The sequence below is a fragment of the Bordetella tumbae genome (assembly GCF_965139195.1).
GTDB lineage: Bacteria > Pseudomonadota > Gammaproteobacteria > Burkholderiales > Burkholderiaceae_B > Bordetella_A > Bordetella_A tumbae.
Window position 1 is genome coordinate 1 of sequence record NZ_CBCSJH010000016.1, and the last position, 57671, is coordinate 57671.

Consider the following 57671-nt stretch of genomic DNA (forward strand, 5'->3'; position numbering starts at 1 on the left):
CGCCGATGATAGTGAACATTCGTTTGTGAAAGTAGGTCATCGTCAGGCTCTTATCCTCAAAACCCCACCAGATTCCCTCTGGTGGGGTTTTGTCTTTGGGCGATCATAAAAAACGATGTACGTGGATCAGCTTCGTTCGAGGTCACGCGCTGGCGGATTCTGAGCCGCTTTTCTACGATGTGGCGCTCAAACCTCATCTCGATTTCTATCCCCGATCTGGCGTCTTTGTGCGGTAAGATTGGCTAAATCTATTCGATGGAGCGGTTATCGTGAGCGATCCCCAGATCCCTACTCAACCCAACAATTCGCTCGACCTGCGTACGCTGACCCACGTCACCTATGGCTTATATGCCCTGGGTTTTGTGACCGGTGGCTTTTTGGGTATAGCGACATTGGCAGCTGTGGTGTTGATGTACCTCAAACGTACTGATGCGGCAGGCACGATGTATGCAGCGCATTTTGATTGGCTGTTACGTACGTTCTGGTGGGCCCTGCTGTGGCTTGCGATCAGCGCGATAGCTACGTTGATTTTTATCGGCTGGCTCGGTGTAGTGGCCACCGTGGTTTGGGTGCTCTATCGCTTGATTAAAGGCTGGTTGGCGCTCATGGAAGGCTCGGTGCCTACCCAGTACAGCTAAATCCTGCCTATGGCCGTCTGCTACGTTCAGGCGGCCAGATTTATTTTGCGCAGGTAAAAATAAAAACGGCTGACCGTGGTCAGCCGTTTTTATTTGGGCTCGCGTCTTGATGCACGCCCGGTGCGGCAAGCCCTGGGCGTATGGGCCGTCATAAACGGCCCACGACAGCAGACGGGGGACGTACTGGGTACGACCCGTTACCTGCTTACTTCAGGTGGGCGTTGACCAGCTTGGTCAATTCGAACATCGTGACTTGATCTTTGCCAAAGATCGGACGCAGCTTGGCGTCAGCGTTGATGTTGCGTTTGTTGCTGGCATCTTGCAGGTTGTGCTTCTTGATGTATTCCCAGATCTTTTTGGTGACCTCGGTGCGCGGCACGGCGTCGGAGCCAATGACTGCAGCCAGCTCGGCGCTGGGAGTCAGGGGCTTCATGAATGCGGCATTCGGCTTGCGTGCGGTCGCGGGTTTGGAGGTTGTAGCCATATTACGGCGCTCCTTCTCTGGCTGTTGGAAAAATTGTCCTGCGGGCGGAGCATAACGTGTCTCTCTCTCAAAGACAAAGCCATTTATGCTCTGTAGCAACTAAAATAGGGGCTTGACCCCCTTCTGTTCAAGGTGCGTAACGTCTCATGTACGCAAGATCAGCACTAGATTCTATCCGTCTATTCCATGACGAGTTGACGGCGATACGCCGGGATTTGCATGCCCACCCGGAATTGGGCTTCGAAGAGGTGCGTACGTCAGGCATCGTGGCGGGCTCATTAGAGGCTCTGGGCATCGAAGTACACCGGGGCATAGGCAAGACAGGGGTTGTGGGCGTTATTCGCGGCAGAAGCTGCGATAGCGGGCGCATGATCGGTCTGCGCGCCGATATGGACGCGCTACCCATGACAGAGGATAACAATTTTGCGTACAAATCCAACAAACCCGGATTGATGCATGGCTGCGGTCACGATGGGCACACCACGATTTTGCTGGGGGCTGCACGCTATCTGGCACAAACGCGCAATTTTGACGGCACCGCCGTATTGATTTTTCAGCCGGCTGAAGAAGGGCGGGGTGGCGCAAAGGCCATGATGGAGGACGGGTTGTTTGATACCTTTCCGTGTGACGCCATCTATGCTCTGCATAATTGGCCGGGTTTAAAACCCGGCACCGTCGGGATCAATCCCGGCCCCATGATGGCGGCGGCGGATCGTTTCGATATCACCATTACGGGGCGTGGCGGCCATGGCGCGCATCCCTACCAGACGATTGACCCTGTCACCATCGCAGGCCATGTGATTACCGCGCTGCAGACGATTGTGTCGCGAAATGTTAATCCGCTGGATTCGGCGGTGCTGTCCATCGGATCGCTGCAGGCAGGGCACCCGGGGGCCATGAGCGTGATTCCCCGCGAAGCCAAATTGGTGGGCACGGTCCGCACGTTCCGCAAATCGGTGCAGGAAATGGTCGAGACGCGGATGCGCGAGCTGGTGAACGCGATCGCCGGCGGTTTTGGGGCGACAGCTGAAATCAATTACCAGCGTATCTATCCCGCGACCCTGAATACGCCGCAGCACGCGAATTTAGTCGCCGATATCGCCACGGATATGATCGGCAAAGAAAACGTGGTGCGCGATCTGGTGCCTTCGATGGGCTCCGAGGATTTTTCGTTCATGCTGCAATCCCGTCCCGGGGCCTATTTCCGCTTGGGCCAGGGCGGAGCCGAATCCGGCTGCGTGCTGCATAATTCCCACTTCGACTTCAATGATGCTGTGATTCCGCTGGGTAGCGCGATGTTTTGCGCCTTGGCCGAGCGTGGCATGCCTTTGGCTGAATAAGCCAGGTTGCTCTCATGTCTGATCAAAACATTACTCAACTTACGATTACCCGTCCCGACGACTGGCATTTGCATTTGCGCGATGGTGCGGCATTGCAGGCCGTGGTGGGCGATACGGCGCGCCAGTTTGCGCGCGCCATCATCATGCCTAATCTGCGTCCGCCTGTGACGACGACCGAACAGGCATTGGCGTATCGCCAACGGATCGAGGACGCCTTGCGGCAGCAGGAAAATGTCCCGGCTTTTACGCCTTTGATGACGCTGTACCTGACGGACAATACGACGGCCGATGAGATCATGCGCGCGCATACGTCCGGCCAGGTGTACGCGGTCAAGCTTTATCCGGCCGGGGCGACCACGAACTCCGACGCCGGGGTGACGGATCTGCTGGGCAAATGCAGCAAGGCACTGCAAGCGTTGGAACGTTGCGGCATGCCTTTGCTGGTGCATGGCGAAGTCACCGACCCGGATATTGACGTGTTCGACCGCGAGGCCGTGTTTATCGATCGCGTGATGCGTCCGCTGCGCAAAGCCTATCCCGGCCTGAAGGTGGTGTTCGAACACATCACGACCAAGGACGGTGCAGAGTATGTGCGTGATGCCGAGGGGCCGACAGCCGCGACGATCACGCCGCAGCACATGCTGTACAACCGGAACGCGATTTTCCAGGGCGGCGTGCGGCCGCACTGGTATTGCCTGCCTATCCTGAAGCGAGAGGTGCATCGCCAGGCGCTGGTCGATGCCGCCACGAGCGGCAGCCCGCGCTTTTTCCTGGGCACGGACAGCGCTCCGCACGCTCGCGGATTGAAAGAGCATGCCTGTGGCTGTGCGGGTTGCTATACGGCACTGCACGCCATGGAACTCTACGCCACGGCATTCGAGCGCGCCGGGCGCCTGGATCGTCTGGAGGGTTTCGCCAGTTTTCACGGACCGGATTTTTACGGCCTGCCACGCAACACCGATACGCTGACGTTGCGGCGCGAGTCGTTCTCGATTCCCGCTGAGTTGCCGTTTGGCGATACCTCGTTGGTCCCCTTGGCGGCCGGCGAATCACTGGATTGGCGTGTGGCTTGAGAGCTTCTGGCGGTGATGCCCCATCGCCTGATGGGCTGGATCGGCATGGAATTGTGCTGCACCTTGGCGAGGTGTGAACTCCTCGCCAAGGTGCCCGTCCAGGTGGCAGGGTTGCCAGTTGCAGTCTATTGATTAGCTGTCGCCGCGCCGAGCCTCCAGCAATTCCCAGCGGGCGAATTTTTCTTCCAGTTCTTTGTCCAGGGCCGCGAGTTCGGTATTGATGCGTTCGACTTCATCAGGCGCATCGCGGTAGAGTGTACCGTCCGCCAAACGAGCGGATAGGTCTTCCTGGCGCGCTTCGATTTTGGCGATCGCGTCGGGTAATCCTTCGAGTTCGCGTTGTTCCCACGAACTGAGCTTGGCTACGCGGGTGGCCTTGGTACGCAGGGCCGCTGTCCCAGTGTCCGAGTTGTTCGTGGCTGTGGTGTTCGCGCCGCTGGCGGCCGCGCGCGCGGGTTTTTCCTGCTGGGCTGCAGGAGCGGCCGAAGCCGGACGTTGAGCGACCCAGTCGTCGTAGCCACCGACATAATCACGCCATTTGCCTTCTCCTTCGTAGGCAATGGTTTGTGTCACCACATTATTAAGAAAGGCACGATCGTGGCTGACGAGCAGGACGGTGCCGGTGTATTCCTGCAGGAGCTCTTCCAGCAGTTCCAGGGTCTCGATATCCAGATCGTTGGTGGGTTCGTCCAGTACCAGTACGTTCGCGGGGCGGGCAAACAGGCGCGCCAATAACAAACGTGCACGCTCGCCGCCGGACAGGCTGCTGACTGGCGAACCCGCCCGTGCAGGCGAAAACAGAAAATCGCCCAGATAGCTCATGACGTGTTTGCGGGTGCCGCCGATTTCTACCCACTCGCTGCCTGGGTTGATGATGTCGACCAGGCTCGCGCTTTCGTCGAGTTGTGCTCGCATCTGATCAAAGTAGGCGACCGACACGTTGGTACCGAGGCGGACGTTGCCGGTGTCTGGCGCCAGTTCGCCCAGCATGATTTTCAATAGCGTGGTTTTACCGGCGCCGTTGGGACCAATGATGCCGATGCGGTCGCCGCGCATGAGCGTCGTGCTGTAGTCTTGGATCACCACTCGGTCGCCAAAGCTTTTGGAGACATTGTCCAGCTCGGCGACGAGCTTGCCCGAGCGCTGGCCTTCGGCGATGGCCAGGCTCACATTCCCCAAACGATCGCGACGTTCGGAGCGCTCGACTCGCAGCTGCTCCAGACGCCGCACGCGGCCTTCGTTACGGGTGCGGCGGGCCTCGACGCCTTTGCGAATCCAGACTTCTTCTTGAGCGAGCAGTTTGTCGAACCGGGCGTTTTCCAGGCGTTCGGACTCCAGCCACTGTGCCTTGCGCTCCTGCCATTGTGAAAAGTTGCCGGGAAAGCTCAGCAGCTTGCCGCGGTCCAGTTCGACGATGCGCGTGGCAATCGCATCCAGAAAGCGCCGATCGTGGGTGATGATGACGGCCGCACCGCGCCAAGTGCGAAGCAGTTCCTCAAGCCACGCAATGCCGGTGAAGTCGAGATGGTTGGTAGGCTCGTCGAGCAGCAGGAGGTCAGGCTCGTCAGCCAGCGCGCGCGCCAACGCGACACGTTTGCGTGTGCCGCCGGACAAGCCGGCAATGCGCGCGTCGCCAGGCAGGCCGAGCCGTTCCAGCAAGGCTTGGACGCGCGATGGCCGCTGCCAGTCTTCGTGATCATCGTCGCGATTAAAGACCACGTCGTATACCGATGCGTCTTCGTCGAGATCGGGTTCCTGCTCGACGGTGGCGACTTTCAGGCCGGAATTGCGGGCGATGTCGCCATCGTCAGGCACGTTGCGCCCATCCAGCAGGCGCAATAGTGAGCTCTTGCCGGCACCGTTGCGGCCGATCAATCCGATACGTTCGCCTTCCTGGATGACGAAATCAGCGTGGTCCAGCAACGGGTGGTGGCCGTACGCGAGTTGTACGTCCGTCAAGGTAATCAAAGTGTTGTTGGCCATGAAATAGACAAAGTGCGGTGATTTGCTGCGATATCGCTATTGTCGCAGGTCGCGCGCTTTGCGTTCCGTATAGCGTCCGACTCAGCCTATCTAAATAGGGACCGAGTTGCTGCGCCGGCTTACCGTACAATGGCGTCCGCAAGGCAGGTCGGGCAATCGCGGTGGGTGCGAATCCATCGAGGAAGGTCCGGACTCCACAGAGCAGGATAGCGGCTAACGGCCGTCCAGCCGCCGCCGGACTCACGTCCGGCCGGTGGTTGAGGAATAGGGCCACAGAGACGAGTCTGCGGCGCGGGCGCGCTTTGGCGCGCACCGGTACGGCCATCTCCGTACTGCGTTCATCGGCGACGATGGGCGGCGTGGCAGGGTGAAACGCGGCAACCTCTATCCGGAGCAACACCAAATAGGCATGTGCACGGCTTTCGGGCCTGAAGGGCGGCTCGCTCTAGCATGCGGGTAGGTGGCTACAGCGGCTCAGCAATGGTCCGCGCAGAGGAATGATTGCCCGCCGAGGTGACTCGGCGTACAGAATCCGGCCTATAGACCTGTCTTGCAGCTGAATACCATCAACGGGGCGGTTTTGCTGCGGCAAGACCGAACGTAAAACATTGAAAGGGCGCTCTATTTGTCCCACTCCTGACTAAGGACTTTTAATTGTTACCGCAACCTCCTGATTTATCAGGGGGTTTTTATTTTTGCCATTTCAAAAACTGTTCTAAGTCCTTGTTGTGATTGAAAAAATTGCAACCGTCCGCTTGACCCGCTTTGTCCATTACCGTAGAGTGGGAAAAAGTAGGAATTTGTGCAATTAAGTGGGGTGAATGTGGTGTTTCAGGGAAGCAGCGCGCTGACGCTCGATGCCAAGGGACGGATCTCGATTCCGACCCGGCATCGTGACGCGCTCGTTGCGCAGGCCGAAGGCCGGCTGACCCTGACCCGCCACCCCGATGGCTGCTTGTTGGTGTATCCGCGGCAAGAGTGGGAAAAAAAGCGCGATCAGATCGCTGCGTTCCCCATGTCGGCGCGCGCACTGCAGCGGCTGTTGTTGGGCAACGCTCAGGACGTCGAGATGGACGGTTCCGGTCGTGTGCTCATCGCGCCTGAACTGCGCAACGCTTCCGGTATGACGCGCGATGTGATGCTGCTCGGTATGGGCGCGCACTTCGAGCTCTGGGATGCCGCTTCCCTGGCCCGCCGCGAGGCGGAGGACCTAGCTCAGGGGATGCCGGACGTGTTGAACCAGTTTTCGTTCTGAAACCGAGTATGGAATTCGAACATCGGCCCGTGCTGCTGGCGCCGACGGTGGATGCGTTATTGCAGGCCAATTTTGGCGGCAAGGGCGCGGCACGGTCAGGCCAGGCGGATGACGCGCAGGCCGAAGCACAAGCTCACGCGCGCGTACTGCGTGGCGTGTTTGTCGACGGCACCTTCGGGCGCGGTGGGCATAGCAGTGAGTTGTTGAGCCGTCTGGGACCTGAGGCCCGGTTGGTGGTGTTCGACAAGGACCCTCAGGCGATTGCGGTGGCCACGGAGTTGGCGGCGCGCGATCGGCGAGTGACGGTTGTGCATGATGGTTTTGCCACCATGCGCGAGGCGTTGGCAGGACTCGGCATCGAGCATATCGATGGCGTGATGTTGGATCTTGGGGTGTCTTCACCTCAATTGGATGATGCCGGACGAGGTTTTTCGTTTATGCGCGAAGGCCCGCTCGACATGCGTATGGATACGACCCGTGGCCCAACGGTTGCGGATTGGCTGGCAGATGCCAGCGTGGATGAGATGCGGGAGGTCATAGCAGATTATGGCGAAGAACGGTTTGCTTTTCAGGTTGCAAAGGCGATTGCTGCTCGCCGCGCAACACGGCCGCTGCGCACCACGCTCGAGCTTGCCGAGTGCGTCGCCAGCGCCGTCAGGACGCGCGAAAAAGGCCAGCACCCGGCCACTCGCACCTTTCAGGCTTTACGGATTTACATCAATCGGGAACTCGAAGAGCTCGCGCGCGCCCTCGCGTCAGCTCTAGAACTGCTTGCCCCAGGGGGGAGGTTGGCGGTGATCAGCTTTCATTCGCTCGAAGACCGCATGGTCAAACAGTGCATCGCGGCGGCAGCCAAGCCTGCTGTCGCGCATGCACGTCTGCCGTTGCGAGAGAGCGAATTGCCCCAGCCGCTGGTGCGTTCGTTGGGGCGGGTGCTTGCCAGCGATGACGAGATCGCTGGCAATGCCCGGTCGCGTTCGGCGGTGTTGCGAGTTGCCGAGCGTACCAGCACACCCCTGGATGCCGATGCGGCCACATTTGTGCCGGCCATGCGTGTGCCGGGCGAATCGCCTGCCGCCAGGCGCGGCGCCAAACGGAGGCCGCGCTAATGGCACGCTTGAGCCTCATCGTTTCTATATTGTTGATGCTGTCGGCCATCTCGCTGGTCACCAGCCGGTATCAATCGCGCCAACTCTTTATTGAATTAGAGCGCGGCAATACGCTGTCCAATACGTTGGACACGGATTGGCGGCGCCTGCAACTGGAGCGCGCCGAGCTGGCGCGCAACGCACGGATCGATCATGCGGCGCGCCAGGATCTGAAGATGATCCCCATCGTGCCTGACCGCACCATCTATTTGAATCAAGCGCCGATTCCGGCTCCGGCTGTCGGAGGTGTGCAATGAAGCGCGTGCCGTTCTTCGACAATCCCATGCTGCGTGGGCAACTGCCTACCTGGCGTGCTCGGCTGGTTCTCGTGCTGTTGCTGGCAGCTTTTGTGGTGTTGGCAGGGCGCGCGCTGTATTTGCAAGGCCTGTCTACCGAGTTTTTGCAGCAGCAGGGTGAGCGCCGCTACGAGCGTACGCTGACGCTGGCCGCGACGCGTGGCAAGATTCTCGACCGTAATGGCGTGGTGTTGGCTTCCAGCGTGCCGGCGCGCGCCATCTGGGCGATTCCCGAGGATGCAAAGCCCGCGACAGCCGAGCAGCTTTCCAATCTGGCCAAGCTGCTGGGCCTGTCGGTTGCCGATCTACGTGGCCGCTTGGCGGACGTGGACCGCAATTTCGTCTATCTCAAACGGCAAGTCCCCACGGAAATCGCCGACCAGATCAAAAAACTCGAAGTCCCGGGTATTCACCAGCAAGCCGAGACGCGGCGCTATTACCCGGATGGCGAGGTCACAGCCCACTTGGTGGGCTTTACCAGTGTTGAGGACTCGGGGCAGGAAGGCGTCGAACTGACATTCGACAAGTTGCTGTCGGGCACGCCAGGCAGCCGCCGCGTGATCAAAGACCGGCTGGGCCGCGTCATCGAAGACGTCCAGGCGGTGACAGCGCCGGTCAATGGGCGCGATCTGAGCCTGTCGATCGACACCCGCCTGCAATATCTGGTGTTCCGCGAGTTGGGCGAGGCGGTGAAAAAGCACCAGGCCTCTGCGGCCAGCGCCATCATTATGGATGTGCGTACGGGCGAGATTCTGGCGCTGGCCAGTCTGCCGACGTTCGACCCGAATGACCGCGAAAGCTTTCAGACCCCCAATCTGCGTAACAGGGCCATTACCGACACGTTCGAGCCTGGCTCGATCATGAAGCCCTTCACCGCGGCCTTGGCGCTGGATCTGGGGCGTATCAATACCAAAACGCAGTTCGACACGGGCAATGGTGCATTCCGCTATCAAGGCAGCACGATTCATGATGTGAGCCGCAATGGCATGCTGAACGTGGCGGGGGTGCTGCGTCGTTCCAGCAATATCGGAATGACGATGATCTCGGAAAAGCTGCAGTCGCGCGAGATGTGGGAACGCTTTACCGAATTGGGCTTTGGCCGTGTACCGCAACTGGGTTTCCCTGGGGCTGCGCCCGGGCGTCTGCGTCCCTGGGACCGTTGGCGTTTGATTGAAAAAGCCACCATGGCCTATGGGTATGGTTTGTCCGTGTCCTTGTTGCAGGTGGCGCGCGCCTATACGGTTTTCGCGCGTAATGGCGATATGGTGACGCCCACCTTGATCAAGCGGGATAGCGATCCGACCAGCGTGAAAGTCTATAGCCCCGAGGTGGCGCAACTGGTGCGCAGCATGCTCGAGGCAGCGGCAGGCCCCGAGGGCACCAAAGCTGCCCAGGTACAGGGCTATCGGGTCGCCGGCAAGAGCGGTACGGCACGCAAGATCGTGGATGGTAAATACAGTACCCAACGCTATCGCAGTTCGTTTGTCGGGTTCGCCCCGGTGTCGAATCCGCGGATTGTCGTGGCCGTGTCCATTGACGAACCCAAGGTCGGCGGTTACTACGGTGGCGCGGTGGCGGCACCTGTGTTCTCCACGATCGTGGGCGGCAGCCTGCGCATGATGGGCGTGCAGCCCGATGCGCCGTTCGAATCGACCATTGTGGCCGGCGTACAGGAGAAGGCGCGATGACCGCCGCTCGTCAATTGTCCGCTGCTGCCCAGGCATTGGTCTGGCTGCGCGCGCATGCGGCGGCGGACGCCGATTTGCGTCTGGATTCCCGCGAGATCGCAGCGGGCGATGTGTTCGTGGCCTGCCCGGGCGGCTCGGCGGATGGCCGGGATTACATTGCACGGGCTTTGGAGCAAGGCGCTTCGGCGGTGTTGTGCGAAGCACCCGCGCCGGCTGGCGCTCAGAATGATGCCCGGGTACATGCTGTGCCGGCGTTGCGCACCTGGCTCGGCGAACTCGCCGACCAGTGGTATGGGCAGCCTTCGGCGGCCTTGAGCGTGGTGGCGATTACCGGCACCAACGGCAAGACCTCCTGCGTGCAATGGATTTCGCAGGCGTTGACAGCCGCAGGCAAACCCTGCGGCAGCATTGGCACGCTGGGTGCGTTGCTGCCGGATTGGCAGTCGCTGGGCGGCAGCTTGACGACGCCGGACGTATTGACGGTGCATCGCATCTTGGCGTTGATGCGTGAGGCGGGAGCCCAGGCGGTCGCGCTCGAAGCGTCGTCAATCGGCCTTGAGCAGGGGCGGTTGGACGGCGTGCGTATCGAAATCGCTGGCTTTACCAACCTGACCCGCGATCACCTGGACTACCACGGCTCGATGGACAGCTACGAGCAGGCCAAGGCACGGTTATTCCGTTGGCCTGGGCTGGCCGCAGCCATCATCAACGCCGATGACGCCGCGGGCGAGCGGTTGTTGCAATCGTTGCCCGATACCTTGGCATTGGGATATACCCAGCAGGATACGCCCGCTGCGTTTCAGGTCCGAGACCTGCAGGCGACGGCGCATGGCCAGGTCTTTACCTTGGTGTCGCCGGATGGTGAAGCGCAGATAGTGACGTCGCTTTTAGGGCGTCACAACGTCTCGAACCTGTTGTTGGTCGCCGGCGTGTTGTCCAAGCTCGGGTGGCCGCTGACGCAGATTGCGCGTGCATTGTCCGAGACGCGACCGGTGGACGGGCGTTTGCAGGTGGTGGAGCCTTTGACACTGAATGCGGGGACTGCTGCAGGCCGTGGCCCTCTCGTGGTGGTGGATTACTCTCACACCCCGGACTCGTTGGCGCGTGCCTTGACTGCGTTGCGGCCCATCGCGGATGCGCGAGGAGGCCGGTTGGTGTGTCTGTTCGGATGCGGTGGAGAACGCGACGCCGGCAAGCGCCCGGAAATGGGGCGTATTGCCGCCGACCTGGCCGACAAGATCACGGTGTCCAGCGACAATCCGCGTGGCGAGGATCCTGCCTCCATCATTGCGCAGATCCTGCCCGGTATTCCGCGCGGCGCTCGGCTCACCGTCGAGGCAGATCGCGCGAGCGCGATCATGCAGACGATCTGGGCGTCCGAGCCCAATGATGTGATTTTGCTGGCGGGCAAGGGGCACGAGACATACCAGGAAGTCGCAGGCGTCAAGTTGCCTTTCGACGATCGCGAATGGGCAAAGCTGGCTTTGCTGCTGCCGCATGCGGCAGCCTTGTCTACCGATACGCGAAAGGTGGGTGCCGATGAGGTGTTCCTGGCGCTGGCGGGCGAGAATTTCGACGGTCACGACTACCTGTCGCAGGCGCAGCAGGCGGGGGCTTGCGCGGCCGTGGTGGCGCATCCGGTCGCTGACGTATCGTTGCCGCAACTGGTCTTGGGAGACACCCGTGTCGCGTTGATGCGTATCGGTGCTGCATGGCGTGCGCGATTCGCGCTGCCGGTGATCGGGGTGGCGGGCAGCAACGGCAAGACCACGACGAAAGAAATGGTCTCTGCGATTCTGGCCGATTGGCTGGGCGAAGCAGGCCGTCTGGCGACAGCGGGCAACTTTAATAATGACATTGGTGTGCCGCTGACGCTGTTGCGTCTGCGCGCACAGCATCGTGCTGCGGTATTTGAGCTGGGCATGAACCATCCCGGCGAGATCGCGGTATTGGCCGCCATGGCGGCGCCCTCGGTCGTATTGATCACGAATGCGCAGCGCGAGCATCAGGAATTCATGCACTCGGTCGAGGCCGTGGCGCAAGAAAACGGCGCGGCTATCGAGGCGCTGCCGGATGATGGCGTCGCCGTATTCCCGGGAGATGACGCGCACTGCGGTGTGTGGGAAGCCCAGGCCGCAGCGCGGCGCGTATTGCGGTTCGGCCTGCAACCTGGATTGGATGTTTATGCCGAGAACCTGACGGCGACCGAGCAGGGCACGCGCTGCCACGTCGTGACGCCAGCGGGGTCTGCAGATCTGGTGCTGCCGGTCCCAGGCCTGCATAACGTACGCAATGCGTTGGCTGCTATCGCTGCAACGTTGGCAGCCGGTGCGCCGCTAGCCGCAGCCGTGCGGGCACTGGAGTCGTTCAACGCCGTGGCGGGCCGGATGCAACGCAAGGTCCTGCCCGACGGGACGACCCTGATCGACGATACCTATAACGCGAATCCGGATTCGGTACGTGCAGCGGTAGACGTGTTGGCGCAATTGCCCGGTCCGCGCGCCCTGGTGTTGGGCGATATGGGCGAGGTGGGCGATAACGGCCCGGCGATGCATCGCGAAGTGGGTGAGTATGCCCGTGAGCATGGTATCGACGCGCTGTATACGCTGGGAGAGGCCAGTCGCGATGCGGCGGCCGCGTTTGGCGATGGGGCCGTATCTTGCGAGTCTGTCGAGGCCATTGTGGCGGCGCTGCAAAGCATGCGTCCGGCGAGTTTATTAGTGAAAGGTTCGCGCTTTATGCGCATGGAGCGGGTGGTGAAGGTGCTGTCTACCGACAATAACAACAATATGACGGCTGCGCGCCAAGGAGGCTCTCATGCTGCTTGAAATCGCTCGTTGGCTGTCTGACGATGTGCGCGTTATCGGCGTGCTGGAATACATCACCATGCGCGCCGTGCTGGCATGCGCCACGGCCTTGTTGATCGGTCTGGTGGCCGGACCCCGCGTGATTCGCAAATTGACCGAGATGAAGATCGGCCAGGCAGTACGTGCCTATGGTCCGGAGTCGCATTTGGTCAAGAACGGCACGCCCACGATGGGTGGAGCGCTGATCCTGATTTCCATCGCCATCAGCACACTGTTGTGGGCAGACTGGACCAACCGTTTCGTCTGGGTCGTGTTGCTGGTGACATTCGGATTCGGCTGGATAGGGTGGATGGACGACTACCGAAAAGTCGTGCATCGCGATCCTGAAGGTATGCCGGCCCGGCAAAAATTCTTTTGGCAAGCCACCATCGGTCTGGTGGCTGCTGTGTATCTGGCGTTTGCGGTGTCGGCGCCGGCCAATGCCGAACTGTGGCCTTTGTTCAAGGCATGGGTGGGCAGCGGTTTCACCATGCCGTTGCCGACGCGGGCCGATTTGATCGTGCCGTTCTTTAAATCCGTCAGCTATCCGTTGGGCGTGCTGGGCTTCGTGGTCCTGACATGGGCCGTGATTGTGGGCACGAGCAATGCGGTGAACCTGACCGATGGCCTGGATGGCCTGGCCATCATGCCCACAGTCATGGTCGGCAGTGCGCTGGGGATTTTTGCTTACGTGGTGGGTCGCGTCGACTTCTCCAAATATTTGTTGTTCCCCTATATCCCGGGGGCGGCCGAGTTGATGGTGTTGTGTGCAGCGATCGGCGGGGCCGGGTTGGCGTTCCTGTGGTTCAACGCTTATCCGGCGCAGGTTTTCATGGGCGACGTGGGTGCTCTGGCACTCGGCGGCGCGCTCGGCACGATTGCGGTGATCGTGCGTCAGGAAATTGTGTTGTTCATCATGGGCGGCGTATTTGTGGTGGAAACCCTATCCGTGATGATGCAGGTGACCTGGTTCAAGTACACCAAGCGCAAATATGGGCAGGGGCGGCGGATTTTTCGCATGGCGCCGCTGCATCACCATTTTGAAGTCGGCGGCTGGAAGGAAACCCAGGTCGTCGTACGGTTTTGGATCATCAGCATGATGCTGGTGCTGATCGGCCTTTCTACCCTGAAGTTGCGATGAATAGTCCTGACACCCTCCGCGCGGAGTCGCCGCTTGTCCTGATCCTCGGATTGGGCGAGACGGGCGTGGCCGCCGCTCGCTGGTGCGCCCGCCAAGGGGCGGCGCTGCGAGTGGCCGACACGCGTGCCGAGCCGGGCGGATTGGCCGCGTTGAAATCTGCTTTGGCTGAAACCGGATCGGACGTGGATTACCGTCTGGGTTGTGGGGATGTCTTTGAACCGGCACTGCTCGATGACGTGTCGCAGCTGGTGCTCAGCCCAGGCTTGGCGCCCAATCAAGCGCCTGCGCAGGCGTTGTTGCAACTGGCGGCTGAGCGCGGTATTGAGGTCGTCGGTGAAATCGAGCTGTTTGCCAGGGCGTTGGCCGAGTTGGCGGCATCTCAGGATTATCGCCCTCACGTGTTGGCCGTGACCGGCACCAATGGCAAGACCACAGTGACGGCGATGACGCGGCAACTGGTTGAGGCCGGCGGCTTCAGCGCGCGTGCTGCGGGCAACATCAGCCCGGCCGCACTGGCTGCGCTGATGGAAGCGCTCGACGAGGACGATCTGCCTCAGGTGTGGGTGTTGGAGCTGTCCAGTTTCCAACTGGAAACGACGCAGAGTCTGTCACCCGATGCCGCAACCGTACTGAATGTGACGCAGGACCATCTGGATTGGCACGGCGATATCGAAACCTATGCCCAAGCCAAAGCCCGGTTGCTGAAACTTGCGCGCGTGTCCGTCGTGAACCGTGATGACCCGCGGGTCGCTGCAATGGTGCAAGCATTGCCGGATTTGAATGTGCGCTCGTTCGGTCGCGACATGCCCGAATTGATCGGTGATATGGGTATGGAGCTGGGCCAAGGCATGGCGTGGCTCGTGGCCTGCGAATCCACAGACTTTGATGAGCCGGCACCGCCGGTCAAGCGCAAGAAAAACGCGCCGCCTCCGCAGCGGGAGACCGGGCGCATCAGCCGGTTGATGCCGCTGGACGCGTTGCGTATCCGTGGGCTGCACAATGGTTTGAACGCGTTGGCGGCTTTGCAGTTGGCCCGCGTGCTGAATATTGGCTGGGGCCCCATGTTGCGCGCGTTGCGTGAATACACGGGCGAGCCGCATCGTGCGGCGTTCGTGCGGTCGGTCAATGGCGTGGATTACATCAACGACAGCAAGGGCACCAATGTTGGCGCTACTGTCGCTGCATTGGAAGGACTGGGCCAGCCCGTTGTCCTGATTGCGGGCGGATTGGGCAAAGGCCAGGATTTCTCGCCATTGTCTCCCGTCGTGGNGCGTTATGCGCGCGCCGTGGTGTTGATCGGCACTGACGGCCCCGAGATTGGGCGCGTGCTGGCCGAGACTGGTGTGCCGTGCGTCTCAGCAAAAGATATGCGTGAGGCAGTTCGCCGCAGCGCCGAGCTGGCCGAGCCTGGCGATGCCGTGCTGTTGTCTCCGGCTTGCGCCAGTATGGACATGTTCCGCAACTACCCGCATCGCGGTGCGGTGTTCGCCGAAGAGGTCGAAGACCTCGCGCGCGATCACGGAGAGGTGTGAGATGAGTCTATTCGCCGAGCTCACGACCAGCCTGAACGCCGTCCGCCCGGGACGCACGCGCATGCGCAATTACGATGCGCCGCTGGTGCTGGCGTCCGTGACGCTGCTGTTGCTCGGCCTGTTGATGGTCTATTCGGCGTCGATCGCCTTGGCCGACGGGCCTCGCTATGCCTCATATGGGCGGTTCTATTTTGTGATCCGCCATGGTTTGTTCCTCGCGGCCGGCCTGATCGCAGGCGCTGTCGCGTTGTCGATGCCCATCCGATTCTGGCAGCGCATGGCGGTGCCGGGATTCATGGTCGCGTTGGCCTTGCTGCTCGCCGTGCTGATTCCGGGTATCGGCCGTGAAGTCAACGGCGCGCATCGCTGGATTCCGCTAGGCCCGTTGAATTTTCAACCGTCGGAAATGATGAAGCTGTGCGCCTTGCTCTACGCCGCCGATTACACCGTGCGCAAGCAGGAATACATGCAGTCTTTCGTGCGGGGCTTTTTGCCTATGGCGTTTGCCTTAGGTGCAGTGGGCATGCTGTTGTTGCTGGAGCCCGATCTGGGGGCGTTCATCGTGATCGTAGCGATCGCGATCGGCATCCTGTTTGTCGGGGGCATCAACGGTAAATACTTCAGCTGCCTCACGGGCGTGATGGTCGGGACTTTTCTCCTGTTGATCTGGTTGTCGCCGTGGCGGCGCGCGCGTTTGTTTGCCTATCTGGATCCCTGGGACGATGCCAATGCGTACGGCAGCGCCTATCAGTTGTCACACTCGCTGATCGCATTGGGCCGTGGCGAATGGTTTGGTGTCGGCCTGGGTGCCAGCGTAGAGAAATTGCATTACCTGCCGGAGGCGCATACCGACTTCTTGATGGCCGTCGTGGGCGAAGAGCTGGGTTTCGCCGGCGTGTTGCTGGTGTTGTTCCTGTTTGTCGTCATTATTCAGCGCGGTTTTGATATTGGCCGGCAGGCCATCGCCATGGAGCGTACTTTTGCCGGCTTGGTCGCGCAGGGTGTCGCCATCTGGATCGGTGTACAGGCATTCATCAATATGGGCGTCTGCCTGGGGCTGTTGCCGACCAAGGGGCTGACACTGCCGTTGATGAGCTATGGCGGCTCGGGCATTGTGATGAATCTGATTGCGCTGGCCATTTTGCTGCGGGTCGATATTGAAAATCGCATCATGATGCGAGGGGGGCGTGTATGACGGCGCCCACTATCCTGATCATGGCAGGTGGCACGGGCGGACACATCATGCCCGGTTTGGCCGTCGCGCAGATTCTGCGCGAGCGCGGTTGGCGCGTGCTGTGGCTGGGTAATCCTGACAAAATGGAAGGCCGCCTGGTGCCTTCCCGTGGATTTGATCTGGTGCCGATGCGCTTTCAGGGCGTGCGCGGGCGTGGCCTCATGGCACTGCTCAAGTTGCCGTTCCTGTTGGCGCGCGCTTGCATGCAAGCCTGGCAGCGTTTGTCGCAGGTCCGTCCCGATGTGGTGCTGGGCATGGGCGGGTATGTCGCCTTTCCTGGCGGCATGATGGCGTCGTTGCGTGGCATGCCTTTGGTGGTGCATGAGCAAAATGCGGTAGCCGGTACCGCCAATCGATGGCTGGCCAAGCGTGCCCGCCGGGTGTTGAGCGGTTTTCCGAATGTACTGCCGCGTGGGGAAGTCCTCGGGAATCCAGTGCGCCAAGATCTGTGCGCACTGCCTGAGCCTGCTGCGCGTTATGGCGAGCGTACCGGGCCGTTGCGAGTTCTGGTCGTGGGAGGCAGTCTCGGGGCACAAGCGCTGAACACCGTGTTGCCGCGCGCGCTGGCCCTGATCGAGCCGCAATCCCGTCCGGAGGTCACGCACCAAGCCGGCGAACAACATCTGCAAGCATTGCGTGACGGTTACGCCCAAGCGGGTGTGCAAGCGGATTGCCGCGATTTTATTGACGACATGTCAGCGGCGATGAGCCAGGCTGACGTGTTGATTTGCCGCGCGGGCGCGATGACGGTGGCCGAGGTCGCGGCCGCCGGTGTGGCGGCGTTGTTTGTGCCGTTTCCGCATGCCATCGATGATCACCAGACTGCCAATGCCCGCTTTTTGAGCGATGTGCAGGCCGCCTGGCTGTGCTCGCAACCCGAACTGACGCCTGAGTGGCTGGCTGAGTGGTTACGCCAGCGCACGCGTCCTGAACTCCAGTCCGTGGCGGAACGGGCGCGTCATCATGCGCGTCCACAAGCTGCGGCAGATATCGCCGATGTCTGCGAACAAGCAGCGAGGCGCGCAACATGAAACACAGAATCCAGCATATTCATTTCGTCGGTATCGGCGGTTCGGGCATGAGCGGCATCGCCGAGGTGCTGCTGAACCTCGGCTATACCATCAGCGGCTCTGATTTGAGCGAGTCGGCGGTCACTCGCCGTCTTGCTTCGTTGGGGGCGGCGGTCGCCCTCGGCCATACGGCCTCTAATGTTGCCGGTGCCGATGCGATCGTGACGTCGACGGCAGTCGCCGGAGACAACCCCGAGGTTATCGCGGCACGCGCCGCAGGGATTCCGGTGGTGCCGCGCGCCATCATGCTGGCTGAACTGATGCGCTTGAAGCGCGGGATTGCTGTGGCGGGCACGCATGGCAAGACGACCACGACGAGCCTGGTTGCCAGCATATTGGCCGCCGGCGACCTGGATCCGACGTTTGTGATTGGTGGCCGCTTGAACTCGGCGGGCGCCAACGCCCGGTTAGGACAAGGCGAGTACATCGTGGTCGAGGCCGACGAATCTGACGCCTCGTTCCTCAATCTGTTGCCGGTCATGGCGATCGTGACCAATATCGATGCCGATCATATGGACACCTATGGTCACGACGTCGCGCGTCTGAAAAGTGCGTTCATCGAATTCACACAACGCCTGCCGTTCTATGGCAGCGCCGTGTTGTGCGCGGATGATGCGAACGTACGCGAGATCATGCCGTTCGTGTCGCGGCCGATTACGACTTACGGGCTGAGCCCCGATGCGCAGGTCCGGGCTGAAAATGTGCAAGCCGATGGCACTCGCATGCGCTTTACCGTGCTGCGTCAGGATCGTGATGTGTCATTGCCGCCCTTGAACGTGGAACTGAATCTGCCGGGCCTGCATAACGTGCGCAATGCGCTGGCTGCCGTGGCGGTCGCGACCGAATTGGGTGTGGACGATCAGGCGATTTGCCAGGCTCTTGCATCGTTTACGGGTGTGGGCCGCCGTTTTACGCAAACGGGTGATTTCGCGGTGCCTGCGGCGCATGGCGGCGGAACGTTCACGGTGATCGACGATTATGGTCATCATCCCGTGGAAATGGCCGCCACATTGGCCGCTGCGCGGGGCGCCTGGCCGGATCGGCGCATCGTCTTGGCTTTCCAGCCGCACCGCTATACCCGTACACGCGATTGCTTCGAAGACTTCGTCCGCGTGCTGGGCAATGCCGATGCGGTATTGCTGACCGAGGTATATGCCGCAGGCGAGCCGCCGCTGGTGGCGGCCGACGGCCGTGCCTTGTCGCGTGCGCTGCGTGTCGCGGGACGCGTGGAACCCCTATTTGTGGAAGACGTATCCGAATTGCCGCAAGCCATTGTGGACTTTGTGCGTGACGGTGACGTTGTGGTGGTCATGGGCGCTGGCTCGATCAGCAAAGTGCCCGGCTTGGTAGGAGAGTTGGCATGAGCCAGACGGCAAAACAGCTCATCGATGTGAAGGCCCTGGGCAAGGTTGGCGTCCTGTATGGAGGCCGATCTGCCGAGCGTGATGTGTCGATCATGTCTGGTCAAGGCGTGCATCAGGCCTTGCAGAGCGCGGGCGTCGATGCGCATCTGTTCGACACGGGCGAACGTTCGCTGGCGGATGTGGCAGCAGCGGGCTTTGATCGCGTATTCATTGCCTTGCACGGCCGCTATGGCGAAGACGGCACCTTGCAGGGGGCGTTGGAATTACTGGGATTGCCCTATACGGGCAGCGGCCCCATGGCGTCCAGCTTGGCCATGGACAAGACCATGACCAAGCGAGTGTGGTTGCAGTATGGCTTGCCCACACCGGCCTTTGAGTCGCTCGACGCGCAATCCGAGTTGCGCACCGTTCCGGATCGTCTCGGTTTGCCGTTGATCCTGAAGCCGCCGCATGAGGGTTCGACCGTCGGTATTACCAAGGTCGTGGGCTATTCCGACATGAAAGAGGCCTATGCGCAGGCAGCACGTTTTGATGACGAGGTCCTGGCCGAGCAATTCATCGTCGGACGCGAGTTGACCGTGGCCGTGTTGGGCACCGGGCGCGCAGCGCACGCTTTGCCAGTGATCGAGATCGTGGCGCCAGGCGGCAACTACGACTACGAGCACAAATACTTTTCCGACGAAACGCAGTATTTTTGCCCCGCCAATTTGCCCGACGAAGTGGCGCGTCATGTTGAGGACATCGCCGAGCGTGCCTATCGCGCGCTGGGTTGCGCCGGCTGGGGGCGTATTGATTTCATGCTGGATGCGAACAACCAGCCATGGTTACTGGAGGCCAATACCTCGCCGGGGATGACCAGCCATTCGCTGGTCCCCATGGCTGCCAAGGCAGTAGGTATGAGTTACGCCGAATTGTGTGTCGCTATTTTGTCCGAGGCTTCGTGCAAGGTGCACAGCCCCGCCCGTCAATCGTAATTTGAATCGGAATCTTCTGTGTGGAACGACGCTCGCACCACCAACCTGATTGCCAACACGCTAGCCGTGCTGGCAGTGGTGGCCATGCTCGCGGCATGCGTAGTGTGGATCGGGCATCGTCCGTACTTTACGTTGTCGGCGCTCGAACTGGAGCCGGCTCCCGACACCGAGTTGCACTACGTATCTGCCGAATCCGTGCGCGCAGTGATAGCCCATCGATTCGACGGGAACTTTTTCACCGTGAATCTGGACGAAGCCCGCGAAGTGTTCGAATCGGTGCCCTGGGTACGTCGCGCATCGATCCGGCGCATCTGGCCTGGAACCTTGCGTGTGCAGATCGAGGAAGAGCAGCCGCTGGCGCTGTGGAACGAAAACCAGATGATCAACACCTGGGGCGAAGCGTTCACAGCCAATACGGGCGAGCTCGACGACGATACGGAATTGCCGCAGTTCTCCGGGCCCGAGGGCACAGAGGGGCTGGTGGTGCAGCGTTACGCCGAATTGGCCCGCTGGTTCGCGCCGCTGGATTTACACGTGCGCGAACTGGACTTGAGCCCGCGTTATGCCTGGAAGGCCACGATGTCCAACGGTTTGGTGCTCGATCTGGGCCGCGATCCGGGTGCCGATGCGCCCGACCCGCATGGCGTGCCCGGCGCGCTGCCGTTCGCGGCTCGTATCCAGCGGTTCGTGCAAGCCTGGCCGGCAGTCATCAGCCGGCTCGAGGGCCGAGGCGTGACACAGGCCGACCTGCGTTATCCCAATGGGTTCGCCCTGGCTCTGGCGCCGCTGCCAGAAGGGCAACCGAAATCGAAATCTTCATCCACATCTTCAAAGAAGCGTTAACGCCATGACCCGTGACATCAAGGACCTCATCGTCGCCCTCGATATCGGCACTAGCAAAGTAGTGGCCGTGGTCGCCGAAATCCTGCCGGAAGGGCGTTTTGAAGTGCTCGGCCTCGGCCAGCACGAATCGCGCGGCATGCGCAAAGGCGTGGTCGTCAATATAGAGACCACCGTCAACTCCATTCAGCGGGCACTCGAAGAGGCCGAACTGATGGCCGACTGCAAAATCCGCGACGTCTATACCGGCATCGCGGGCAGCCACATCCGCAGTTTTAATTCGAGCGGTATGGTGGCAGTCAAAGACAAGGAAGTCACTGCGACCGACGTCGCACGTGTGATCGAGACGGCCAAAGCGGTGAACATCCCCACCGATCAACAAGTGCTGCACGTGTTGACCCAGGAGTTCATCGTCGATGGCCAGGAAGACATCCGCGAACCCATCGGCATGAGCGGTCTGCGCCTCGAGGTCCGCGTGCATATCGTCACTGGTGCCGTCAGTGCGGCACAAAACATCGTCAAGTGCGTGCGCCGCTGCGGCCTCGAAGTACAAGACCTGATTCTGCAGCCGCTGGCCTCCAGCCTGGCCTGCCTGACCGCCGACGAAAAAGAGCTCGGCGTGGTGCTGGTCGATATCGGTGGCGGCACAACGGATGTGGCGATCTATACCGGTGGTGCGATTCGGCACACCGCGGTGCTGCCGATCGCGGGTGACCAGATTACGAACGACATCGCTGCGATGCTGCGCACGCCAACGCCGGATGCCGAAGAAATCAAGCTGCGTTACGGCGTGGCCAAGCAAGTCCTGGCTCGTCCCGACGAATCGGTCGAGGTGCCGGGGCTGGGCGATCGCGGCCCGCGCCAAGTGAAACGCCAGGCATTGGGCGCTGTGATCGAGCCGCGCGTCGAAGAACTGTTTTCGCTGGTGCAACAAGTCGTGCGGGAGTCGGGCTACGAAGACCTCCTGGCTTCGGGCGTGGTGTTGACCGGAGGCTCTGCACAGATGCCCGGCATGATCGAACTGGCCGAGGACGTGTTCCTCAAGCCCGTGCGCGTGGCAACGCCCGAGTACGAAGGCAGCCTGTCCGATGTGATGCGCAATCCGCGTTTCTCGACCGTGATGGGCTTGTTGCAAGAAGCGCGCATGCAGCGTGTGCGTGGCCGCAAAGTCGCTGCACAAACGGGCAACTTCAAGAGCCTGCTGGCTCGTATGAAGGAGTGGTTCATGAATTGATCAAGGGGCAGACCGGGGCCTGCTCCTGGCTTGATCCGTCGCAAGACGGCGCAGGCCGAATAGGGGAGACGCTTCAAACCCGTTGCGGATTATCCGATCGGCGTCGGCTTTGAAGCGATTCACAAAAGAAAGCATAGGTTGTTGGGGAATTTTTGTGATTTGCATATCCAGACTTGTGAGGGAGTCATCATGATGAACTTTGAAATGCTTGAAAACAACGCCAAAGGGACCGTTATCAAGGTCGTGGGTGTTGGGGGTGCAGGCGGCAATGCCGTCGCGCACATGATCCGCAGTGGCGTCAACGGCGTGGATTTCATCTGCGCTAACACCGACGCCCAAGCGCTGGCCGCAACCAACGCGCCGGTGCAGATTCGCCTGGGCCGTACCGGCCTGGGTGCTGGTGCCAAGCCTGAACAAGGCCGCGCATCGGCAGAAACCGCACGCGAAGAAATCCGTTCGGCTTTGAACGGCGCTCACATGGTGTTCATCACTGCCGGTATGGGTGGTGGCACAGGAACGGGTGCCGGTCCGGTGGTGGCGGAAGTCGCCAAAGAGCTGGGCATTCTGACCGTGGGCGTCGTGACCAAGCCCTTTACCTTCGAAGGCAACAAGCGCCTGAAGATGGCTGAAGACGGCATCAACGAGCTGGCCAAGCACGTACATTCTCTCATCGTGGTGCTCAATGAGAACCTCTATGAGCTGATGGACGAGGACGCTACGCAAGAAGATTGCTTCAGGTCCGCCGACGATATTCTGCACAATGCGTGCGCCGGTATCGCCGAGATCATCAACGTCGAAGGCAACGTGAACGTTGACTTCGAAGACGTCAAGACGATCATGGGCGAACAAGGCCAGGCCATGATGGGTACGGCGACCGCCAGCGGTGCCGATCGTGCCCGCGTGGCAGCCGAGCAAGCCATCGCTTGCCCGCTGCTCGAAGGCGTGGACCTGAATGGTGCTCGTGGCGTGTTGGTCAACATCACGGCCAGCCGCACGCTGAAGATGCGCGAAACGCGCGAAATCATGGAAACGATCCGCAGCTACGCTTCGGACGACGCGACCGTGATCTTCGGTACGGCCTACGATGAGTCCATGGTTGACAGCCTGCGCGTGACGGTCGTTGCCACCGGCCTGGGCCGTAGCATTGCTGCACCGAAGCTCGTGCAAAACGTGGCCGAAGGCCTGCGTACCGGTACCGACAACATGCCTGTGATGGGCGGGATGACGGGCCAGCAGGGCGACTACCGCAATCTGGACATGCCCTCGGTAATGCGCAACCCGCGCACCCAGGCATCGGCCCAGGTGCGTGCTCTGGAAAGCTCGGGGATGGATCACTTCGATATCCCGGCATTCCTGCGCAAGCAAGCGGATTGATGTTGCGTTAACCGGGCTGGGGAACTGGCCCGACTCCCTCAGCGCCGGCCCGTTTCCCCTGACGGGCCGGACGCCGGGCGGTGTGCGCTCGAAAGTTTTGTCTTGCTTTCAATACCGTCCGATAGCAGGTGTAATGGGTTCGGTACAGTGGGGCAGATGTGTCGGCAGATGTATCAAAGGCGTGGCGCAGGGCGCCTGCCGGGGTTACAATATGATCTTATGCCGGTGATTTCATTGATTTTTGCCGGCTAGGCTCTAGCACAAATAACTATGTTTCGACAGCGCAGTATTCAGAATCTCGTCCGCACAACAGGCGTAGGCGTCCACTCGGGACGTCGGGTCGAGCTCACTCTGCGTCCTGCCGAAGCCAACACTGGTATCGTCTTTCACCGAGTCGATCTGCCGCAGGTCGTGGATCTGCCCGCGCAGGCTGACGGCGTGGGCGATACCCGCATGGCGTCTGTGCTGCAACAAGGCAACGTCCGTGTTTCTACCGTCGAACACCTGATGTCCGCGCTGGCGGGCCTGGGCATCGACAACCTGCACGTCGATCTCACTGCCGAAGAAGTCCCCATCATGGACGGCAGTGCCGCGACGTTCGTGTATCTGTTGCGCTCGGCTGGCATCGTCGAGCAAAACGCTCCCAAGCAATTCATTCGCGTCAAGAAACCCGTCGAAATCCGCGAGGGTGAGGGCCGCAGCCTGAAATGGGCGCGCCTGGAGCCGCACGAGGGCTTCGCCTTGGCGTTCTCGATTGATTTCCGTCATCCCGCGATCGATTCCACGGCTAATTTCGCCGAGATCGACTTTGCCACGCATTCCTATGTCCGCGAAATCGCTCGCGCGCGGACTTTCGGGTTCGTCAACGAGGTCGAGGCACTGCGTTCGATGGGCCTGGCCCGTGGCGGCAGCCTGGACAACGCCATCGTGATGGACGAATACCGGGTCTTGAACAGCGATGGCCTGCGTTATGACGACGAGTTCGTCAAACACAAAATTCTCGACGCGATCGGCGATTTGTACCTGCTGGGCAAGCCCTTGGTGGCGCGCTACGTCGCCTGCAAATCCGGCCACGGTCTGAATAACCAGCTTGCACGCGCGCTGTTGGCGCAGCGTGATGCATGGGAACTGGTGACTTACGAATCCCAGGCTGCAGCCCCCCAGGCATTCCGCCACGAGTGGAAACTCGCCTGATTATGCGCTGAGCTGTGAGCGGCTCTGCGAGCCGTTTTTCTGCCCCAACGCCTCTATTTGTTCTTGTGGTGCGCCAGCAGTTTGGCGACTGCATCGGCCAGCGGCCCCGGGCGCAGATTCCCTTGTAACGTTTCGAAAGCATCGAGCGCTGTTTCTCCCAGGGGCTGAGCTTCTTTTGGGGGACGGGGCGCTTTTGCCCCAGGGCGGGGCATTCCGGCTTGAACCTTGACGGCAATTTCGTTAAGGTTCCAACCTTGGGTATTGAGTGTTTGTGCAATCCGCGGAGCCAGCTGACGCAGCTTGGCCGCGTGTGCCGCGCTCGGTACCGCTAGTTGCAGCCGAGGGGTTTCCAGCTTGGCCACGACGCAGACAGCGCCGAGCGCTGGCGGTAACACAGCGGCGATAGCATGCTGTATTTGCAGGTGCACGCGCGCCGTAGCCAGCACGCCGGCGCCGCGCGTATCGTGACCCAGCCACCCCAGCGGGGTTTCTCCCCGCCGGCTGGCAGAAGAACGAGAACGGTTTGATGCAGGTCTGTTCATGCCAGCTCAATAACAGGATTTACGTACCTTGAAATTCGTGATTATGCACGCCCGCGAGGGTCAGCCCGGACAACAGGTCCTGGGCGGCGCTCGTTTGTGGCTGGTGCTGGCCGCTTTCCTGGCCACGGCGGCGCTGATTGGCGCCACCGTACAGCGCTACCTTACTCCTATTGCGCCGCCTTCGTATTCTGTCGACTGGGCTGCGTATTCTCCCGGCGGACAACCGGAGCGCGATTCCGCTTTTTTGCGTGAAAACGTAGGGTTGCTGGCAGCAAAGGTCGGCGAATTGCAAGCCAAGCTGGTGGGCATCGACAGCGTCGGGCGCCGGGTCGCCAAGGTCGCCGGAGTGGCTTATACCGATCCTGAGCTGGCCGCGGGCCTGAACGCGCCTGCCAAGGCCGAGCAAGTGATGGATAATCTGTTCACCGACCGTCAGCCGCCGCCTCTGCAAGAGTCGGCCGAATCGCTGGGCCGCCAATTGGATGAGTTGCAGGCGCGCCTGCTCCAGCAGACCGACAATCTGCGTATGCTGGATGTGGCCCTGACGCGCCGCTCGGCAGACCAGGCCCGTCTGCCGTCGACCATGCCGGTCAGCGACTATCCCTTTCTCAGCTCCTCGTATGGGTGGCGCCGCAATCCCGTCACGCACCGGTATGCCATGCACGAGGGCCTGGATTTCGCTGCGCCCTCGGGTACCCCGATTTTGGCGGCTTCCGGCGGTGTGGTGCTCGAGTCGCGTTTTCAATCAGGCTATGGGAATACCGTCGAGGTGGATCACGGCGACGGCATGATCACCCGTTATGCCCATGCTTCGAAGTTGCTGGTCAAACCTGGCGAACTGGTCAGCCGCGGCCAGGAAATCGCTTTGGTGGGCTCGACCGGCCAGTCTACGGGGCCGCATTTGCACTTTGAGGTGCGTCTGGAAGGGCAGCCGCTGGATCCCCGCCTGTTCCTGAAATCCCCGGATGCCACGCGGCCTGTGGTGGCCCAGGCATCTGGTCTGCCCGTTTCCGGGCAGGCAGCCGGTACGGCGACGGGCAGTGCCGTAGCGCGGGCAGGACCGGCGCCGGCTCAGTCCGTGACGCGCTGAGTGCAGGATAACTCCTCCGTCCCAGCGCCTTCAGTTTCCGGCTTGTGCGGCGTGGGCAAACGCCACAAGCGCACATTGCATCGAGTGAACACGGCTCGTTTTATCCGGCTTGGGACCGATACCGCCCAGGTGCGTTAAACTCGATCGTTTCCCAGCGGGATTGCTCCGCTCAACCAAGTAACATTCCGCGCCGAGCGGTACCTGGCCTTTTTTGGGACAGGGAACGACGGCGCTGCCACCGACACGCATGGTTTCTTTGCTCAAAAAACTCATAGGCAGCCGCAACGACCGGTTGCTTAAGCAGTATCGCAAGCTGGTAACCCAGATCAACGCACTGGAATCCAAGACTGCCGCGCTCTCCGATGCAGAGCTCGCGGCCAAGACCGATGAATTCCGCAGCCGGCATGCCCAGGGCACATCGCTTGACGATCTGTTGCCCGAGGCTTTTGCCGTGGTCCGCGAGTCCGGAAAGCGTGTATTCGGCATGCGCCACTTCGATGTGCAGATGTTGGGCGGTATAGCGCTGCATAACGGCAAGATCGCCGAAATGCGTACTGGCGAAGGCAAGACCCTCATGGCGACGCTGCCCGTCTACCTGAACGCGATCGCGGGCAAGGGCGTGCACGTTGTGACGGTCAACGACTACCTGGCCCGTCGCGATGCGGACTGGATGGGCCGCCTGTACGGTTTCCTGGGGATGACCACCGGCGTGGTGGTGCCGCAGCAGCCCAACGACGAGAAGATCGCCGCATACGCCGCAGATATCACCTACGGGACCAACAACGAATTCGGTTTCGACTACCTGCGCGACAACATGGAATATCGCGTCGAAGATCGCCGTCAGCGTCCGCTGGCGTACGCGATCGTCGACGAGGTGGATTCCATCCTGATTGACGAGGCCCGCACTCCGCTGATCATCTCCGGGCAGGCCGAAGACCATACCGAGTTGTACATTCGGATGAATGCCGTGCCGCCGCTGTTGACGCGCATGGCTTCCGAGCCCAAGGCCCACGAACCCGAGCCCGAAGGCGATTTCTGGGTCGACGAAAAGTCCCAGCAGGTCTATCTCTCGGAAAAAGGCCACGAGACTGCCGAGCGTCTGCTGAGCCAACAGGGCATCCTGCCCGAGGGCGAGTCCCTGTACGATCCGCGCCATATTTCGCTGATGCACCATTTGATGGTCGCATTGCGCGCCAATACGCTGTTCTTCCGCGATCAGCAGTATGTGGTGCAAGACGGCGAAGTGGTGATTGTTGACGAATTCACAGGCCGCCTGATGGTGGGCCGTCGTTGGTCCGATGGTCTGCACCAGGCGGTTGAGGCCAAAGAAGGCGTCAAGATCCAGCACGAAAACCAGACGCTGGCATCGATCACGTTCCAGAACTACTTCCGCATGTACGAGAAGCTCTCGGGCATGACGGGGACGGCCGATACCGAGGCCTACGAATTCCAGGAAATCTACAGTCTGGAAACGGTCATCATCCCGACCAACAAGCCGATGATCCGCAAGGATCAAAACGACCAGGTCTTCAAGACGGCGCAGGAAAAGTTCAACGCCATCCTGGACGACATCCGCGATTGCCACGAGCGTGGCCAGCCCGTGCTGGTGGGGACGACCAGCATCGAAAACTCCGAACTGCTGGCCGGCTTGCTCAAGCAAGCCAAGCTGCCGCACGAGGTGTTGAACGCCAAACAGCATGCCCGCGAAGCCGAGATCGTGGCCGAGGCCGGCAAGCCTGGCCACATCACGATTGCGACCAATATGGCCGGCCGGGGTACCGACATCGTGCTGGGTGGCAGCATCGAGAAACAAGTCGATCTGATCCGTGCGGATGAGTCGCTGTCCGATGCCGACAAAGAAACCCGTATCGAAAAAGTTCGTGCCGATTGGAAACCCGCCAACGAGCAGGTAAAGGCTGCGGGCGGTCTGCGCATCATTGGTACCGAGCGCCACGAATCGCGCCGTATCGACAATCAGTTGCGCGGCCGTGCGGGCCGTCAGGGCGATCCGGGCTCGTCGCGTTTCTATCTGTCTCTCGAAGACCCGCTGATGCGGATTTTCGCGGGCGACCGCGTGCGCGCCATCATGGAACGCCTGAAGCTTCCCGAGGGCGAGCCCATCGAGGCAGGCATGGTGACGCGTTCCATCGAGACTGCGCAACGCAAGGTCGAGGGCCGCAACTTCGATATTCGCAAGCAACTGCTCGAATACGACGACGTCTCCAACGATCAGCGCAAGGTCTTGTACGCGCAGCGTAACGACGTGCTTGAGGCCTCGTCGATCCGGACATCCGTGGAAAATCTCGCCGAAGCCGCTGTGACCGATCTGGTTCGCCAGCATATCCCTGCTGACTCTGTCGAAGAGCAGTGGGACGTGGCAGCACTGGAAAAGGCCCTGGCTGCAGATTGGCAGATCGTCTTGCCCTTGACCGAGATGCTGGAGAAAGAGTCCAGCCTGACCGATGACGATATTCTGGCCCGCGTGAACGATGCGGTGCGAGAGGTCTATTCCGGCAAGATCGCTCTGGTCGGTGACGAGCCTTGGGCGCAGTTCGAGCGTTCGATCATGTTGCAGGCGATCGATACGCATTGGCGCGAGCATTTGTCGTCGTTGGATCACTTGCGCCAGGGGATCCATTTGCGCGGCTATGCGCAAAAGAATCCCAAGCAGGAATACAAGCGCGAGGCGTTCGAGCTATTCTCGGGGATGCTCGATCGCATTCGTGACGATGTCGTCCGCGTGCTGTTGACGGTGCGGGTGCAGTCACCCGAGCAGGTCGAGCAGGCCGAGGCCGAGACCAATCAGTCGCACGTGCAGAATGTGCAGTATCACCATTCTGATTACGATGAGGCCTTGGCGAATGCCGACGAGGCCACGCAGAACGAGCAATCGGCTCAGCAGCCGGCACGCAATGTCTTGCCCAAGGTCGGACGCAACGATCCATGCCCGTGCGGTAGCGGCAAAAAGTACAAACAGTGCCACGGCAAGCTGGCTTGATGTCTTTTCCGGCCACTGCCTCTCGATGAGGCATCGTGCACTGGTGAGCTAAACACTGGGGATGGTAAATTGCCATCCCCAGTGTTTTTTTAAGGCGGGCATAGTCATGCTGCATCCCTCTGACGAGACTGAATTCGATCATGCAGTGATCATGGTGCGTGATCGGCTCGATGAGCTGGCGCCGCATTTCGAGGAACAGGGCTTCCTGGTGAGCGATAAATCGGTCCATAACCTGGGATCGTGCAATCGCCTGATTCCGTTGCAAGGCACCTATGTCGAGCTATTGGGTTGGCCACCGGGGGCACCGCCAGCACGCAAGGAAATCGCTGATTCTCCGTTCGGCTTAGAGGCGTTGGTGTTTCGGTCTTTCGATGCGGACGCGACCTATGCGCGTTTACGTGACGAGGGCTTTGCCGTCAATCCTGTGCAAGCGCTGACCCGTCCAGCGGTGGTAGATGGCCGCGAGATGCAGGCGAGCTTTCGCACGGTGCGGTTTGCCGAGCAGCCGTTACCCGGGATTCGGATGTATTTTTGCCAGCATCTCACCCCCGAATGCGTATGGATGCCGACGCTCATGGCGCATCCCAATGGGGCATTGCGTATCCATCAAATCGAGGTGCGAGCCGCTGAGGAGCAGGCGGTGGCCTGGCGCCTGGGGATCATCGCCGATGCCCGAGTCGAAGAGGTCGACACTGGCTGGGATGTGGTGTTGGGCAATCTGCGGCTGAATGTCGTGCATGACGACACAGCATTGATCCCCCGATTGGGACGGTTGGTGCTGGAGTATAAAGACGGCGTGCGCGAGTTGAACGTCGGCGTTTGAGCGCTGAATCTGAGCGGCGAGTTTTCGGAGACCCTGATGAAGGTCGCAGTGCTGGGGGCAGGCGTCGCCGGGGTGGCCGCTGCCTATTATCTGTGGCGTGATGGCCATCAAGTCGTGGTGCTGGATCGCCAAAGCGGCGCGGCACGCGAGACCAGCTTTGGCAATGCCGGCGGGCTATGCCCCAGTTTTGCGGGCCCTTGGGCCGCACCCGGCATGATAGGCAAGGTCTTGAAAATGGCCTTGCAGAAAGAAGCTCCGATTCGTTTCTCCTTTACGCCGAATCCGCGCAAACTGGCTTGGCTGGCGCGTTGGATGGGCAATTGCAATGCAGAACGTTTTCGCGCGAATAAACTGCGGATGCAGCGTGTAGCGCACTATAGCAACGCATGCCTGCAGGATCTGGCCGGTGCGGGGCTGCCAGTCGAATTTGATTATCACCGGGACGGCACGCTGCAAGTTTTTCGCAGTCAATCCGATCTGAAAGTCGTCAAAGGCATCACACAGGCATTGGACGAATATGAGGTGCCGTGGCGTTTGCTGGACGGTGACGAGGCCAGAGCCCTGGAGCCTGCCTTGGCCGGATCTCGCGCGCCGATTGCGGGGGCCTTGTATCTGCCTCGTGACGGCTCGGGTGATAGCCACAAGTTTGCTACGGGGTTGGCTGCGTATTTGGCGCAGCAAGGTGTGGTGTTTCGCTACGACACGCCCGTCGCGGCACTGGTCAAGGCTGCTGACCGCATTCAGGGCGTACGGATCGAGGGCCAGGCCGAGCTATTCAGCGCAGACGCCTATGTGATTGCCCTGGGACCGCAAACGCCGTTTTTGCTGCGTCCTTTGGGTCTGTCTTTGCCGATTTATCCCCTGAAGGGATATTCCATTACGGCGCGTATCGATGATCCGGATCGTGCTCCTCGCGCGGCGCTGATGGACGAATACAACAAGGTCATGATTTCGCGTCTGGGTGATCGCGTGCGGGCTGCGGGGATGGCGGAACTCAAGGGCTACGGATTAGCCGTTGATCCAGGCCGCGTCGCTTTTTTAAAGGGCGTCGTGCGTGAATGGTTTCCCGAGGGCGTGAGCCTCGACGATGCCCAGGCCTGGGCGGGCTTGCGTCCCATGACCCCGGATGGTCCGGCGATCCTGGGCAAGACACGCTACGCGAATCTGTACTTGAACTGCGGTCACGGCTCGAATGGCTGGACGCAGGCGTGCGGTACCGGAAAAATCGTGGCCGATATCGTGTCGGGGCGGCAACCGGAGGTCGACCTGGATGGCTTGACGGCGGACCGATACGCCTGAGCCCCTAGAACGCCCAGCTACCGAACATGAACAGCACGTTGCCATTGCCGCTGCCCCCGGGAATATAGGTGGCGTAGAGCGTGGCATTGCGATATCCCGCAGAGACCAGGGGCAGAATCCCCGGGAACGGAATCCGATTGAAAATATCCGAGCGCGAAGTCAGGAATACGGTGTAGCCGGCGCCAAAACGCCAGTTCTCGCCGGCCCTGCCTATTTTCTGGAATCCGTAGCCGGCCATCGGCTCGATTTTGCTGTGCGAATCCAGAAACGCCATGGCGTAGAGCGCGTGCCAGTCGCCATCTTCGTCATACAGGCTTTTGCCCAACCCGCCGCCCCAGGCGAGTTCATTGAAGCTATCGATTTTCTTTTTGCTGTACGTGGCGCGGTTGTGCCAGGAATAACCTGTCAGATAGAGCTCATTGCCGCCTTCGGTCCAGATCTGGTCGATACGTTGGCAGGCGGACTGAGCCCATGACGGCAGGCTGTCACAGGCAAATACCGAAAAAGCAGGCGAACAAAGCAGGCAGAACAACACTGCCCGGAGTTTCTTGGTCATAGGGACTCCGTAGCAAGGTGAGACGGCAGGTCGAACCGAATACCGCACATCTCACCGTCAAGCGGGAACATGAGGCCGAGCCTCGGGTATTGAATATTTCCGATTTAAGTCAGATACATGATGCGTGTCTCTGATTCAGTTGGGTGCAACGGGATGTTTCTTATTATTCGCGAAGCATACTGAGTGGAGCGGGCAGACGTAGACGCCAGCGTGATGGCATGGCACCGCGCTTTCGAGGCGGAAGTACGCGCAAGCGACCTACAGCAGGAAAACCGTCGCCAGGCCCAGAAAGATAAAGAAACCCAGCGAGTCCGTCGCAAAGGTCAGCAAGACCGAAGAACCCATGGCGGGGTCTTTGCCAAAGCGTGCACGCAACATGGGGACCAGCACGCCGAACGACGCACCGACCAGCATGTTGCAGATCATGGAGGCCATCATCACGACCGCGATGGCAATGGAGTTTGAGATGGCCCAGGCGAATAGCGCCGCCACCACGCTGCCACAGAGGCCAACCATGAACGTGACCATCATCTCGCGTTTGACCAACTGCCACAGGTTGCGGCCGGTAATACGGCCCACGGCCAAGGCACGAATGATCATGGTCATCGTCTGATTGCCCGAGTTGCCGCCGATGCCGGCCACAATCGACATCAGAAACGCCAGGATCACAATATGGCTGACTGTGTCTTCGAATCGTGAGGCGACGAACGAGGCCGTCGCGGCTGTGCACAAGTTGAACAGCAACCAGGGGGCACGGTTGCGCAAGGCCATGGCCACCGGGGCGAAGATGTCTTCTTCTTGCAGACCGGCGCGCGACAGGGCTTGCTCTTGCGAGTCTTCGCGCATCACGTCCACGACGTCCGCGATAGTGACCCGGCCGATCAACCGGCCCTGGTCGTCCATGACGGGCGCCGAGACGAGGTCATAGCGTTCAAATGCGCCGGCCGCGTCCGCATCGGAGTCCAGCGGGTTCAGCGTCAGGAAATCCGTGCTCATGACCGCATGGACTTCGGTCTCGGGCTCGCTGACCAACAGGCGGGACAAGGGCAATACGCCTTGTAATTTGTCCTGCCGGTCGACGACGAACACCTGGTCGGTATGGTCGGGCAGCTCGTGCAGGCGGCGCAGATAGCGCAGCACCACCTCGAGGGTGACATCCTCGCGCACGCGTACCATCTCGAAATCCATGATGGCGCCTACGCTGTCCTCGGGGTAGCCCATTGCCTCGAGCAGTTGCGCACGCTCTTCTTCGGTCAGGCCTTTCTGGACCTCGGCCACCACATCGGGAGGCAGATCGGGGGCCAGGTCGGCCAGCTCATCCGCATCCATGTTGCCCGTCGCGGCCACCAGATCTTGACGATCCATGGCCTCGATGAGCGACTCCCGCACCCAGTCCTCGACCTCGAGCAGCACGTCGGCGTCGTGTTCGGGACTGACCAGCTTCCAGACGGTCTGACGCTCGTCCTTGGGCAAGGATTCGAGAATGAACGCGATATCGGCCGGATGCAGGGCGTCGACCAGGGCTTTGAGTTCGGCCTCGTGCTGGCGATGGACCAGGTCCTCGACCAACGAGGCTTTGTCGTCACCCTGTTCCTGGCGGTGCACGAGGTCTTCGACGAGCTGTTGGCGGCGCAGGCGTTCCTGGACCTCAGCCAAGGCGTGCTGAGCGTCTTCAGGGTCCAGGCGGCGGGGCGGCACGGGCGCGGCGGCGGGCTGCGTCATAGGCTACAAACTTACAGAATAGGCAGGGGGCGGCTGCGCCGGGCTTCGTCAGTGGCAACGTAGGTCAGGACGGCTTCGGTGACCTTGACCACCTCGGCATCCATGCGATTACGTTCGGCATAGACTTCGACAGATACGGTAACCGAAGTTTTGCCTGTCTTGACGATGGTCGTGTAGAAACTGAGCAGATCGCCCACGAATACGGGCTGCTTGAACTGAAACGCGTTGACAGCGACGGTCGCGACACGCCCCGCAGCACGGCGCGCCGCAGGGATCGAGCCCGCAATATCGACCTGCGACATGATCCATCCACCAAACACATCGCCATGAATATTGGCGTCTGAGGGCATGGGCATGACACGCAACACGGGATCCCGACCGGCAGGCAGGGTAGTCGTGAAATCTTTGACGCTAGACATGGGCCGGCTCCAGTCCTGATGAAAACCGGCCGATTATGCAGCAAAACGCATTCCTCTGCGGTGATTGATGGGGATTTTTCGCCGCCGGGCCGCCCCAAGGCGAAAACGCCCCTACATCACCAACTTCACGACTCCATAGCCGCCCAGTACCAGCCAGACATACAAGATCAATCCCAACAGCATGACCTTGGGGCCTGCCTGGCGGATCTGGCCAAACCTCGTTTCGATGCCCAGGGCGGTCATGGCCATGGTCAAGGCAAAGACATCCAGGCGGCGGATGGCAGTGATGACGTCTGCCGGCAGGACGTCCAGGGAATTGATGATGGCCAGAACCAGAAAGCCTACGGCAAACCACGGGATAGGCAAGCGCGTCTTGGCCTGGCCCGGTCCGCTGGCCGAGGCTGCACTACGCAGCCACAGGCCCAATATCAGCAATACCGGCACCAGCAACGCTACGCGGGTCATTTTGACGATGGTGGCCACGTCCGTCGTGGCGGGATCAATATTGCTGGCTGCCCCGACGACTTGGGCGACCTCGTGTACGGTGCCGCCAATGTACAGGCCCAATTCCTGGGGCGTTAGCGCGAGCCAGCCTGCCTGATAGGCTACCGGGTACAGGAACATGGAAAGTGTGCCAAACAGCACCACGGTGGCCACCGCCACGGCGCTCTTGTGGGGGGCAGCACGCAGCGTGGGCTCAAAAGCCAACACCGCCGCTGCGCCGCAGATGGCGCTGCCCGCGGCGGTCAACATCGCGGTATCGCGATCCAGGCCCAGCAGCCGTTGGCCAACAGCAGTCCCTATTAGCAGCGTCCCCACCACGATAATCACCGACACGGCCAAGCCCGGCAGGCCGACGGCGGCGATCTGCTGGATGCTGATGTTCAGGCCGTAAAACGCGACTGCGATACGCAGCAGGCGGCGCGCAGTGAAATTAACGCCCACCGCCCAATCGGCCGGCATGGTGCCACGCAGGAAATTGCCATAAAGCATGCCGCATACGATGCCGATGATCAGCGGCGAAAAACCCAGCTGGCGAATCGCCGGCAGGTCGCTCAGCTGCATCACTGCCACGGTCATCAGCGCAACAAAGAAAACACCATTGAGCTTGTCGCGCCACGGCGTGGCCAGGGGGAGGGTAGTAGAAGTCGACATGGGGGTTGCTGCATAACTTAATAACTGGAAGGAATATTAAATCTGGCCGCGTTATTTGAGAAATTTTTAATTTGGATATTAAATATTCGAAATAACGATATCGACCGGGACCCCTGGCCTTCCTCCAATGACACCAGATCAACTTTTGACCTTTGCGTATGTTGCGGACGTGGGCAATATCAGCCGCGCGGCGGAATTGCTGTATTTATCCCAGCCGGCCGTATCGGGGCAGTTACGTTTGCTGCAAGACTGGTTCGGCGAGCCGCTGTATCGGCGCAAGGGGCATGGCGTGGTCTTGACCCCGGCGGGCGAGCGCCTGGCCGAGCAAGCCCGTCAGCTACGCCAGGTCTATCAGCAGGCGCAAACCCTGCGTGAGGCGTGGCAAGGGCTGGAAACGGGCAGGCTGCGGCTGGGGGCGAGCACGACGCCAGCCAGCTATCTGCTGCCCGCGCTCGTCGCCGAGTTCCACCAGCGGTTTCCGGCAGTCAGTCTGCATCTGTCCGACGGCAACACCAGCCAGATCGTGGAGCGTTTGCCTACTTTGGATTTGGCCTTTATCGAGGGGGAGGTGCCGGCGGGCCTGCCCGTGGATACGATGGTCCACCAGTGGCGGCAGGACGAGGTCGTGGCGATTGCGCGTGCAGACCATCCCTTGGCGCGGCACGGTGTCGCGCATTTGCAGGAGCTGGTCAATTTTGCCCTGGTCATGCGAGAACCGGGATCGGGTGTGCGGCAATTGGTCGAGCGGGCGTTTGCCGACGAGGGTTTGGCGCCTGCCGTGGGATTGGAGCTGGCTGGCGTCGAGGGGGTGAAACAGGCCGTGCGTGCCGGCCTGGGGATCGGATTCGTCTCGCTGCTGTCAATGCGGCACGAGGATGGTACCTTGGCCGTGATCCGGCTCTTGCCGCAGCCGTTGACACGCACACTCAGTATTCTCGTCCCGCACTCGCAGAGCTCGGCGCGCGCGGCCGAGCGTTTTCTGGAGTCTTGCCTGACACTACGATCCGAGGTGTGACCAGTACCGAGTCAGTCGGGACGAGCCAACCATTTCCTTGCCAGTTCCACCCAATACGTCCCGCCCAGCGGCAGCAGGTCGTCATTGAAATCGTAGCTGCCGTTGTGCAGCATGCACGGGCCCGCGCCATGCCCCACGTCGCGGTGTGTGCCGTCACCGTTGCCTATCCACACATAGCAGCCGGGCAGTTCCTGCAGCATGAACGCAAAATCCTCGGCGCCCATGGTCGGCTGGACGTGGTCGTGGACATTTTCCGCGCCGACGATGCTGCGCATGACCTCGACACAGAATGCCGTTTCGTTGGCATGGTTGATCGTCGGCGGGTAGTTGCGGTGGAATTCGAATTCCACGGTGCAGTCCAGGGCCTCGCACGTATGCCGAGCGATATCGTGCATGCGGCGTTCGATCAGGTCCAGCGTTTCGTGCGTGAACGTCCGTACCGTGCCTCGCATGATGGCGACATTGGGCACGACGTTGTCGGCGCTGCCGGTATGGATCTGCGTGATGCTCAGCACCGCTGCATCCAGCGGGTTGCGGTTGCGCGTGATGATGGTCTGCAATGATTGCGCCAGTTGCACTGCCGTCATGACCGGGTCTATGCCCAGATGGGGCATGCCTGCATGCGTGCCCTTGCCTTGAATCGTAATGACGAACTCGTTGCTCGACGCCATGATGGGGCCGGCCGTTACCCCAAATTGGCCCACCTGCAGGCCAGGCCAGTTGTGCATGCCGAACACGGCGTCCATCGGGAATCGGGTGAACAGGCCGTCATCGATCATGCGTTTCGCGCCGCCGCCGCCTTCTTCGGCGGGTTGGAAAATCACATAGACGGTGCCGGGAAAATCGCGGTACTGCGCCAGATAGCGTGCCGCAGCCAACAGCATGGCAGTGTGGCCGTCGTGGCCGCAGGCGTGCATTTTGCCTGCGTTCTGGCTGGCGTGTTCAAAGGTGTTTGCCTCTTGCATCGGCAGCGCATCCATGTCGGCGCGCAACCCCACGGTGCGAGGACTGTCGATATTGCCGCGAATGATGCCGACAACGCCTGTGCCGCCTAACCCGCGATCGACTTCGATGCCCCATTCGAGGAGCTGGGTGGCGACGACGTCAGAGGTACGGAATTCCTCGAAAGACAATTCCGGATGTGCGTGAATGCCGCGCCGGATACGGGCGATCTCTTCGTGCCAGGCGACGATGGGTTCTAACAGATTCATCGGAGTCTCGATGGAGTTGAGCCAAGGGCAACAAGGGTATTATCAAACAAAAACCCTCAGAATATGTATCACACGTGGAGACCTCACTATGTCGCGTCCTTGGCTTGCTCATTATCCCGCTGGCGTTCCTGCGGAAATATCCATCGAGCCTTATGCGTCATTGCCCGACTTGCTGGATCGGGCTTGCCGCAAGCATGCCGCCCGCGTCGCGTGCACGGCCATGGGGGCGGATATCAAATACGCGGAGCTGGATCGCCAGGCGCGCGCGTTTGCCGCATGGTTACAGAGCCAGGGGCTGAAAAAAGGCGCTCGCGTGGCGCTGATGATGCCCAACGTGCCGGCTTATCTAGTGTGCTTGTTAGGGACTTTGCGCGCGGGCCTGGTGGTGGTCAACGTCAATCCGCTTTACAAGACAGATGAGTTGCAGCGGCAATTGCTCGACAGCGGTGCCGAAGTCATCGTCATTCTGGAAAATTTCGCACATACCTTGCAAGCCGTCAGTGACCGTGGTGCGCTGCGGCATGTGGTGGTAACGGGGCCGGGGGATCTATTGGGTGGTTTGAAAGCACCCCTGGTGAACTTCGTGGCTCGCTACATCAAGCGCATGGTCCCCGATTGGCGGATCGAGGGGGCACACCATTTGTCTCACGTGTTGTCGCAGGGCGCATCGGCCGCGTTCACAGCCCCTCCATTGGGGCATGATGATGTCGCGGTTTTGCAGTACACAGGTGGGACCACCGGCACACCCAAGGGAGCCATGCTGTCGCATGGTAATTTGATTGCCAACGTACTGCAGCTCGAGGCCGTGGCGCGGCCCGCACTGAAAGATCTGGACAACACGCAGCTCACCATTATCAGCGCCTTGCCGCTGTATCACGTGTTTGCCATGACGGTGTGCGGTTTGTTCGGTCTCTATGCGGGGATGCGTAATGTGCTGATCATCAATCCCCGCGATCAGCCGGCCTTGATCGATGCATGGCGCAAGGCCGGCATCAATATTTTCCCGGGCGTGAATACCTTGTTCAATGCCCTGGCGAACAACTCGGATTTTGCCAAGCTGGATTTTTCTGGATTGCGATTGACGCTGGGTGGTGGGATGGCGGTGCAGCGCCATGTGGCTGAGCGCTGGCTGCAGATCACGGGACATCCCTTGGTAGAGGGCTATGGTTTGTCGGAAACCTCGCCCGTTGCCACGGTCAATCCTACCGACACGACGGCGTATTCTGGTTCAATCGGTCTGCCTTTGCCATCGACCGATGTGGCGATTCTGGATGACGAGGGCAAACCCTTGCCGCTGGGAGAGCGTGGAGAAGTGTGCATACGCGGCCCGCAAGTCATGCTGGGGTATTGGCAAAAACCCGATGAAACGCGCTTGTGCATGACTGCGGACGGTTTCTTTCGGACGGGCGATATTGGCATCATGGACGAGCAGGGCTATACCCGTATCGTCGATCGCAAGAAAGACATGATTGCCGTATCTGGGTTCAAGGTCTATCCGAACGAGGTCGAAGCCGTCATCGCATCGCATCCGGGTGTGCTGGAATGCGCGGTGGTGGGCGTGCCCGATGAGCATTCTGGCGAGACCGTGAAAGCCTTTGTGGTGAAGAAAGACGAGTCGCTGACTGAAGCCCAACTGATCGATTGGTGCAAAGACAAGCTCACGGGCTATAAACGCCCACACAGCGTGGAGTTTCGCGCCGAGCTGCCCAAGAGTAACGTGGGCAAGATTCTGCGGCGCGAATTACGGCCGGACTAGTTTCATTGCTTGTGCAGATGCGGCGCGATCATGCCGTGCAGGGCCTCCACAATGGCGGGGTTGCCTGCCACCACGCGCCCGCCGATAGGCCACGGGTCATGCTGGTGCATGTCGTGGCAAACACCGCCTGCCTCGCGCATGATCAAGGTGCCCGCCGCCACATCCCACGGCGCCAGGCCCATTTCCCAATAGCCGTCATAACGTCCGCATGCCGTCCATGCGAGATCCAGTGCTGCCGCCCCCATGCGCCGCACGCCCCGCGTGATGCAGATGGCTTCTTTCAGCATGGGCATGTATTGATCGGCGAACGAGAAATCGCGAAACGGAAAACCCGTCGCCAGGACGGCGTCATTGAGGGTTTTGGTACGCGAGCACGTAATGCGCCGGCCGTTGAGCCACGCGCCGATGCCGTGGACGGCGGTGAATAGTTCTTCGCGGCAGGGGTCATACACGACACCGATGACCGGCGTGTCTTCTTGCAGAGGGTCCGTGCCGGGGACTCGTGTGCCCGCATGCGCGACCAGCGCAATCGACACGGCATAGTGGGGTACGCCATGCAGAAAGTTGGTCGTGCCATCCAACGGGTCGATATACCAGGTGGCGGGGCCCTGAGGGGTGCCGCCTGTTTCTTCGGCCACAATGCCAAAATCAGGCGTGCGCGAGCGTAGCACCTCGATAATGGCAGCCTCGGCCTCGCGATCGGCTTGTGAAACCAGATCGTTGCGGGCTTTGTGGTCGATCACGAGGTCGCTGCGATGATGAGCATAGGACTGCAGGATGGCTGCACCTGAATGGGCTGCCGATGCGGCAGCGTCGATCGCAGCGCCAAGATCCAGCGCGGAGGTTGAAGGCATCGTAGTACGTCCGGTCTTCAGCATGAGTCCAGTGTAAGCCTTTGAAGCGGTGGGCTCGGCACTTCTGCCAGAATCAGTCGTTTATACGTGGCTTTCACCCAACGTCATGGTGTTGTCGTCTTAGGTATGCTGTCTATCGCAACGAGGTGATAGGCGGCGCGGGGCCTCGTCGTGAAAATCGCGTAATTTGCTCCAAAATAGCAACATTGCCCGCCTTGTCGTTGTCTCTCTGTATCTATGTCCTCTTACGTTCCGCTGACTGCTCCTGACGCCGGTTTCGATGCCGATGGCCATTTTCGCAATGCCTCGTATGGCGATGTTTATCATTCGACTGCGGGCGCGCTTGGGCAAGCAGAGTATGTATTTCTGCGGGGCAACGGTTTGCCTGAGCGGTGGCGTGGTCGGCACACGTTTACCGTGTGCGAAACGGGTTTCGGATTAGGGTTGAATTTTCTGGCGTTGTGGGATGCATGGCGCAAAGATCCCGCTCGTTGTGCACGATTGCATATGCTCTCGGTCGAGGCGCATCCGTTTACGCGCGATACGCTGGCCCAGGTGCTGCGGCGATTGGCGCCCGAACCGTTGCGCGCATTGGCGGATCAACTGGCAGCTCAATGGCCGGTGTGCCTGCCGGGCCTGCATCGTCTCGAGTTCGAGCGGGGCGCAATCACGCTGACATTGGCGTTTGGTCGAGCCGAGACCGTCGTACCGCAATTACGTGCCAGCGTGGATGCGTATTTTTTGGATGGCTTTGCGCCAAAGCGCAATCCCGATTTGTGGCAACCCGCATTGATGCATGACTTGGCACGCTTGGCTGCGCCCGATGCCACACTGGCGACGTGGGCCAGTGCGGGCGTGGTGCGTCAGGCCTTGAGCGCAGCGGGGTTCGAGGTCCGCAAGCAGCCAGGATATGCGGGCAAATTGCACATGACGGTAGGCGTGCGGACAGCGCAAGCCGCGCCGCCCGTGCAATCGGGGCTATCTGCACAAGCGAAAGGCGGCACGCCGTTGGGCCACAAAATCTCCGCACTGGATGAGGCCTGGTCACAGGCCCGTGATGCGGACAGTCTCGGCGCGGGCGAGATCGTCATTGTCGGGGCCGGACTGGCGGGAGCCGGCATCGCACAGGCATTGGCGCTGCGAGGCCGGTCAGTGGTGGTGATTGATCCCGCAAACTCGGCAGATGACCTGGCCCATGCCGGCCACGTTGCGGCGGCCCTGACGCCAGTGATCGCTCGAGATGATAATTCCCGCGCACGATTGTCGCGCGCGGGCAGTTTCAGAGCCCAAGCCCGTTGGGCCGGGCTGGCATCGGACGCTGCTCCGTTGCGCTGCGGCACCTTGCAGCTCGAGCGCGACGCGGGCCGTATGGCTGCGCTGGGCGACACATTGCGGCAACTGCAGTTTCCCGCAGACTGGGTGCGAGCCGTCGATCGTGACGAGGCCTCGGCGCTGGCAGGCATATCGGTCGCGAGAGGGGGCTTGTTTTTCACCGATGGGTCATTGGTACAGCCTGCAGCGTTGATTCCTGCCTTGTTGCACACCCCTGGTGTGCGGTGTGTATCGGGGTGTGCGTTCGATTTGCGGCGTCTGGACTCGGGTTGGCAGGTTCGTGGCGCCGACGGTGAGGTCCTGGCTCAGGCGGCGACCGTGGTATTGGCCAACGCGTTCGGGGCGCAGGCGTTGTTGCGCGAGAGCGGTTTGCTGGATCCGCTGCCGAGGTTGGCGCAGATGCATCGGCTGGCAGGACAAGTCAGCTTGCTGCCGGCGTACGAGGGACACGAGACCGGCGGCGCAGGGCTCGGCCCGCGCTGTATCGTCGGCGGTGAGGGGTATCTGCTACCTGCAATACAGGGCCAGTGCGTGGCCGGCAGTACCTATGAGCATGGCGCCGTGGTTTCCGAGGTCAGCGCAACTGGCCGGCAAACCAATCTGGACAAAGTCGCCGGACTCTTGGGGGGCTTGCCCACGGACTGGGCATCGCTGACGCCGGGCGAACTGCCCGGGTGGGCCGGATGGCGAGCCGTCCTGCCTGGACGCTTGCCCGCGATCGGCCCTTTGTCACATGCCCCTGGGGTGTGGATTGCGGCAGGGTATGCGTCGCGAGGCCTCAGTTGGTCGGCATTGAGCGGGGATCTGATTGCCAGTGCGCTATGCGGGGAACCGCTGCCGCTAGAGGCAGATCTGCTTGCCGCCATTGCGCCGCGTTAACGCCACGATGGCGGTTGTTGACCGCAGAAGCCTCGATAAATCAAATAAATCTGTGCGGCAGATACTACGCGGTAATCCCAGATTGCCGGGTTCTGTATTCAAGTTTTCGGCTGGTTTGACATGGGGATTCGACCCGAAAAACGAAAGCGATTTTATTTCGTGGGCCAAATCCGTCAAAATAACGTCTTTTAACGGTTTTTTGGCTTAAGCCGGGGGATGCTCTGTGCCGCCCAAGTTCGACTTTGCCCATACTACCCAACTCGAGTCCGTCGAGTTGCTGTCGTCACGCCCGAGCCGCATCGATTTCGACGCGGGAGACGGGTTGCACCTGGTAGTCGAGGCGCATGCGCCTGGTGTCTTTCGCCTGCGCTGTGGCCAGGCGAGTGCCCTTAATGAGGAAAAACCCAGCGCGCGCGTACGCGCCGTTGCGGAAATGTTGTTGGCTCGCCAAGAAGCAGTAGGCGAGTGTACGGTCACGCCCCAAGACGACGGCAAAGGCTGGCGTATTGCTCAGGGCGAGGTGTCGTTCGATATCCAGACGGATCCGGTGCGGATCGCCTTGTATCGTGGCGAAACGCAGGTGCTTGCTTCTGATATCTCGGAGCACGAGCCCGCTTTTGGCCATGATGCGCTGGATGAGGCAGATGATGCGGTCTGGAGCGCGGCTTTCACTCTGCAGGCTGATGAGCGTCTCTACGGCCTGGGCGAAACCTCTGGTGATCTGAATCGTCGCGAAGAAGCGATCGTTTCCGATGACCCGGATCATCGCGCGCTGCCGTTGGCCTGGAGCCCGCGCGGTTGGGGCATCTATGTCAATACGATGCATCGCGTGCACCACGATCTGGGGGTGGCGCCGACGGCGTCTGCCTACACGGTCAGTATCGAAGACACCGTGCTGGACGTGTTCCTGTTCGTCGGTGACCCTAGCGAGATCCTGAACCAATACACAGCGTTGACAGGCCGTGCCGGCCAGCCGGTGCTGTGGGCGATGGGTGCCTGGCTGCAGCAGGCCGAGGGCGAGATGCCCACCGAGACCGCTGCCCTGGTCGAGCGGATGCGCGAGCTGCAGTTGCCGCTGGACGCCGTCAAGCTGGCTGCACCCTCGGCCTGGGGGTTCCAGTCCGACAAGGCTGTCTTTGAATGGGACGCCCAGCGTTTCCCGGATGCCAAACAAATGTTGGCGCTGTTTCACAAGCACCACGTTCACGTCGCGGCAACCGGTTTTCCTGGCGTCATCCAGGCCAGTCCCCTGTTCGAGGAACTGGAGGATCGGGGCTGGCTATTGACCCGCGATGATGGCAGTGCCCAGGTTTTCGACGGCAACGAAGCCACGGCCGGTCGGCCCTATGGTCTGCTGGATCTGACCTATCGCGACGTCTATAACCTCTGGATCGAGCGCCATCGTCAATTGATCGAGGACGGTCTGGACGCTCCCGTCTGTGATGCGCAGATTGCCATTCCTGACGACGTCAGCGCACGCAACGGCGACAACGGCGCGATCCTGCGTTCCCAATATCCGTTGCTGGCACGCCGCGCCTTGTTCGAGGCTGTAGCGGGCCACAAGGTCCCCCCCGAGGGCGTAGTGCCCAGCACCGATTTGTTCCCGGCGGCCCAACGCCTGCCGTGGCAGCTCGGCCCGCAAGTCACCAACGACTGGGTTGGATTGGAACAGACCTTGCGTACGGCGTTGTCCATCGGGGCGAGTGGTGTGCCGGTGCAGGTGCATAACATCGGTTCTGCCAAGGCGCCGCTCGATGGCATGAGCGCCGAGCTGTATCTGCGCTGGCTGACTGTTGGCGTGTTTTCGGCGAATTTCTGCTTCCAGGGCGTTCCTGGCTTGATGCCCTGGGCATTTGGCGATGAGGCGCTCGAGCAGTCGCGTACCTGGCTGCAATGGCGTTACCGCTTGGTCCCCTACGTCTTGGGCGCGATCGAAGACTCGGCGCGTACCGGGCTGCCGGTGCAGCGCTCGATGGCATTGAGTTTTCCGCATGACCCTGAGGCCCACAATTGGGACCTGCAGTATTTGCTAGGGCCGGCCTTGCTGGTGGCCCCGGTGATGCAGCCGGGCAATAGCGTGAACGTGTATCTGCCCAAGGGCGATGCCTGGTGGGATTTGAACACCGGCTATCGCTACGAAGGCGGCACCACCTTGGCCGTCGAGTGGGGAACGGATAAATACCCCGTCTTTGGCCGTGAAGGGCATATGTTGTGTCTGGGCCCTGTGGCGCAGCATGCGGGCGAGTTCAACTCCGCACGCATCCTGGACGAAGTCTGGATGTTCGGCATGCCGGTGCATAACCCCGTGGTGATGCGCAACAAGATCCGTGTCATGCAAATGCAGGGGTCCAGCTATATCAAGGGCCTCGAAGGCCTACGCATCCTTCCCTCCGAAGGGCTGGAAGTCAAACGCCGCGGCGCCGAAGTCCGCATCTCGCGCGCTCGGTAACCAGCGTCTCCCGGCGTCCATCGGCGGTAAATGCCGATGGACGCCGATCTTGCTGTTCCCATTGATCCGTCCTCGTACCCCTGCTTGCCGCAGGGGGCAGATGGATTCGTAGATGGCGCAGTTATATTTCTAATAGTTATTAAAAAGAGACGAAACAGTCGTTCTCTTTAGAAACGCGATCCTCGACAATCGCAACGCCATGATTCACATTCAACATCTATCGAAGACTTACGCGACGCCGCACGGCCGCTTTGAGGCGCTGCGCGACATCAGCCTGCAAATCGAACAGGGCGAAGTTTTCGGCATCATCGGCCCCAGCGGGGCAGGAAAAAGCACGCTGGTCCAGTGCATTAATTTGCTGGAGCGTCCCGATAGCGGCCAGATCTCTATTGGGGGCACCGAGCTGACCTGCCTGGGCGAGACCGAGCTGCGCAACCAACGCCGCCGCATCGGCATGGTCTTTCAAGGCTTTAACTTGCTGGCCCGTCGTACGGTGTACGGCAACGTGGCCTTGCCTCTGGAGATCGCTGGCGTGCCGCGCGATCAGATCCCTGCCAAAGTCGAGCGTTTGCTGGCGTTGGTCGGGTTGGAACATCTGCGCGATCGCTATCCCAGCCAGATCAGTGGTGGGCAGAAACAGCGCGTGGGGATTGCCCGTGCCCTGGCCAACGACCCCGATGTGCTGCTGAGCGACGAGGCGACTTCGGCGCTGGACCCGGAAACCACGCACAACATTTTGGCCTTGCTGCGGGATATCAACCAGAAAACCGGTGTGACCGTCGTCATGATCACGCACCAGATGGAAGTCGTGCGCGAAATTTGCGATCGTGTGGCGGTGTTGTCGCATGGCCAGGTGGTCGAGTCCGGCCGTACGCAGGACATTTTTGCCTCGCCCCGGCACGAGGTGACCAGCGCCATGGTGTCGGCCGCGACGGCCTCGGACCTGACCGACGCCACTCTGGCCGCCACGCATGCACGCATGGCCGACATGGCCGCCGCACGGCCCGGGACGCAGGCGCGTCTGCTGCGTATTCGCCTGGCGGGCGGCGCCTCGGCTGGCACACTGTTGTCCGACCTGACGCGTCAGCACGCGCTGGATGTCAGCCTGGTCCAGGCCCGCGTCGAAGACATCCAGGGGGTTGCTGTCGGTACCTTGTTCGTATTGGTGCAAGGCGCACCTGACGCCGTCAATCAGGCGCTGAACGCCCTGGCTGCATTAGATATTTCCGTAGAAGACATCGCCCCATGAGTTCGCAACTGTTCGACTTGCTCGTCACCTCGCTGCTGGAAACCTTGCTGCTGGTCGGCGTGCCCAGCCTGATTGCCGTCATCATCGGTATTCCGCTGGGTGTCATCCTGGTGGTGACCGCACGCGGCGCGATGCTGCAAAACCTGACCGTCAACCGTGTGTTGGGCGCCGTCGTCAACATCACCCGTTCAGTGCCGTTCATCATCTTGATGGTGGCCATCATCCCGTTCACGCGGTTTATCGCCCAGACCTCGATCGGCACCACGGCGGCGATCGTGCCGCTGTCTGTCGCGGCTATTCCATTCATGGCCCGTATCGCTGAAAACGCCATGCGCGAGGTCGACTCGGGGCTGTTGACCGCGGCGCGCGCCATGGGCGCGAGTCCGTTGCAGATCATTGTCAAAGTCCTGTTGCCGGAATCCCTGCCGGGGTTGGTGGCTGCCACGATCGTGACCATCATCAGTCTGATTGGCTATTCCGCCATGGCGGGTGCCATTGGCGGTGGCGGCCTGGGCGACGTAGGTATTCGCTACGGTTACCAGCGCTTCCAGCCGGAGGTCATGCTGGCCGTCGTGGTGGTGTTGGTTGTTTTGGTGCAGTTTGTACAAGGGCTAGGCGATTGGCTGGTCCGTCGCATGTCGCATCGTTAATTTGTCCTCCTCGGAAGTCTCATCATGAGCATCAAATTTTTGAAATCGTTGGCCGCCCTGGCCTTGGGCGCCGCCGTTGTTACTCAACCCGCGCTCGCCCAAGACAAGCCGCTCAAGATCGGTGTGACGGCGGGGCCGCACGCGCAGATCTTTGACGTGGTCAAGGCAGAGGCTGCCAAGCAGGGCCTGCAAGTGCAGATCATCGAGTTCAGCGACTACGTGCAGCCCAACGCTGCGCTGTCTGCTGGCGATCTGGATATGAACAGCTACCAGCATCAGCCCTACCTGGACTCCGCCAATGCGGATCGTGGCTACAAACTCGTCAGCATCGGCAAGACGGTGATTTTCCCCATCGGCATCTACAGCAAAAAGGTCAAAAACCTGAACGAGCTGAAAGACGGCGCGCAGATCGGTATCCCCAACGATCCGACCAACGGTGGCCGTGCCTTGCTGCTGTTGCAGCAACACGGGCTGATCAAGCTGAACCCCGACGCGGGTCTCAAAGCGACGCCGATCGACATCACGGAAAACCCGCGCAAGCTGCGTTTTGTGGAATTGGATGCCGCACAACTGCCGCGTTCGCTCGATGACGTCGATGCCTCCGCCGTGAACACCAATTTCGCCATGGAAGCAGGCCTGGATCCGAACAAGGACGCGATTGTGCGCGAGTCCTCCGAGTCGCCCTATGCCAACGTGCTGGTGGTGCGCGAGCAAGACAAAGACCGAGCAGATCTGAAAAAGCTGGCCAGCATCTACCAGAGCGCCGCTACCAAGGCCTTCATCGCTGAGAAATTCAAGGGTGCGGTGGTTGCCGCCTGGTAATTCGGGGTGGCGTAAATCGGCGGCATACGCGTTGCCGCCGGCGGTATTTTGAGCAGGAACGTAATTTTAGATTTGACAGGCTGATTCAGTTTCGTCATAATCTTGGGCTTCGGTCGGGCCTTTAGCTCAGTCGGTAGAGCAGCGGACTTTTAATCCGTTGGTCGCGAGTTCGAGTCTCGCAGGGCCCACCACCAGATGCAAAACAACGCCAACTCTTCGGAGTTGGCGTTGTTGTTTGTGGTGCTAGGTTTGAGATTCAGTGCCCATCGCTGGATCGCTCACCGAGTGTTCACCGGTCTCTACACGCCCGGCAAAGCGGCGCATGAATGCGGTATCGCTATCGCATTTCACCTGGAAATCGTACCAACGACCACTGTCGGCCAGTTCCCAATGCAGGGATTCCTGGGCGCCCGCCGCGACGGTGACCGTCCATGGGCCATCCTCACGATACGCCACCGGCGTGATCGTGAAGGTGCAGTCCGCCGAGCCGCCATTCATCAGTTCTGCGTACACATTGCCGTTGGCGATGTCATAGCAGACACGGATTTCCGGATGCGCGCCGCTGTCGGCGATGCGCGCGGTGTCGCCGGCAAAGTGACGGTGATAGCCATTGGGCCCCAGCACCCACAGATCGTAGCGTCCCAGATTGTCCAGGCCCGCGTTCCACGTGTCATCCAGCGTGGTGCCGGCCTCCAGCGTGTAGCGGCGCGGAATGCGGTCTAGATGATGGCGGTCATAGACATGAAACACGGCAGCCTGCGTGCCCGTGTTGGAGAACAGCAGTTGAACCTGGCCGTCAGCGTTGGCACGTGCGCTCGTGTGCAGCTCATAGGGCAGCGCGCGTGACGGACGTGTGCCGCTGGCTTGCAGAGGCATCTGCAAATCGGTGGGTAACGGTACCTGGGGCAGTGCGGCCTGAGCATCGCGTAGTTGATCTGCATCGGCGCGTGTGAGACGGCCGCTCAGCGTCGGCAGTACCTCTTCATTGGGCGTGGCGAAATTCAGCGCGCTGGTCAGGTCACCACAGACGGCACGGCGAAATGGGCTGATGTGAGGTGCCTGGACACCGAAACGCGACTCCAGAAAACGCAGTACAGACGTGTGGTCGAAGACTTGCGAGTTGACCCAGCCGCCGCGGCTCCACGGGGAAATCACGTACAGGGGAACGCGAGGGCCGGGGCCAAATACACGTCCGTCAGCCTCGGGCTGGCCAGAGCTGCCCTCCGGCGAGGCCTGCGTATAGTATTCGTACGCCATATCGCCCTCTGACAGCGTGGTCTTGCCTGCGAGACTGCCGTCGGCATTGTGCGAGGGAGCGGACGGTGAGGGCACGTGGTCAAAGAAACCATCGTTCTCATCGAAGTTGACCAGCAGGACTGTCTTGCTCCAGACCTCCGGGTTGGCGGTGAGCGCATCCAAGATTTCCTGGATGAACCAGCCGCCTTGCACCGGACTGGAGGGGCCGGGATGTTCGCAGTAGATCGAGGGCGCATTTATCCACGAGACTTGCGGCAGCTTGCCCTCTAGAACATCGCGCCGGAAGGCATCCAGATACGTATCGGGCGTGGTGCCTGGCAAGGTATTGGCGATGCCTTTATACAGCGGATTGCCGGGGTTATCCGTGGCTGCGTCGTAGGCGTGATACGGCAGCGCTTGGCCCGTATTGGCATACGGCGAATTCGGCTCGCCGCCGCTGGAAACCGGAAAGCCCGAGGCGAGATTGGCCGCACGGAACTGACGGAACGCGCCCAACATGTTGTCGCCCCATTCGTCAGGCATGTTCTGGTAGCAGATCCAACTGACGCCTGCGTCCTCGAGATTCTCGGCGTAGGTTTTCCAGGTGTAGCCGGTCTCCTCATTGCCCGCCGTGCCGGCGATCCAGTCCCATTCGTTGTTCACGTAGGCGACGTTCTGCGCGGTCGGCCCGTTGGTGCCGGTCAGGTGGAAAGAGCGGTTCGCGTCCGTGCCTGTGTGCATGCTGCAGTGGTAGGCATCACAGAGTGTGAATGCATTGGCCAGCGCGAACTGAAAGGGGACTTCCTGTTCCTTGTAATACCCCATGGATTGATCCTGCTTGTAGCGGGGCCATTGGGTCATACGGCCATTGTCCCAGGCCTCTTGGCTATCGACCCAGGTGTGGTTCGTGCCTGATACGCGTTGGGCATTATTGGCCGTGCTATCCAGGTGATAGGGCGTCAAGAGCGCGCCGTTTTGGCGTTCCTGCTGCCAGACCTTGCGGTTGTTGACCATGGGGATGGTGAAGCGGTCACCAAAACCGCGTACGCCTTTGAGCGTTCCGAAATAATGGTCGAACGAACGATTTTCTTGCATCAGGATGACGACGTGTTCGACGTCCTTGATGGTGCCTGTCTTGTTGTTGGCGGGGATGGCCAGCGCTTTGCGGATGCTGGGCGGAAACGTCGCGAGGACGGCGGCGGCGAGGCCTGCGCCCGTAGTGGTTTGCAGGAATTGGCGGCGGGAGGTCATGGGGATTTGTGAGGCGGTCGTGGGCGGATGGCGGGCATCAGGGCGCGCAGCGCAGTTGGGGTTGGGCGGGCTGTTCGGTGCCGGGATCGCTGGGGGCGGGCGATGAGTCGTCGTCATCGCCGCTGCCACAGGCCGCCAGCAGAACGGCCATCGCCAGAGACGCGGCCAATAGGCGTACAGAGGAAAGGTTGGGCATAGGTCAGAGGTTTGCGAAGGATGAAAAACGGCTCGACGCGACGAGGCGTCAAGCCGATGCAAGCCTAAAAGGGGGACGTGACAACAGAGTGAAAGCCGCGGGTGACTCTGTAACGAAATCGAGCGTTGGCTGGAAGGGGCGTAAACCGCTGGCTGCCAATGCCAAACCGCTGCCTGCGGGTGTTTCCATGGCGCGGGGGCGTGTGCGTAGACACACGAATGGCTCAGACGCACAAATAGGGCTTTACAGGCACTTATGCTCAAAGGTAGCATAAGTGCCTGTGCTCTTTTTTTGATCAATATATGCTCATATTGAGCATATAAACATGCTGCCCAGATAGCACCCAATGGAGACTTCGCGATGGAAACGCTTGCCCCTCGAACGATCGAATGTGATCTGCCCGCTCAATCTGCTTCCGGCCTTACGCCCGTCGCGCAAGCCTGGGCCCACGTGCCGGAGCCGCTGCAGGCAGCGCAAAAAGCCACATTAATTGAACGTATCCGCGAGCTGCTGCGGCGCGAACGCGCGGTGCTGGTGGCTCACTACTATGTCGATGCCGATCTGCAGGAGCTGGCCGAGGCCACGGGCGGTTGTGTGGGGGACTCCCTGGAAATGGCCCGTTTCGGGCGCGACCATCCGGCCGATACGCTGGTCGTGGCCGGCGTGCGTTTCATGGGCGAGACCGCCAAGATCCTGAGCCCGGGCAAACGTATTCTGATGCCCGATTTGGAGGCCACCTGCTCGCTCGATCTGGGGTGCTCCCCGGACGCGTTCAGCGCTTGGTGCGACGCGCATCCTGGCCGTACCGTAGTCGTCTATGCCAACACCAGCGCTGCGGTCAAGGCGAGGGCCGATTGGGTTGTGACGTCTTCTATCGCACTGGATGTCGTGGCCGATCTGCACGCGCGCGGCGAACGCATCCTGTGGGCGCCCGACCGGCATCTGGGCGATTACGTGCAGCGCCAGACGGGCGCCGACATGCTGCTGTGGCAAGGCGCATGCATCGTGCATGACGAGTTCAGGGGTACAGAGCTCGAACTACTGCGTGCCGATTATCCGCAGGCCAAAGTGCTGGCGCATCCCGAGTCGCCTCAGCCGGTGTTGGCGCAGGCTGACGTGATCGGCTCCACCACGCAGTTGATCGACGCTGCCCGCAAGCTGGATGCCGCCTCATTCATCGTCGCCACCGATCAGGGTATTTTGTACAAGATGCGCGAGACTGCGCCCGGCAAGACCTTTATCGCCGCGCCGACCGCTGGCAACAGCGCCACCTGCAAGAGCTGCGCGCATTGTCCCTGGATGGCCATGAACGCGTTGTCCAACCTGGCCGATGTGTTGGAACACGGCCACAACGCCATCACGCTCGATCCTGAACTGGGACGGCGAGCGAAAACCCCCATAGACCGCATGCTGGCATTTGCCGACGAGCGCAAGCAACGCGTACGTGCCAGCGGCGACATGGCACGCGACACGACGCTGTATGCCAACGTAGGCCCGGCTTGAAGGGCAGGAGTGCAATCACATGGACTACGACGTACTCATCATCGGCACCGGCCTGGCCGGCTTGTCGGCGGCGTTGGCGCTGGCGCCACATCGACGCGTGGCGCTGATCGCCAAGGGCACCATCGATCACAGTGCCAGCAATCGCGCCCAGGGCGGCATCGCCGCCGCGTTGGACCCCGACGACAGTGTGGATGAACATGTACAGGACACCCTGGTCGCAGGAGCGGGGTTGTGTGATGTTGACGCCACACGCCGGATTGCGTCCCGCGCGCCCGATGCGATTGAATGGCTGCAACGCCAGGGCGTGGATTTCACGCCGGTCTCGGCGGGACAGCGCGAGCTGCATTTGACTCGCGAAGGGGGACATGGCCGACGCCGCATCGCGCATGTTGATGACGCGACGGGGCGCGCGATCATGGCCACGCTCAGTGCGCGAGTACGGAGCCATCCGAACATCACCTTGCTCGAACAGCATTGCGCGATTGATCTGGTCTGGACGCCGCAAGCAGGGTGCCAGGGTTTGCATGTCCTGGATCTGCTGCGTAATCAGATTGTGACTTTAGCAGCGGCACATGTGGTGCTGGCTACGGGGGGCGCAGGGCAGGTCTATGCGCACACCACCACGCCCTCAATTGCGACGGGCGATGGTATTGCCATGGCTAGGCGCGCCGGATGCCGTGTCGCCAATCTGGAGTTCATTCAATTCCATCCCACCAGTCTGTATGACCCGACAGGAGAGACGTTCCTGATTTCCGAGGCGGTACGTGGCGAAGGCGGTCTGTTGCGCCTGCCCGATGGCACGCGTTTCATGCCCACATACGATGATCGTGCCGAATTGGCGCCGCGCGACGTAGTGGCCCGTGCCATTGATCAAGAAATCAAACGCCATGGGCTCGATTGCGTGTACCTGGATATCAGCCACCGGCCACGTGATTTCTTGCTGGCGCATTTTCCCAATATTTATGCGCGTTGTTTGGCGATCGGGATCGATATGGCAGTTCAGCCGATTCCGGTCGTGCCGGCTGCGCACTACACTTGCGGAGGCGTCGTTGCCGATGTTGACGGACGGACGGAATTGCCGGGTCTCTATGTGATTGGCGAGACTGCCTGCACGGGCCTGCATGGGGCCAATCGATTGGCTAGCAATTCATTGTTGGAATGCGTGGTCATGGGGCGCGGGGCCGCGCAGACTATTCTCGATTCGTCTGGCGTACGCGTTCCGCCTCGCGCTGAGGCGTCTGGCCTGTCTCACATCGAAGCGCCTGTCTGGCATGTGCAGATCACCGGCAGGGCCGACGCGGATATTGCACGGACCCGGCAAGCTTTGCGTGAGCTGATGAGCCAGGAGGTCGGCATCGTGCGCAGCGATGCCACGCTAGCCCACGCGGCGCAGCGTATCGCCGAGTGGGTGTCAGAGACGGAACGGTTATGGCAGACACAAGGCGTCAGCCGCGACTTACTGGAGTTGCGCAATCTGCTGCAGGTGGCAGCACTGATCGTGCAGGCTGCTGCGGCACGCCACGAAAGCCGCGGTGCTCATTTCAGTCGGGACTGGCCTGAATAGTGTGGGGGATTACTGCTGCGTGGGTAGTGCATACGATGCCGTTTTCATAACGAGTGCGAGGCGGCAGGCATTCACGCGGCCTTGCGTCGATGATGCAGCGATTCCCAGCCCAGCATGGCAAGTCCAATGGACTTAGGTACAGGTTTTGTGCCGCTGCGGTAATACGCGAGCATTCGGCGGCTGATGCCCAGTGCTTCAGCGGCACCGTCCAGCGTCAATCCGTTTTGATGCATCCACACGATGACGTGTTGATGTGAATACTCGCCGGCTTGTTCCAATGCCAGAGCGCGCAGATTGTCGCTGGCCAAACTCAGATTGTCGTCATCTGCAAAGATGACGCCACGCCGCCATTCGTCAAGTGCTGCCTTGGCAAAGACCTTGCCGTCAGATAAACGGGCCAATGTGGGGTATTTGGCGATCAAGCCTGACAGATCCACCTCGGCATGGTATCCGTCCGCAAAAGTCAGGCGCAAGCTTTGCGGGCCGGTGACGGATAGGTTGGTAATAACGAATTGAGGCTGATTCACGGGTTTAACTCCTGCCATTTTTGTCTCAACGCGGTGCGATTGCTCTGAGCCCAGGTAAGAACCTCGGCCAACTCGTACGGCTTGATTGAGCCGGACAGAACGGTCAGGTTGTCGATGACAATTAGTGCCTCTCGTCCGTCGTTCATTCGCACATGAAAGTGTGGCGGTAAATGATCACCGGCGTACAGAACGATTGTGCTCTTGGCGAGGCGGACGAGAGTCGGCATGAAAAGTTTAGTGCAATGATTGCACTAAGGCAACTATCGCACCAGAGAATCAGAGATCCTCCAGCCTATTCGACTTAATATGAAAAGCTGTTTATTTATACAGTTTGTCGGTTAAATAAGACGATTTCTGACCTTGCGAGCCTCGCTTTTCCTCCCCTGGGTGTGCACCGAGTTTTCTCACGGCCGAATACAGACACCCGACAAAGCTACAATCGACATAAATTTGGACAAATCAGGCACAAAACGGCGCTTTTTTACGCCCTGGCTAGGGTGATTCTGTGCGGCAAGCAGTTGAGGTAACGGCGATATCGTCGGCACTTCACCTATGCCCACGTTGGGCCCGAGCGTGCCGAATAATCAAGGATTTCCATGGCTCTGCAATGCGGCATCGTTGGCCTGCCCAACGTCGGCAAATCGACTCTTTTCAACGCGCTGACCAAGGCTGGCATCGCTGCGGAAAACTACCCCTTCTGCACCATCGAACCCAACGTGGGCGTAGTCGAGGTACCGGATCCGCGCCTGGCCCAGTTGGCCGAGATCGTCAAGCCCGAGCGTGTCGTGCCCGCCGTGGTCGAATTCGTGGACATCGCGGGCCTGGTGGCTGGCGCGAGCCAAGGCGAGGGCCTGGGCAACCAGTTCCTGTCGCACATCCGCGAAACCGACGCCATCGTCAACGTGGTGCGCTGCTTCGAAGACTCCAACGTCATCCACGTCGCGGGCAAAGTCGATCCCATCGCCGACATCGAAGTCATCTCCACCGAGCTGGCCCTGGCCGATCTGCAAACTGTCGAAAAAGCCGTTCACCGCAACAACAAACTGGCGCGTTCGGGCGACAAAGAAGCCGCCAAATTGGTCGCATTGCTCGAGCGTTGCCAGAAACAGCTGGACGCTGGCCAGCCCATCCGCGCGCTGGGCCTGGACGCCGAGGAAATGTTCTCGCTGAAGTCGTTCGGCTTCATCACCGCCAAGCCGGCCATGTTCGTCGCCAACGTCAGCGATGACGGCTTTGAAAACAATCCGCTGCTGGATCGCCTGACCGAATACGCCAAGGCGCAAAACGCGCCGGTGGTGGCGATCTGCGCAGCCATCGAGTCCGAGATCGCCGAGTTGGATGATGCCGACAAGGTCGCGTTCTTGGCCGACATGGGCATGCAAGAGCCCGGCCTGGACCGCCTGATCCGTGCGGGCTACAGCCTGCTTGGCCTACAGACCTATTTCACCGCTGGTGTAAAAGAAGTCCGCGCCTGGACGGTCATGGTCGGCGCCACCGCACCTCAAGCGGCAGGCGTCATTCACACCGATTTCGAACGCGGCTTCATCCGCGCGCAGACGATCTCGTTTGACGACTTCATCACCTACAAGGGTGAAAGCGGCGCCAAAGAGGCCGGCAAGATGCGCGCAGAAGGCAAGGAATACATCGTGCAGGATGGCGATGTGATGAATTTCTTGTTTAACGTGTGATCAACGCCTGACGGTTCGTTCTGCGTCCCGTAGCTTTCGCCTCAAACGTCGACGAAAGCTCGGCCGCCAGCCAATCCAGATAGTCCCTGATCGCGGCCTCATCCCGCTTGCAATACGACCATTTCAGGTGCTTGCGCACCGTGATGAAGCCAGCTTGCCTGAGAATATCCAAATGCCGGCTGGCCGTAGGCTGCGCCACGGCCAGAGCCTCGGCAATCAAGGTCATGCAAACCCCGAACTCGATCGGATCGGCCGACCACTGATGCCCGAAATGCTTTTGCGGCTCCGCCAACAGTCGCAGGACGGTTAACCGCTGCTCGCTCGCCATCGCCTTGATTTGGGTTGATCTATCCATGGCCTTGATTATATATTTTCATATAGCTAAATGACAATGTGAGTGATGCCATGTTGGACCTACCCAATACTACGATCATCGAAGGAAACGCCGTTCGCTGGGGCCAGGTCGGGAGCGGGCCGCCACTGGTAGCGATTCACGGGACACCTTTTTCCTCGCAGGTCTGGCGCAGGATAGTGCCGCAGCTCGCTGACCGCAGAACCATCTACTATTTTGATCTGGTCGGCTATGGATTGTCTGAGATGCGCGAGGGGCAGGACGTGTCACTGGCCGTACAGAACAAGGTCCTTGCCGCCTTGTTCTCGGAATGGGGCCTCGACCGTCCAGATGTGCTTGCACATGATTTCGGTGGGGCCACGGCGCTGCGTGCCTACTATCTGAACGGCTTGCGCTATAGGTCCTTGACTATCTTTGACGCCGTTGCGCTTGCCCCGTGGGGGTCCCCGTTGGTCCAGCATGTGCGCAAGCATGAAATAGCCTTCTCCGGGATGCCGGACTATATGCACCGGGCGCTGCTGCGAGCTTATTTACAGACCGCTGCCCACAATCCGCTGTCCGAACAGGCCCTGGAAATCTACAGCGCACCATGGCTCGGGCCCGTCGGCCAACCCGCGTTCTATCGTCAGATTGCGCAGATGGATCAGAAATTCACCGACGAGATCGAGCCACAGTACGCGCGGATGGAATGCCCGGTGACCGTCCTGTGGGGGCGAAACGATGAATGGATACCCTTTGACAAGGGGGTGGCCCTCGCGGCAGCGATCTCCGACGCTGAGTGCATTCCCGTAGCTGATTCGGGGCACCTCGTCCAGGAGGATCGGCCGGAGGCTATTGTGGCGGCAGTTCTCAAACGACTCGACAGCGACGGGTAGAGGTGCTGTCATCAATCAAGGGCACAGTATTCACTCGACGAGCGGGTGGGAGGCTGATTGGTAGGCACGGTCGAATAAAAAACCCCTCAGCAGTTTCCTCGCTGAAGCGAGGTTACCGAGAGGGGCCGTGTTGGGTGAAATTTAGGCGGAAGAGACCCCGCTCGTCAAGGCCAGTGACAGGTCGCTGAAAAACGGTAAGGTAGCGATAGAAGAAGCGGGCCACGCACTTCCAAGGAGACTGGGCCCAAAGCATGATCGCCGTAATTCCTACGGCTCCCATCTCGCATGAATCGCGATCGGCGTGCCATTCGGCGTCAGCGACCAGATCTCTCGCATTTCCTCATTGGTCACCCCCACGCAACCGTCGGTCCAGTCAATCAGACGATGCAGCGTTCCCAGCATTCCCCAGCCATTGGGCAACCCGTGAATCATTACATTCCCTCCAGGGCTGACATTGCTCTGCCGCGCGCGCTCGGTGTCGTCCGCGTTCGGATAAGAAATATGCAAACTCAGATAGGCCGACGACTTGGGATTACGCCAATCGATCAGATAGCTACCTTCGGGCGTGCGTTCGTCGCCCTCGCGCTGTTTATGGCCCTGATCCCAATGGCTGCCCATGCTGATGCGATAGCTTTTGAGGATGGTATCGCCTCGGAATAGATACATCACCTTGTCGGCCTTGGAGACGACGATCCTGTCGGCCTGCTGCGCTTTGGCGGCCAGATCAGGTGGGGTGACGGTGGCGGCTCTCGCCATGACCTTGGTATAGGCAAAACCGCCTGCGGCGAGCAGCAGGACAATAGGAACGAGAACGCGAAGACGCAGAAGCACCGTGTGAGGCCCTTGTTACGAACTGAATCTGGGGGCTATTTTGCCTCAACGATGGTCACACCGGGCTGTTCGCTTCATATGTCGCTGACAGGGACGGGTACGCTGTACACGGTTGGTCG

The 57671-nt window shown here is 60.6% G+C and carries 47 protein-coding genes, 1 tRNA gene, 1 other RNA gene and 2 pseudogenes; 36 read left to right on the forward strand and 15 right to left on the reverse strand.

All coding sequences use genetic code 11. The features are described from left to right. Window positions 1-269: 269 nt before the first annotated feature. Window positions 270-638: a DUF4870 family protein gene (locus tag ACNA0J_RS16875; protein WP_094819914.1), complete on the forward strand. Its 369-nt coding sequence runs from the start codon at window positions 270-272 to the stop codon at window positions 636-638. Window positions 639-843: 205 nt separating this feature from the next. Here ACNA0J_RS16875 and ACNA0J_RS16880 read toward each other — a convergent pair whose 3' ends face one another. Continuing rightward, window positions 844-1122, reverse strand: a complete 279-nt coding sequence (locus tag ACNA0J_RS16880) for an SWIB/MDM2 domain-containing protein (protein WP_026641087.1) — start codon at window positions 1120-1122, stop codon at window positions 844-846. Between the two features lie 146 nt (window positions 1123-1268). Between ACNA0J_RS16880 and ACNA0J_RS16885 the strand changes: the two genes are divergently transcribed. Continuing rightward, the gene (locus ACNA0J_RS16885) at window positions 1269-2462 is read left to right on the forward strand and encodes a M20 aminoacylase family protein (protein ID WP_415820025.1); all 1194 of its coding nucleotides are present in this window, start codon (window positions 1269-1271) and stop codon (window positions 2460-2462) included. A gap of 14 nt (window positions 2463-2476) precedes the next feature. After that, window positions 2477-3535, forward strand: a complete 1059-nt coding sequence (pyrC, locus tag ACNA0J_RS16890; protein ID WP_415820026.1) for a dihydroorotase — start codon at window positions 2477-2479, stop codon at window positions 3533-3535. A 132-nt stretch (window positions 3536-3667) separates the two neighbouring features. On the opposite strand, the gene ACNA0J_RS16895 is transcribed toward pyrC, so the two are convergent. Further along, window positions 3668-5518 (reverse strand): ATP-binding cassette domain-containing protein, encoded by a 1851-nt coding sequence (locus ACNA0J_RS16895; protein ID WP_415820027.1) that lies wholly within the window; start codon window positions 5516-5518, stop codon window positions 3668-3670. Window positions 5519-5658: 140 nt separating this feature from the next. Between ACNA0J_RS16895 and rnpB the strand changes: the two genes are divergently transcribed. The 17 genes and pseudogenes from rnpB to lpxC all read left to right on the forward strand — a co-directional run bounded on the left by rnpB (window position 5659) and on the right by lpxC (window position 24708). After that, window positions 5659-6074, forward strand: an RNA gene (rnpB, locus tag ACNA0J_RS16900) — RNase P RNA component class A. A gap of 270 nt (window positions 6075-6344) precedes the next feature. Beyond that, window positions 6345-6773: a division/cell wall cluster transcriptional repressor MraZ gene (gene mraZ, locus ACNA0J_RS16905; RefSeq protein ID WP_415805637.1), complete on the forward strand. Its 429-nt coding sequence runs from the start codon at window positions 6345-6347 to the stop codon at window positions 6771-6773. Window positions 6774-6781: 8 nt separating this feature from the next. Further along, window positions 6782-7882, forward strand: a complete 1101-nt coding sequence (gene rsmH / locus ACNA0J_RS16910) for a 16S rRNA (cytosine(1402)-N(4))-methyltransferase RsmH (RefSeq protein WP_415820028.1) — start codon at window positions 6782-6784, stop codon at window positions 7880-7882. Then, complete coding sequence (gene ftsL, locus ACNA0J_RS16915; RefSeq protein ID WP_094837318.1) at window positions 7882-8178, forward strand: cell division protein FtsL; 297 nt, start codon at window positions 7882-7884, stop codon at window positions 8176-8178. The genes rsmH and ftsL overlap by 1 nt, the downstream gene beginning before the upstream one ends. Next, window positions 8175-9905: a peptidoglycan D,D-transpeptidase FtsI family protein gene (locus ACNA0J_RS16920; protein ID WP_415820029.1), complete on the forward strand. Its 1731-nt coding sequence runs from the start codon at window positions 8175-8177 to the stop codon at window positions 9903-9905. Before ftsL ends, ACNA0J_RS16920 begins: the two co-directional genes overlap by 4 nt. Then, window positions 9902-12733 carry a bifunctional UDP-N-acetylmuramoyl-L-alanyl-D-glutamate--2,6-diaminopimelate ligase MurE/UDP-N-acetylmuramoyl-tripeptide--D-alanyl-D-alanine ligase MurF gene (gene murF / locus ACNA0J_RS16925; protein ID WP_415820030.1) on the forward strand — a complete coding sequence of 944 codons (2832 nt, stop codon included), beginning with the start codon at window positions 9902-9904 and terminating at the stop codon, window positions 12731-12733. The genes ACNA0J_RS16920 and murF overlap by 4 nt, the downstream gene beginning before the upstream one ends. After that, complete coding sequence (gene mraY / locus ACNA0J_RS16930; protein ID WP_094819922.1) at window positions 12723-13892, forward strand: phospho-N-acetylmuramoyl-pentapeptide-transferase; 1170 nt, start codon at window positions 12723-12725, stop codon at window positions 13890-13892. The genes murF and mraY overlap by 11 nt, the downstream gene beginning before the upstream one ends. Further along, a partial coding sequence (gene murD, locus ACNA0J_RS16935; RefSeq protein ID WP_415820031.1) for a UDP-N-acetylmuramoyl-L-alanine--D-glutamate ligase occupies window positions 13889-15161 on the forward strand: 1273 nt, incomplete at its 3' end. The genes mraY and murD, both read left to right, overlap by 4 nt. A gap of 1 nt (window position 15162) precedes the next feature. Beyond that, window positions 15163-15424 (forward strand): annotated as a pseudogene (locus tag ACNA0J_RS16940) (UDP-N-acetylmuramoyl-L-alanine--D-glutamate ligase); the annotation flags it as partial. 1 nt (window position 15425) lies between these two features. Further along, on the forward strand, window positions 15426-16619 hold the full coding sequence (gene ftsW, locus ACNA0J_RS16945; protein WP_415820032.1) for a putative lipid II flippase FtsW: 1194 nt from the start codon (window positions 15426-15428) through the stop codon (window positions 16617-16619). Further along, the gene (gene murG, locus ACNA0J_RS16950; RefSeq protein WP_415820033.1) at window positions 16616-17689 is read left to right on the forward strand and encodes an undecaprenyldiphospho-muramoylpentapeptide beta-N-acetylglucosaminyltransferase; all 1074 of its coding nucleotides are present in this window, start codon (window positions 16616-16618) and stop codon (window positions 17687-17689) included. The genes ftsW and murG overlap by 4 nt, the downstream gene beginning before the upstream one ends. Further along, window positions 17686-19092, forward strand: coding sequence for a UDP-N-acetylmuramate--L-alanine ligase (gene murC / locus ACNA0J_RS16955; protein ID WP_415820034.1), 1407 nt, complete (start codon window positions 17686-17688; stop codon window positions 19090-19092). Before murG ends, murC begins: the two co-directional genes overlap by 4 nt. Then, window positions 19089-20066 carry a D-alanine--D-alanine ligase gene (locus ACNA0J_RS16960; RefSeq protein ID WP_415820035.1) on the forward strand — a complete coding sequence of 326 codons (978 nt, stop codon included), beginning with the start codon at window positions 19089-19091 and terminating at the stop codon, window positions 20064-20066. Before murC ends, ACNA0J_RS16960 begins: the two co-directional genes overlap by 4 nt. 18 nt (window positions 20067-20084) lie before the next feature. Continuing rightward, entirely contained in the window at window positions 20085-20909 is an 825-nt protein-coding gene (locus ACNA0J_RS16965) for a cell division protein FtsQ/DivIB (protein WP_415820036.1), read from the forward strand. 4 nt (window positions 20910-20913) lie between these two features. After that, window positions 20914-22140, forward strand: coding sequence for a cell division protein FtsA (gene ftsA / locus ACNA0J_RS16970; RefSeq protein WP_094819929.1), 1227 nt, complete (start codon window positions 20914-20916; stop codon window positions 22138-22140). Window positions 22141-22329: 189 nt separating this feature from the next. Continuing rightward, on the forward strand, window positions 22330-23514 hold the full coding sequence (gene ftsZ / locus ACNA0J_RS16975; protein WP_415820037.1) for a cell division protein FtsZ: 1185 nt from the start codon (window positions 22330-22332) through the stop codon (window positions 23512-23514). 270 nt (window positions 23515-23784) lie between these two features. Then, window positions 23785-24708 carry a UDP-3-O-acyl-N-acetylglucosamine deacetylase gene (lpxC, locus tag ACNA0J_RS16980; RefSeq protein WP_094837321.1) on the forward strand — a complete coding sequence of 308 codons (924 nt, stop codon included), beginning with the start codon at window positions 23785-23787 and terminating at the stop codon, window positions 24706-24708. Between the two features lie 53 nt (window positions 24709-24761). Here lpxC and ACNA0J_RS16985 read toward each other — a convergent pair whose 3' ends face one another. Beyond that, window positions 24762-25250 carry a DciA family protein gene (locus ACNA0J_RS16985; protein WP_415820038.1) on the reverse strand — a complete coding sequence of 163 codons (489 nt, stop codon included), beginning with the start codon at window positions 25248-25250 and terminating at the stop codon, window positions 24762-24764. Between the two features lie 43 nt (window positions 25251-25293). Here ACNA0J_RS16985 and ACNA0J_RS16990 point away from each other — a divergent pair, with 43 nt between their 5' ends. The 4 genes from ACNA0J_RS16990 to ACNA0J_RS17005 all read left to right on the forward strand — a co-directional run bounded on the left by ACNA0J_RS16990 (window position 25294) and on the right by ACNA0J_RS17005 (window position 31460). Continuing rightward, complete coding sequence (locus ACNA0J_RS16990) at window positions 25294-26340, forward strand: M23 family metallopeptidase (RefSeq protein ID WP_415820106.1); 1047 nt, start codon at window positions 25294-25296, stop codon at window positions 26338-26340. 247 nt (window positions 26341-26587) lie between these two features. After that, window positions 26588-29338: a preprotein translocase subunit SecA gene (gene secA / locus ACNA0J_RS16995; protein ID WP_415820039.1), complete on the forward strand. Its 2751-nt coding sequence runs from the start codon at window positions 26588-26590 to the stop codon at window positions 29336-29338. A gap of 106 nt (window positions 29339-29444) precedes the next feature. Then, window positions 29445-30161: a VOC family protein gene (locus ACNA0J_RS17000; protein ID WP_415820040.1), complete on the forward strand. Its 717-nt coding sequence runs from the start codon at window positions 29445-29447 to the stop codon at window positions 30159-30161. A 33-nt stretch (window positions 30162-30194) separates the two neighbouring features. Further along, complete coding sequence (locus ACNA0J_RS17005; protein ID WP_415820107.1) at window positions 30195-31460, forward strand: D-amino acid dehydrogenase; 1266 nt, start codon at window positions 30195-30197, stop codon at window positions 31458-31460. A 4-nt stretch (window positions 31461-31464) separates the two neighbouring features. Here the strand turns inward: ACNA0J_RS17005 and pagP are convergent, their stop codons facing one another. From pagP to ACNA0J_RS17025, 4 genes are all read right to left on the reverse strand, one after another. Then, complete coding sequence (gene pagP / locus ACNA0J_RS17010) at window positions 31465-32016, reverse strand: lipid IV(A) palmitoyltransferase PagP (RefSeq protein ID WP_415820041.1); 552 nt, start codon at window positions 32014-32016, stop codon at window positions 31465-31467. A 258-nt stretch (window positions 32017-32274) separates the two neighbouring features. After that, on the reverse strand, window positions 32275-33738 hold the full coding sequence (gene mgtE / locus ACNA0J_RS17015) for a magnesium transporter (protein ID WP_415820042.1): 1464 nt from the start codon (window positions 33736-33738) through the stop codon (window positions 32275-32277). 11 nt (window positions 33739-33749) lie between these two features. Further along, window positions 33750-34157 (reverse strand): acyl-CoA thioesterase, encoded by a 408-nt coding sequence (locus tag ACNA0J_RS17020; RefSeq protein ID WP_094823077.1) that lies wholly within the window; start codon window positions 34155-34157, stop codon window positions 33750-33752. Between the two features lie 111 nt (window positions 34158-34268). Continuing rightward, window positions 34269-35312: a YeiH family protein gene (locus tag ACNA0J_RS17025; protein ID WP_415820043.1), complete on the reverse strand. Its 1044-nt coding sequence runs from the start codon at window positions 35310-35312 to the stop codon at window positions 34269-34271. 127 nt (window positions 35313-35439) lie between these two features. On the opposite strand from ACNA0J_RS17025, the gene ACNA0J_RS17030 reads away from it, so the two are divergent. Beyond that, window positions 35440-36327 (forward strand): LysR family transcriptional regulator, encoded by an 888-nt coding sequence (locus ACNA0J_RS17030; RefSeq protein WP_415820044.1) that lies wholly within the window; start codon window positions 35440-35442, stop codon window positions 36325-36327. An 11-nt stretch (window positions 36328-36338) separates the two neighbouring features. Here ACNA0J_RS17030 and ACNA0J_RS17035 read toward each other — a convergent pair whose 3' ends face one another. Beyond that, window positions 36339-37538, reverse strand: coding sequence for a M20 aminoacylase family protein (locus tag ACNA0J_RS17035; RefSeq protein WP_415820045.1), 1200 nt, complete (start codon window positions 37536-37538; stop codon window positions 36339-36341). Between the two features lie 88 nt (window positions 37539-37626). Between ACNA0J_RS17035 and ACNA0J_RS17040 the strand changes: the two genes are divergently transcribed. Next, window positions 37627-39294, forward strand: coding sequence for an AMP-binding protein (locus ACNA0J_RS17040; protein WP_415820046.1), 1668 nt, complete (start codon window positions 37627-37629; stop codon window positions 39292-39294). A gap of 2 nt (window positions 39295-39296) precedes the next feature. Here the strand turns inward: ACNA0J_RS17040 and ACNA0J_RS17045 are convergent, their stop codons facing one another. After that, the gene (locus ACNA0J_RS17045; RefSeq protein ID WP_415820047.1) at window positions 39297-40148 is read right to left on the reverse strand and encodes an inositol monophosphatase family protein; all 852 of its coding nucleotides are present in this window, start codon (window positions 40146-40148) and stop codon (window positions 39297-39299) included. Between the two features lie 237 nt (window positions 40149-40385). Here ACNA0J_RS17045 and mnmC point away from each other — a divergent pair, with 237 nt between their 5' ends. The 6 genes and pseudogenes from mnmC to ACNA0J_RS17075 all read left to right on the forward strand — a co-directional run bounded on the left by mnmC (window position 40386) and on the right by ACNA0J_RS17075 (window position 47720). Then, window positions 40386-42359, forward strand: coding sequence for a bifunctional tRNA (5-methylaminomethyl-2-thiouridine)(34)-methyltransferase MnmC2/FAD-dependent 5-carboxymethylaminomethyl-2-thiouridine(34) oxidoreductase MnmC1 (mnmC, locus tag ACNA0J_RS17050; RefSeq protein ID WP_415820048.1), 1974 nt, complete (start codon window positions 40386-40388; stop codon window positions 42357-42359). Window positions 42360-42582: 223 nt separating this feature from the next. Continuing rightward, complete coding sequence (locus ACNA0J_RS17055) at window positions 42583-44808, forward strand: glycoside hydrolase family 31 protein (RefSeq protein WP_415820049.1); 2226 nt, start codon at window positions 42583-42585, stop codon at window positions 44806-44808. Window positions 44809-45007: 199 nt separating this feature from the next. Continuing rightward, window positions 45008-46094, forward strand: a pseudogene (locus ACNA0J_RS17060) (methionine ABC transporter ATP-binding protein); the annotation flags it as partial. Continuing rightward, on the forward strand, window positions 46054-46707 hold the full coding sequence (locus tag ACNA0J_RS17065) for a methionine ABC transporter permease (RefSeq protein ID WP_415820050.1): 654 nt from the start codon (window positions 46054-46056) through the stop codon (window positions 46705-46707). The pseudogene ACNA0J_RS17060 and the gene ACNA0J_RS17065, both read left to right, overlap by 41 nt. Before the next feature lie 24 nt (window positions 46708-46731). After that, window positions 46732-47529 carry a MetQ/NlpA family ABC transporter substrate-binding protein gene (locus ACNA0J_RS17070; RefSeq protein WP_415820051.1) on the forward strand — a complete coding sequence of 266 codons (798 nt, stop codon included), beginning with the start codon at window positions 46732-46734 and terminating at the stop codon, window positions 47527-47529. 115 nt (window positions 47530-47644) lie between these two features. Continuing rightward, window positions 47645-47720, forward strand: a tRNA-Lys gene (locus ACNA0J_RS17075). A 52-nt stretch (window positions 47721-47772) separates the two neighbouring features. On the opposite strand, the gene ACNA0J_RS17080 is transcribed toward ACNA0J_RS17075, so the two are convergent. Together ACNA0J_RS17080 and ACNA0J_RS17085 are read right to left on the reverse strand one after the other, a co-directional pair. After that, a complete protein-coding gene (locus ACNA0J_RS17080; RefSeq protein WP_415820052.1) occupies window positions 47773-50016 on the reverse strand; it encodes a phosphocholine-specific phospholipase C in 2244 nt (747 codons plus the stop codon). Window positions 50017-50053: 37 nt separating this feature from the next. Continuing rightward, window positions 50054-50212, reverse strand: a complete 159-nt coding sequence (locus ACNA0J_RS17085; RefSeq protein ID WP_415820053.1) for a hypothetical protein — start codon at window positions 50210-50212, stop codon at window positions 50054-50056. Between the two features lie 360 nt (window positions 50213-50572). On the opposite strand from ACNA0J_RS17085, the gene nadA reads away from it, so the two are divergent. Then, window positions 50573-51715 (forward strand): quinolinate synthase NadA, encoded by a 1143-nt coding sequence (nadA, locus tag ACNA0J_RS17090; RefSeq protein ID WP_415820054.1) that lies wholly within the window; start codon window positions 50573-50575, stop codon window positions 51713-51715. Window positions 51716-51734: 19 nt separating this feature from the next. Further along, window positions 51735-53279: an L-aspartate oxidase gene (gene nadB / locus ACNA0J_RS17095; protein WP_415820055.1), complete on the forward strand. Its 1545-nt coding sequence runs from the start codon at window positions 51735-51737 to the stop codon at window positions 53277-53279. A gap of 71 nt (window positions 53280-53350) precedes the next feature. Here nadB and ACNA0J_RS17100 read toward each other — a convergent pair whose 3' ends face one another. Further along, window positions 53351-53806, reverse strand: a complete 456-nt coding sequence (locus ACNA0J_RS17100) for a hypothetical protein (protein WP_415820056.1) — start codon at window positions 53804-53806, stop codon at window positions 53351-53353. Further along, a complete protein-coding gene (locus ACNA0J_RS17105) occupies window positions 53803-54033 on the reverse strand; it encodes a DUF4160 domain-containing protein (RefSeq protein WP_415820057.1) in 231 nt (76 codons plus the stop codon). The genes ACNA0J_RS17100 and ACNA0J_RS17105 overlap by 4 nt, the downstream gene beginning before the upstream one ends. Before the next feature lie 369 nt (window positions 54034-54402). Here ACNA0J_RS17105 and ychF point away from each other — a divergent pair, with 369 nt between their 5' ends. After that, window positions 54403-55494, forward strand: coding sequence for a redox-regulated ATPase YchF (ychF, locus tag ACNA0J_RS17110; RefSeq protein ID WP_415820058.1), 1092 nt, complete (start codon window positions 54403-54405; stop codon window positions 55492-55494). Here ychF and ACNA0J_RS17115 read toward each other — a convergent pair. Continuing rightward, complete coding sequence (locus ACNA0J_RS17115; protein WP_415820059.1) at window positions 55484-55849, reverse strand: ArsR/SmtB family transcription factor; 366 nt, start codon at window positions 55847-55849, stop codon at window positions 55484-55486. The genes ychF and ACNA0J_RS17115 overlap by 11 nt on opposite strands. A gap of 50 nt (window positions 55850-55899) precedes the next feature. On the opposite strand from ACNA0J_RS17115, the gene ACNA0J_RS17120 reads away from it, so the two are divergent. Further along, the gene (locus ACNA0J_RS17120) at window positions 55900-56721 is read left to right on the forward strand and encodes an alpha/beta fold hydrolase (protein ID WP_415820060.1); all 822 of its coding nucleotides are present in this window, start codon (window positions 55900-55902) and stop codon (window positions 56719-56721) included. 267 nt (window positions 56722-56988) lie between these two features. Here the strand turns inward: ACNA0J_RS17120 and ACNA0J_RS17125 are convergent, their stop codons facing one another. Then, window positions 56989-57552, reverse strand: coding sequence for a L,D-transpeptidase family protein (locus ACNA0J_RS17125; RefSeq protein WP_415820061.1), 564 nt, complete (start codon window positions 57550-57552; stop codon window positions 56989-56991). Between the last annotated feature and the right edge of the window lie 119 nt (window positions 57553-57671).

Excerpts from the sequence above, each read along its gene's own strand:
- ACNA0J_RS17065 (WP_415820050.1), top strand. The coding sequence starts at position 46,054 with ATGAGTTCGCAACTGTTCGACTTGCTCGTCACCTCGCTGCTGGAAACC.
- ACNA0J_RS17120 (WP_415820060.1), top strand. The coding sequence starts at position 55,900 with ATGTTGGACCTACCCAATACTACGATCATCGAAGGAAACGCCGTTCGC.
- ACNA0J_RS17040 (WP_415820046.1), top strand. The coding sequence starts at position 37,627 with ATGTCGCGTCCTTGGCTTGCTCATTATCCCGCTGGCGTTCCTGCGGAA.
- ACNA0J_RS16960 (WP_415820035.1), top strand. The coding sequence starts at position 19,089 with ATGAGCCAGACGGCAAAACAGCTCATCGATGTGAAGGCCCTGGGCAAG.
- ftsL (WP_094837318.1), top strand. The coding sequence starts at position 7,882 with ATGGCACGCTTGAGCCTCATCGTTTCTATATTGTTGATGCTGTCGGCC.
- ftsA (WP_094819929.1), top strand. The coding sequence starts at position 20,914 with ATGACCCGTGACATCAAGGACCTCATCGTCGCCCTCGATATCGGCACT.
- nadA (WP_415820054.1), top strand. The coding sequence starts at position 50,573 with ATGGAAACGCTTGCCCCTCGAACGATCGAATGTGATCTGCCCGCTCAA.
- nadB (WP_415820055.1), top strand. The coding sequence starts at position 51,735 with ATGGACTACGACGTACTCATCATCGGCACCGGCCTGGCCGGCTTGTCG.
- ychF (WP_415820058.1), top strand. The coding sequence starts at position 54,403 with ATGGCTCTGCAATGCGGCATCGTTGGCCTGCCCAACGTCGGCAAATCG.
- pagP (WP_415820041.1), bottom strand. The coding sequence starts at position 32,016 with ATGACCAAGAAACTCCGGGCAGTGTTGTTCTGCCTGCTTTGTTCGCCT.
- mnmC (WP_415820048.1), top strand. The coding sequence starts at position 40,386 with ATGTCCTCTTACGTTCCGCTGACTGCTCCTGACGCCGGTTTCGATGCC.
- rsmH (WP_415820028.1), top strand. The coding sequence starts at position 6,782 with ATGGAATTCGAACATCGGCCCGTGCTGCTGGCGCCGACGGTGGATGCG.
- ACNA0J_RS17045 (WP_415820047.1), bottom strand. The coding sequence starts at position 40,148 with ATGCCTTCAACCTCCGCGCTGGATCTTGGCGCTGCGATCGACGCTGCC.
- ftsW (WP_415820032.1), top strand. The coding sequence starts at position 15,426 with ATGAGTCTATTCGCCGAGCTCACGACCAGCCTGAACGCCGTCCGCCCG.
- ACNA0J_RS16885 (WP_415820025.1), top strand. The coding sequence starts at position 1,269 with ATGTACGCAAGATCAGCACTAGATTCTATCCGTCTATTCCATGACGAG.
- ACNA0J_RS17035 (WP_415820045.1), bottom strand. The coding sequence starts at position 37,538 with ATGAATCTGTTAGAACCCATCGTCGCCTGGCACGAAGAGATCGCCCGT.
- ACNA0J_RS17080 (WP_415820052.1), bottom strand. The coding sequence starts at position 50,016 with ATGACCTCCCGCCGCCAATTCCTGCAAACCACTACGGGCGCAGGCCTC.
- lpxC (WP_094837321.1), top strand. The coding sequence starts at position 23,785 with ATGTTTCGACAGCGCAGTATTCAGAATCTCGTCCGCACAACAGGCGTA.
- ftsZ (WP_415820037.1), top strand. The coding sequence starts at position 22,330 with ATGATGAACTTTGAAATGCTTGAAAACAACGCCAAAGGGACCGTTATC.
- ACNA0J_RS16920 (WP_415820029.1), top strand. The coding sequence starts at position 8,175 with ATGAAGCGCGTGCCGTTCTTCGACAATCCCATGCTGCGTGGGCAACTG.
- ACNA0J_RS16895 (WP_415820027.1), bottom strand. The coding sequence starts at position 5,518 with ATGGCCAACAACACTTTGATTACCTTGACGGACGTACAACTCGCGTAC.
- pyrC (WP_415820026.1), top strand. The coding sequence starts at position 2,477 with ATGTCTGATCAAAACATTACTCAACTTACGATTACCCGTCCCGACGAC.
- ACNA0J_RS16880 (WP_026641087.1), bottom strand. The coding sequence starts at position 1,122 with ATGGCTACAACCTCCAAACCCGCGACCGCACGCAAGCCGAATGCCGCA.
- ACNA0J_RS17085 (WP_415820053.1), bottom strand. The coding sequence starts at position 50,212 with ATGCCCAACCTTTCCTCTGTACGCCTATTGGCCGCGTCTCTGGCGATG.
- ACNA0J_RS16985 (WP_415820038.1), bottom strand. The coding sequence starts at position 25,250 with ATGAACAGACCTGCATCAAACCGTTCTCGTTCTTCTGCCAGCCGGCGG.
- murG (WP_415820033.1), top strand. The coding sequence starts at position 16,616 with ATGACGGCGCCCACTATCCTGATCATGGCAGGTGGCACGGGCGGACAC.
- ACNA0J_RS17105 (WP_415820057.1), bottom strand. The coding sequence starts at position 54,033 with ATGCCGACTCTCGTCCGCCTCGCCAAGAGCACAATCGTTCTGTACGCC.
- murF (WP_415820030.1), top strand. The coding sequence starts at position 9,902 with ATGACCGCCGCTCGTCAATTGTCCGCTGCTGCCCAGGCATTGGTCTGG.
- ACNA0J_RS17070 (WP_415820051.1), top strand. The coding sequence starts at position 46,732 with ATGAGCATCAAATTTTTGAAATCGTTGGCCGCCCTGGCCTTGGGCGCC.
- ACNA0J_RS17030 (WP_415820044.1), top strand. The coding sequence starts at position 35,440 with ATGACACCAGATCAACTTTTGACCTTTGCGTATGTTGCGGACGTGGGC.
- ACNA0J_RS17000 (WP_415820040.1), top strand. The coding sequence starts at position 29,445 with ATGCTGCATCCCTCTGACGAGACTGAATTCGATCATGCAGTGATCATG.
- ACNA0J_RS17020 (WP_094823077.1), bottom strand. The coding sequence starts at position 34,157 with ATGTCTAGCGTCAAAGATTTCACGACTACCCTGCCTGCCGGTCGGGAT.
- murC (WP_415820034.1), top strand. The coding sequence starts at position 17,686 with ATGAAACACAGAATCCAGCATATTCATTTCGTCGGTATCGGCGGTTCG.
- ACNA0J_RS17025 (WP_415820043.1), bottom strand. The coding sequence starts at position 35,312 with ATGTCGACTTCTACTACCCTCCCCCTGGCCACGCCGTGGCGCGACAAG.
- ACNA0J_RS16990 (WP_415820106.1), top strand. The coding sequence starts at position 25,294 with ATGCACGCCCGCGAGGGTCAGCCCGGACAACAGGTCCTGGGCGGCGCT.
- secA (WP_415820039.1), top strand. The coding sequence starts at position 26,588 with ATGGTTTCTTTGCTCAAAAAACTCATAGGCAGCCGCAACGACCGGTTG.
- mraY (WP_094819922.1), top strand. The coding sequence starts at position 12,723 with ATGCTGCTTGAAATCGCTCGTTGGCTGTCTGACGATGTGCGCGTTATC.
- mgtE (WP_415820042.1), bottom strand. The coding sequence starts at position 33,738 with ATGACGCAGCCCGCCGCCGCGCCCGTGCCGCCCCGCCGCCTGGACCCT.
- ACNA0J_RS17115 (WP_415820059.1), bottom strand. The coding sequence starts at position 55,849 with ATGGATAGATCAACCCAAATCAAGGCGATGGCGAGCGAGCAGCGGTTA.